Annotated in this window: 61 protein-coding genes; 50 read left to right on the top strand and 11 right to left on the bottom strand. The window is 36.4% G+C overall.

Annotated features, from left to right (window positions below; all coding sequences use genetic code 11):
* Positions 1 to 633 precede the first annotated feature (633 nt).
* From HHL23_RS19290 to HHL23_RS19270, 5 genes are all read left to right on the top strand, one after another.
* A complete protein-coding gene (locus HHL23_RS19290; protein WP_169236385.1) occupies positions 634 to 2,466 on the top strand; it encodes a fibrinogen-like YCDxxxxGGGW domain-containing protein in 1,833 nt (610 codons plus the stop codon).
* A gap of 85 nt (positions 2,467 to 2,551) precedes the next feature.
* Positions 2,552 to 2,992: a hypothetical protein gene (locus tag HHL23_RS19285; protein ID WP_169236384.1), complete on the top strand. Its 441-nt coding sequence runs from the start codon at positions 2,552 to 2,554 to the stop codon at positions 2,990 to 2,992.
* Between the two features lie 288 nt (positions 2,993 to 3,280).
* A complete protein-coding gene (locus HHL23_RS19280) occupies positions 3,281 to 5,542 on the top strand; it encodes a TonB-dependent siderophore receptor (RefSeq protein WP_169236383.1) in 2,262 nt (753 codons plus the stop codon).
* An 18-nt stretch (positions 5,543 to 5,560) separates the two neighbouring features.
* Positions 5,561 to 5,839: a hypothetical protein gene (locus tag HHL23_RS19275; RefSeq protein WP_169236382.1), complete on the top strand. Its 279-nt coding sequence runs from the start codon at positions 5,561 to 5,563 to the stop codon at positions 5,837 to 5,839.
* Positions 5,840 to 6,065: 226 nt separating this feature from the next.
* Positions 6,066 to 6,563, top strand: coding sequence for a low affinity iron permease family protein (locus tag HHL23_RS19270; protein WP_169236381.1), 498 nt, complete (start codon positions 6,066 to 6,068; stop codon positions 6,561 to 6,563).
* Positions 6,564 to 6,600: 37 nt separating this feature from the next.
* Here HHL23_RS19270 and HHL23_RS19265 read toward each other — a convergent pair whose 3' ends face one another.
* From HHL23_RS19265 to HHL23_RS19235, 7 genes are all read right to left on the bottom strand, one after another.
* On the bottom strand, positions 6,601 to 9,327 hold the full coding sequence (locus HHL23_RS19265; protein ID WP_169236380.1) for a hypothetical protein: 2,727 nt from the start codon (positions 9,325 to 9,327) through the stop codon (positions 6,601 to 6,603).
* Positions 9,328 to 9,417: 90 nt separating this feature from the next.
* On the bottom strand, positions 9,418 to 10,389 hold the full coding sequence (locus HHL23_RS19260) for a hypothetical protein (RefSeq protein WP_169236379.1): 972 nt from the start codon (positions 10,387 to 10,389) through the stop codon (positions 9,418 to 9,420).
* On the bottom strand, positions 10,386 to 10,805 hold the full coding sequence (locus HHL23_RS19255; protein WP_169236378.1) for a hypothetical protein: 420 nt from the start codon (positions 10,803 to 10,805) through the stop codon (positions 10,386 to 10,388). The genes HHL23_RS19260 and HHL23_RS19255 overlap by 4 nt, the downstream gene beginning before the upstream one ends.
* 605 nt (positions 10,806 to 11,410) lie before the next feature.
* On the bottom strand, positions 11,411 to 12,211 hold the full coding sequence (locus tag HHL23_RS19250; RefSeq protein ID WP_169236377.1) for a hypothetical protein: 801 nt from the start codon (positions 12,209 to 12,211) through the stop codon (positions 11,411 to 11,413).
* A 10-nt stretch (positions 12,212 to 12,221) separates the two neighbouring features.
* The gene (locus tag HHL23_RS19245) at positions 12,222 to 12,953 is read right to left on the bottom strand and encodes an MIP/aquaporin family protein (RefSeq protein WP_169236376.1); all 732 of its coding nucleotides are present in this window, start codon (positions 12,951 to 12,953) and stop codon (positions 12,222 to 12,224) included.
* 23 nt (positions 12,954 to 12,976) lie between these two features.
* Positions 12,977 to 14,473: a glycerol kinase GlpK gene (gene glpK, locus HHL23_RS19240; RefSeq protein ID WP_169236375.1), complete on the bottom strand. Its 1,497-nt coding sequence runs from the start codon at positions 14,471 to 14,473 to the stop codon at positions 12,977 to 12,979.
* 11 nt (positions 14,474 to 14,484) lie between these two features.
* The gene (locus HHL23_RS19235; protein WP_169236374.1) at positions 14,485 to 16,083 is read right to left on the bottom strand and encodes a glycerol-3-phosphate dehydrogenase/oxidase; all 1,599 of its coding nucleotides are present in this window, start codon (positions 16,081 to 16,083) and stop codon (positions 14,485 to 14,487) included.
* Between the two features lie 117 nt (positions 16,084 to 16,200).
* Here HHL23_RS19235 and HHL23_RS19230 point away from each other — a divergent pair, with 117 nt between their 5' ends.
* The 29 genes from HHL23_RS19230 to rplQ all read left to right on the top strand — a co-directional run bounded on the left by HHL23_RS19230 (position 16,201) and on the right by rplQ (position 31,076).
* Entirely contained in the window at positions 16,201 to 16,965 is a 765-nt protein-coding gene (locus HHL23_RS19230; RefSeq protein ID WP_169236373.1) for a DeoR/GlpR family DNA-binding transcription regulator, read from the top strand.
* Positions 16,966 to 17,215: 250 nt separating this feature from the next.
* The gene (gene rplC, locus HHL23_RS19225) at positions 17,216 to 17,842 is read left to right on the top strand and encodes a 50S ribosomal protein L3 (RefSeq protein ID WP_034738787.1); all 627 of its coding nucleotides are present in this window, start codon (positions 17,216 to 17,218) and stop codon (positions 17,840 to 17,842) included.
* Positions 17,833 to 18,462: a 50S ribosomal protein L4 gene (gene rplD / locus HHL23_RS19220; RefSeq protein ID WP_111957081.1), complete on the top strand. Its 630-nt coding sequence runs from the start codon at positions 17,833 to 17,835 to the stop codon at positions 18,460 to 18,462. Before rplC ends, rplD begins: the two co-directional genes overlap by 10 nt.
* Positions 18,463 to 18,465: 3 nt before the next feature.
* Positions 18,466 to 18,756, top strand: coding sequence for a 50S ribosomal protein L23 (rplW, locus tag HHL23_RS19215; protein ID WP_073330053.1), 291 nt, complete (start codon positions 18,466 to 18,468; stop codon positions 18,754 to 18,756).
* 22 nt (positions 18,757 to 18,778) lie between these two features.
* Entirely contained in the window at positions 18,779 to 19,600 is an 822-nt protein-coding gene (gene rplB / locus HHL23_RS19210) for a 50S ribosomal protein L2 (protein WP_034702846.1), read from the top strand.
* Positions 19,601 to 19,602: 2 nt separating this feature from the next.
* A complete protein-coding gene (gene rpsS / locus HHL23_RS19205; RefSeq protein ID WP_034702850.1) occupies positions 19,603 to 19,881 on the top strand; it encodes a 30S ribosomal protein S19 in 279 nt (92 codons plus the stop codon).
* Positions 19,882 to 19,883: 2 nt separating this feature from the next.
* The gene (rplV, locus tag HHL23_RS19200) at positions 19,884 to 20,282 is read left to right on the top strand and encodes a 50S ribosomal protein L22 (protein WP_034702853.1); all 399 of its coding nucleotides are present in this window, start codon (positions 19,884 to 19,886) and stop codon (positions 20,280 to 20,282) included.
* Positions 20,283 to 20,289: 7 nt separating this feature from the next.
* Positions 20,290 to 21,042, top strand: coding sequence for a 30S ribosomal protein S3 (rpsC, locus tag HHL23_RS19195; protein ID WP_073330050.1), 753 nt, complete (start codon positions 20,290 to 20,292; stop codon positions 21,040 to 21,042).
* 98 nt (positions 21,043 to 21,140) lie between these two features.
* Positions 21,141 to 21,566, top strand: coding sequence for a 50S ribosomal protein L16 (gene rplP, locus HHL23_RS19190; protein WP_034738777.1), 426 nt, complete (start codon positions 21,141 to 21,143; stop codon positions 21,564 to 21,566).
* A gap of 11 nt (positions 21,567 to 21,577) precedes the next feature.
* Positions 21,578 to 21,766 (top strand): 50S ribosomal protein L29, encoded by a 189-nt coding sequence (gene rpmC, locus HHL23_RS19185; protein WP_034738775.1) that lies wholly within the window; start codon positions 21,578 to 21,580, stop codon positions 21,764 to 21,766.
* Between the two features lie 11 nt (positions 21,767 to 21,777).
* Entirely contained in the window at positions 21,778 to 22,035 is a 258-nt protein-coding gene (gene rpsQ / locus HHL23_RS19180) for a 30S ribosomal protein S17 (RefSeq protein WP_053073319.1), read from the top strand.
* A 2-nt stretch (positions 22,036 to 22,037) separates the two neighbouring features.
* Entirely contained in the window at positions 22,038 to 22,406 is a 369-nt protein-coding gene (rplN, locus tag HHL23_RS19175) for a 50S ribosomal protein L14 (protein ID WP_007839504.1), read from the top strand.
* A gap of 22 nt (positions 22,407 to 22,428) precedes the next feature.
* Positions 22,429 to 22,755 carry a 50S ribosomal protein L24 gene (gene rplX / locus HHL23_RS19170; protein WP_169236372.1) on the top strand — a complete coding sequence of 109 codons (327 nt, stop codon included), beginning with the start codon at positions 22,429 to 22,431 and terminating at the stop codon, positions 22,753 to 22,755.
* A 13-nt stretch (positions 22,756 to 22,768) separates the two neighbouring features.
* The gene (gene rplE, locus HHL23_RS19165) at positions 22,769 to 23,320 is read left to right on the top strand and encodes a 50S ribosomal protein L5 (RefSeq protein WP_034738769.1); all 552 of its coding nucleotides are present in this window, start codon (positions 22,769 to 22,771) and stop codon (positions 23,318 to 23,320) included.
* A 3-nt stretch (positions 23,321 to 23,323) separates the two neighbouring features.
* A complete protein-coding gene (rpsN, locus tag HHL23_RS19160) occupies positions 23,324 to 23,593 on the top strand; it encodes a 30S ribosomal protein S14 (RefSeq protein ID WP_169236371.1) in 270 nt (89 codons plus the stop codon).
* Between the two features lie 143 nt (positions 23,594 to 23,736).
* Positions 23,737 to 24,135, top strand: coding sequence for a 30S ribosomal protein S8 (rpsH, locus tag HHL23_RS19155; RefSeq protein WP_169236370.1), 399 nt, complete (start codon positions 23,737 to 23,739; stop codon positions 24,133 to 24,135).
* Between the two features lie 17 nt (positions 24,136 to 24,152).
* Positions 24,153 to 24,698 carry a 50S ribosomal protein L6 gene (gene rplF, locus HHL23_RS19150; RefSeq protein WP_169236369.1) on the top strand — a complete coding sequence of 182 codons (546 nt, stop codon included), beginning with the start codon at positions 24,153 to 24,155 and terminating at the stop codon, positions 24,696 to 24,698.
* 15 nt (positions 24,699 to 24,713) lie between these two features.
* Entirely contained in the window at positions 24,714 to 25,067 is a 354-nt protein-coding gene (rplR, locus tag HHL23_RS19145) for a 50S ribosomal protein L18 (protein ID WP_169236368.1), read from the top strand.
* 19 nt (positions 25,068 to 25,086) lie between these two features.
* Positions 25,087 to 25,608 (top strand): 30S ribosomal protein S5, encoded by a 522-nt coding sequence (gene rpsE / locus HHL23_RS19140; RefSeq protein ID WP_169236367.1) that lies wholly within the window; start codon positions 25,087 to 25,089, stop codon positions 25,606 to 25,608.
* A 10-nt stretch (positions 25,609 to 25,618) separates the two neighbouring features.
* Positions 25,619 to 25,795, top strand: a complete 177-nt coding sequence (gene rpmD / locus HHL23_RS19135) for a 50S ribosomal protein L30 (protein WP_007839493.1) — start codon at positions 25,619 to 25,621, stop codon at positions 25,793 to 25,795.
* Positions 25,796 to 25,814: 19 nt separating this feature from the next.
* A complete protein-coding gene (gene rplO, locus HHL23_RS19130; protein WP_169236366.1) occupies positions 25,815 to 26,264 on the top strand; it encodes a 50S ribosomal protein L15 in 450 nt (149 codons plus the stop codon).
* Positions 26,265 to 26,273: 9 nt separating this feature from the next.
* Positions 26,274 to 27,653: a preprotein translocase subunit SecY gene (gene secY / locus HHL23_RS19125; RefSeq protein ID WP_034725974.1), complete on the top strand. Its 1,380-nt coding sequence runs from the start codon at positions 26,274 to 26,276 to the stop codon at positions 27,651 to 27,653.
* A gap of 3 nt (positions 27,654 to 27,656) precedes the next feature.
* Entirely contained in the window at positions 27,657 to 27,872 is a 216-nt protein-coding gene (gene infA, locus HHL23_RS19120) for a translation initiation factor IF-1 (protein WP_027381317.1), read from the top strand.
* Between the two features lie 110 nt (positions 27,873 to 27,982).
* On the top strand, positions 27,983 to 28,099 hold the full coding sequence (rpmJ, locus tag HHL23_RS19115) for a 50S ribosomal protein L36 (protein WP_007839480.1): 117 nt from the start codon (positions 27,983 to 27,985) through the stop codon (positions 28,097 to 28,099).
* Between the two features lie 9 nt (positions 28,100 to 28,108).
* Positions 28,109 to 28,486, top strand: a complete 378-nt coding sequence (gene rpsM / locus HHL23_RS19110) for a 30S ribosomal protein S13 (protein ID WP_169236365.1) — start codon at positions 28,109 to 28,111, stop codon at positions 28,484 to 28,486.
* Between the two features lie 12 nt (positions 28,487 to 28,498).
* Positions 28,499 to 28,888 carry a 30S ribosomal protein S11 gene (rpsK, locus tag HHL23_RS19105; protein ID WP_034702879.1) on the top strand — a complete coding sequence of 130 codons (390 nt, stop codon included), beginning with the start codon at positions 28,499 to 28,501 and terminating at the stop codon, positions 28,886 to 28,888.
* A gap of 19 nt (positions 28,889 to 28,907) precedes the next feature.
* Complete coding sequence (gene rpsD, locus HHL23_RS19100) at positions 28,908 to 29,516, top strand: 30S ribosomal protein S4 (RefSeq protein ID WP_034702881.1); 609 nt, start codon at positions 28,908 to 28,910, stop codon at positions 29,514 to 29,516.
* 33 nt (positions 29,517 to 29,549) lie between these two features.
* Positions 29,550 to 30,545: a DNA-directed RNA polymerase subunit alpha gene (locus tag HHL23_RS19095; protein WP_169236364.1), complete on the top strand. Its 996-nt coding sequence runs from the start codon at positions 29,550 to 29,552 to the stop codon at positions 30,543 to 30,545.
* Positions 30,546 to 30,551: 6 nt separating this feature from the next.
* Positions 30,552 to 31,076, top strand: coding sequence for a 50S ribosomal protein L17 (gene rplQ / locus HHL23_RS19090; RefSeq protein WP_169236363.1), 525 nt, complete (start codon positions 30,552 to 30,554; stop codon positions 31,074 to 31,076).
* Between the two features lie 53 nt (positions 31,077 to 31,129).
* On the opposite strand, the gene HHL23_RS19085 is transcribed toward rplQ, so the two are convergent.
* Positions 31,130 to 31,555 carry a hypothetical protein gene (locus tag HHL23_RS19085; protein WP_169236362.1) on the bottom strand — a complete coding sequence of 142 codons (426 nt, stop codon included), beginning with the start codon at positions 31,553 to 31,555 and terminating at the stop codon, positions 31,130 to 31,132.
* Positions 31,556 to 31,729: 174 nt separating this feature from the next.
* Here HHL23_RS19085 and HHL23_RS19080 point away from each other — a divergent pair, with 174 nt between their 5' ends.
* The 15 genes from HHL23_RS19080 to HHL23_RS19010 all read left to right on the top strand — a co-directional run bounded on the left by HHL23_RS19080 (position 31,730) and on the right by HHL23_RS19010 (position 50,414).
* Positions 31,730 to 32,362, top strand: a complete 633-nt coding sequence (locus HHL23_RS19080; RefSeq protein WP_169236361.1) for a response regulator — start codon at positions 31,730 to 31,732, stop codon at positions 32,360 to 32,362.
* A 6-nt stretch (positions 32,363 to 32,368) separates the two neighbouring features.
* Positions 32,369 to 33,268 (top strand): hypothetical protein, encoded by a 900-nt coding sequence (locus HHL23_RS19075; protein ID WP_169236360.1) that lies wholly within the window; start codon positions 32,369 to 32,371, stop codon positions 33,266 to 33,268.
* A gap of 596 nt (positions 33,269 to 33,864) precedes the next feature.
* On the top strand, positions 33,865 to 34,650 hold the full coding sequence (locus HHL23_RS19070) for a sensor histidine kinase (RefSeq protein WP_169236359.1): 786 nt from the start codon (positions 33,865 to 33,867) through the stop codon (positions 34,648 to 34,650).
* A gap of 202 nt (positions 34,651 to 34,852) precedes the next feature.
* Positions 34,853 to 35,266 (top strand): hypothetical protein, encoded by a 414-nt coding sequence (locus HHL23_RS19065; protein WP_169236358.1) that lies wholly within the window; start codon positions 34,853 to 34,855, stop codon positions 35,264 to 35,266.
* A gap of 37 nt (positions 35,267 to 35,303) precedes the next feature.
* The gene (locus HHL23_RS19060) at positions 35,304 to 36,497 is read left to right on the top strand and encodes a hypothetical protein (RefSeq protein WP_169236357.1); all 1,194 of its coding nucleotides are present in this window, start codon (positions 35,304 to 35,306) and stop codon (positions 36,495 to 36,497) included.
* 189 nt (positions 36,498 to 36,686) lie between these two features.
* A complete protein-coding gene (gene eno, locus HHL23_RS19055; protein ID WP_076507019.1) occupies positions 36,687 to 37,979 on the top strand; it encodes a phosphopyruvate hydratase in 1,293 nt (430 codons plus the stop codon).
* 82 nt (positions 37,980 to 38,061) lie between these two features.
* Positions 38,062 to 39,348 carry a citrate synthase gene (locus HHL23_RS19050; protein WP_169236356.1) on the top strand — a complete coding sequence of 429 codons (1,287 nt, stop codon included), beginning with the start codon at positions 38,062 to 38,064 and terminating at the stop codon, positions 39,346 to 39,348.
* A 177-nt stretch (positions 39,349 to 39,525) separates the two neighbouring features.
* Positions 39,526 to 40,560 carry a helix-turn-helix domain-containing protein gene (locus tag HHL23_RS19045; protein ID WP_228464868.1) on the top strand — a complete coding sequence of 345 codons (1,035 nt, stop codon included), beginning with the start codon at positions 39,526 to 39,528 and terminating at the stop codon, positions 40,558 to 40,560.
* A 107-nt stretch (positions 40,561 to 40,667) separates the two neighbouring features.
* Complete coding sequence (locus HHL23_RS19040; protein ID WP_228464866.1) at positions 40,668 to 43,028, top strand: TonB-dependent receptor domain-containing protein; 2,361 nt, start codon at positions 40,668 to 40,670, stop codon at positions 43,026 to 43,028.
* 518 nt (positions 43,029 to 43,546) lie between these two features.
* The gene (locus HHL23_RS19035) at positions 43,547 to 44,461 is read left to right on the top strand and encodes a dimethylarginine dimethylaminohydrolase family protein (RefSeq protein WP_169236355.1); all 915 of its coding nucleotides are present in this window, start codon (positions 43,547 to 43,549) and stop codon (positions 44,459 to 44,461) included.
* A gap of 83 nt (positions 44,462 to 44,544) precedes the next feature.
* Complete coding sequence (ctlX, locus tag HHL23_RS19030) at positions 44,545 to 45,468, top strand: citrulline utilization hydrolase CtlX (protein ID WP_169236354.1); 924 nt, start codon at positions 44,545 to 44,547, stop codon at positions 45,466 to 45,468.
* A gap of 136 nt (positions 45,469 to 45,604) precedes the next feature.
* Positions 45,605 to 47,359: a discoidin domain-containing protein gene (locus HHL23_RS19025; RefSeq protein ID WP_169236353.1), complete on the top strand. Its 1,755-nt coding sequence runs from the start codon at positions 45,605 to 45,607 to the stop codon at positions 47,357 to 47,359.
* 216 nt (positions 47,360 to 47,575) lie between these two features.
* Positions 47,576 to 49,555: a hypothetical protein gene (locus HHL23_RS19020; protein WP_169236352.1), complete on the top strand. Its 1,980-nt coding sequence runs from the start codon at positions 47,576 to 47,578 to the stop codon at positions 49,553 to 49,555.
* Between the two features lie 11 nt (positions 49,556 to 49,566).
* Positions 49,567 to 49,989, top strand: a complete 423-nt coding sequence (locus HHL23_RS19015) for a hypothetical protein (protein ID WP_169236351.1) — start codon at positions 49,567 to 49,569, stop codon at positions 49,987 to 49,989.
* A gap of 137 nt (positions 49,990 to 50,126) precedes the next feature.
* Positions 50,127 to 50,414, top strand: a complete 288-nt coding sequence (locus tag HHL23_RS19010; protein ID WP_169236350.1) for a hypothetical protein — start codon at positions 50,127 to 50,129, stop codon at positions 50,412 to 50,414.
* Between the two features lie 87 nt (positions 50,415 to 50,501).
* Here HHL23_RS19010 and HHL23_RS19005 read toward each other — a convergent pair whose 3' ends face one another.
* From HHL23_RS19005 to HHL23_RS18995, 3 genes are all read right to left on the bottom strand, one after another.
* The gene (locus tag HHL23_RS19005) at positions 50,502 to 51,482 is read right to left on the bottom strand and encodes an alpha/beta hydrolase (protein ID WP_228464864.1); all 981 of its coding nucleotides are present in this window, start codon (positions 51,480 to 51,482) and stop codon (positions 50,502 to 50,504) included.
* Positions 51,457 to 53,712 (bottom strand): TonB-dependent receptor domain-containing protein, encoded by a 2,256-nt coding sequence (locus HHL23_RS19000; protein WP_169236349.1) that lies wholly within the window; start codon positions 53,710 to 53,712, stop codon positions 51,457 to 51,459. The genes HHL23_RS19005 and HHL23_RS19000 overlap by 26 nt, the downstream gene beginning before the upstream one ends.
* 62 nt (positions 53,713 to 53,774) lie before the next feature.
* Positions 53,775 to 56,006, bottom strand: coding sequence for an outer membrane beta-barrel family protein (locus HHL23_RS18995; protein WP_169236348.1), 2,232 nt, complete (start codon positions 56,004 to 56,006; stop codon positions 53,775 to 53,777).
* A gap of 474 nt (positions 56,007 to 56,480) precedes the next feature.
* Between HHL23_RS18995 and HHL23_RS18990 the strand changes: the two genes are divergently transcribed.
* Positions 56,481 to 56,705: a hypothetical protein gene (locus HHL23_RS18990; protein WP_169236347.1), complete on the top strand. Its 225-nt coding sequence runs from the start codon at positions 56,481 to 56,483 to the stop codon at positions 56,703 to 56,705.
* Positions 56,706 to 56,871 lie beyond the last annotated feature (166 nt).

Below are 56,871 nucleotides of genomic sequence, written 5' to 3'. Positions count from 1 at the left end.
GTCTTTTATTTCGCTAAAAATACTTACTAATTTACCTGACATAAAATAATGAATTAATTTATTGATTATCAGATGAATATACAATATTTTATCTCAACAAACTAATGATAAATTATTTATTATCAAATAATTATATACTATCTTATGTGACTTCTATCATGCGTTTGCCCTGCTTTATATATAAAAAGGGTAATCGATAAATAAAAATTATAAATAACACATGCAAAAAAAAGCATAAAGTATTGCCAATTGCAAAAATATAATGCGTAAAGAAATACTGCATCAGACAGTTAATAATTAATATTCCTAATACAGAATATAAGTAATTTATAGAATACTGTTTTAATAAACCATCTATTGTGAGTTCAAATTCAGATTTTTTTGACATTTTACGAATTATCTTATCATAACAAATATAATTAAAAAATATAATAAGAGTTATTTTATATAAATTTTCTGTGAAAAATATTTTTTTTATAAAGTAACTTAAATAATTATCTTGTAATCAGTTGTTTAAAATTTATTCAGTCATTTTATTAAACACTTTGATGTTTTTTCAGAATTTGAAGTTTCTCTGTCTAAATTTATAAACACAAAGAAAAATTTATTTAATAAAAATTTAAAATCAAAATGATGAAAAATAAAATACTTTATGTACTCTTGCTGCTATGCTTTTCTGCAACAGTTTTTGGACAAGTTGGTATTAATACTACTTCTCCTAATACCAAATCGGCATTAGATATTGTTTCCAAAAATAATAATACTGGAGTCTTAATTCCTCGTCTTACCACTGTACAGAGGGATGCAATTGGTGCAGCATCTACAGAAGACGGCTTAATTATATATAATATTGATGAAAAATGCTACAACTATTATCAGTCAACGGCGGCAACATGGTTAAGTTTATGCGGTACCTATCAAAAAGCGGTCTATAATCCGGATTGTACTTCTGTTAAAGTCTTTGGCAATTATACTCAGGGAACTTCATTAAATAATAGTAATTACATTACGATGTCTGTTACGGCAACAACAGCAGGCACTTACAACATTATAGCAAAAACAACTAATGGGTACTATTTTGAAAAGTCCGGAGTATTCCCTAGTACAGGTACCTTTACCATTACATTAGATTCCTCTGGTACACCTGTTGCCGGTCCTCAGACAGATACGCTTACTTTTGTATATGACGGGACAACTGATACTATATGTACCAATAAAACGATAAACGTAGCGGGTTCGCAGGTCAGCTATGGTATCAATTGTTCCGGTTCAACAGTAAATGGGGCTTATAATAAAAATATACAGTTAGATTATAATACTAATACAGTTACCATTCCGCTTTCTAATGTAGATACTGCCGGTACAGTGAGCATTACCACCTCTACCAATAATGGCGTAAGTTTTAATACAACAGAAACAATTACTACCGGCAGTACAAATATTACACTGCACGGTGTAGGAACACCGACAAGTGCAGGAAACTATACTTACACCTTTACTACTAATGGCGCGAATCCTCAAACGTGTACGTTTTCTGTAACATTTGGTACCACTTTAGGTACTTTCACCAATCCTGCAAACAGATGCCTCGAAATATATAATGACGGTCAAACTACAGATGGTTATTATTGGGTAAAAGATGCTTCGGCAAATAAGTTTAAAACGTATTGCGATATGTCTAACGGAGGATGGACTTTGATTAAGTCTCTTTCTGAAAGACAGATTCTGGTAGTGGAAAAAACTCAAAATGAATCCTGGTCGACCCAGTCAGCAAGAAATACCGTAACTACAGAAACTGGAATATTTAATGAATATGCATGTTCTCTGTCCTCTGCTACAGTAAACAATATAGGGAGTGGTGCAGGAACTAAAGAATACCGCTTTTCTATAAAAGAAAAAGGACATACCGGAACTACAATGGCACAGGTAGAAAGCTCTACGGTTGCTCCCGTTAATGATTATTGGGCAAGAGCCAATTATCTTAATGCAGTAGTTACAGATGGAAATATGGCTACTTCTGACTATCTTACTTATGGGAATACGACCACCGGTAAATTATATGGCTTTAGTTTTGGTAAACCGGTTATCGGAAATACACTCTATCAGTTAAACGGGGTAAATTTTATAGCAAATATTCCCGGATTATACAGCCAGGCAAACTTCTTTACGGGTATCTATGGAGGGGTTAGTTATGCCGGAGCTAACATACCTGCCAATAATTTAACCTATACCTACCCAGCCGGCCAAACCTATACTTTCAATAAATATTACGTGAATGATGAGTTCGGTTTATACATGAACTCCGAACAACAGTTAAACCACCATATCGGTACCTGTTCAAACAGTGCTGATGATTACGGAGGGGCAAGTTTTTGTAATGCGGGATGGGCAAACTGGAGACCTCATAATTTTAATTTGATCTCAGGTAATTATGAAGGAAGAATAGTTCAATATTGGGTAAAATAATTTTTAACAATTCGAGGCTGTCCTTTTTGGACAGCCTTTTTTTTATTTTAAAAGGGTCAACGTATATAGGGTTACAGCAGGTACAATGCCTAATCAAACAGCAAGTGGCGCTGGATTTCCGGCTCCTCAAACTGTAGGAGGTGTTACAATGTATAACCCAAGTGCTTATTTTATACTGGGTAATGGAGTGTATAAGCATGTAACTACAATGACTCTTATCTTCAGTAAGCCTGTCAATAACATAGGGTTTAAAAATGATTCGAGCCAGCTATCTGCCAAGGATCTCAATGGAAATCCTGTAACTCTGACAATGTATAATGTGATAGGGAATACGAGCGTTCTTACTTATAATTCGTCAGGAAATAATTTAACTGTTACAGGACAGGCAAGTGCTGGTAATATAGGAGCTATAGCTTATGTAGCCTCTTCGTTGACACCATATACAGAGATTACAATAACATCTCCTACAAGTTTAGATGATATGTTGGCAGCATTTACATATTGTAATGCATATGTTGCTCCTTAGAGCTTTTAGAGGTTATCATATTCATATTAAGGTCCGGCAAATTTGTCGGACCTTAATTATATTTTAAATAATTAAGGTTGTAAGTTTTTTACTATTTAGCTCTTTACATCTATAAGTCTACTTTTTCCCATTGCTTTTAATGATGCTCCGGGATCGTTAAAATATCCCCATAACAACCTCGGGCTCATTTATAATCTGATAATACTTAGTCATATCCGGGTGAGATATGTCAGTTTAATTTGTTTATTTAGAATCAATAAAAATAATAATTTTGCAAAAAATAATCAGATGAATAAAGTAGTATCCTTTTCTTTGCTTGTATTGGGTGGGGTTTTTGTAAACGCACAGCAAGTAAACGATTCTATTAAAAAATCAAAAGAGATTGATGAAGTAGAATTATTTGGTGAAAAAAAGAAACAGCCGGTAGGCTTAGAAGCCATTACAAGGCTTCCTTTAAAAACCCGGGACCAGATTCAGAGTATTTCGGTAATTTCCCATAAAGCCATCGAAGAGCTGGGAGGTCTTACCGTTACAGACGTTGCCAAAAATGTACCCGGCGTTACTTTGTTCTCCAGCTATGGAGGAGGAAGTGAAAGTATGTCAATCAGAGGGTATCGTGGAGTACCTGTACTGAAAAACGGAGTTCAGATGGATTCAGATTTCCGTACTGCAGGGATGATCACAGATATGCAGGGCGTTGAAAGTATCCAGGTAATAAAAGGATCAGCGGCTGTAAGCCAGGGGATCGGAAATGGTTTGGGTTCTGCAGGAGGAGTCATTAATGTTGTGACCAAAAGACCACAGTTTATTGATCAGACCAGTGTAGGATTCCGTTACGGGAGCTGGGACTTTTACAGACCCACTGTAGATTTTCAGAGAGTCCTGGACTCTCAGGGAAAAGTAGCGGTAAGATTCAATGGGGCCTATCAGAAAAATAATTCTTTCAGAAGCCATGTGGAAGGGGAGAGAATCTATATAAACCCATCCGTAACGTACCGTCCGGATGATAAAACAGACATCAATGTGGAGATGGATTATCTTCATGATAACCGTACTCCCGACAGAGGAACAATTAATACCGCGCCTGGTGATGTAGAATCATTATACCATATGCCAAAAGGTAAATTTTTAGGGTATACTTCTGATTATTCAAAAACAGAAACATTTAACTTTGCGACCACAGTAGTGCGTAAGCTTAATGATAAATTAAAGATAAGAGCTGCTTTTATTAACTCTACAAGCAGTTCAGACAGTGAAGCTTCTTCAATATCATTACCTACTGGTGAAACAAATTATAATATCAGACAGCATACCATCGGGAAGTCCCAGGGAGAAGATATCAATAAAGTATTGCAGTTAGATTTCATTGGTGAGCAAATAAAAACAGGTTTCATCAATCATACCTTCCAGGTTGGATTTGACTGGAGAGAAACGGAAACATCTACTGTGACCTATGAGGCCTACAAAAATTCCATTGCGCCTGAAAACTTAATTACTGCCCGCCCAACAAAAATCGGAGCCGTAACTTATAATGCCAATCCTCTGGATATTTTCGATGTTGTGAACGGAACAATACACAATCAGGTTCCTACGAATGTCATTTATAAAAACTTGGGACGATCAAATCCTGTCCTGACTCCAAGCATCGGTGCTATAGCGCAGGATGTAATGTCAATCGGAAAATATGTGAAAGCACATTTAGGTATCCGATACAGCAGGCTGAATGGATCTGCGAATGAAACGGTAGACACATGGAATCCATCTTTTGGATTGATCGTTTCTCCGATTCAGAATATCAATGTTTTCGGATCCTATACGACGACGACCTCTTTAAGAGCCTCGAATAATATTCTTCAGGCAGGAGGACGGGTAGGAGCATCACACACCAAGCAGTGGGAGGCCGGGATTAAATCTGATTGGTTTAATGAACGTTTGAGATTCAATGTTACCTTATTTGATATTAATACAGATAACCTGTCATTCCAGATTCTGGATAAAAATTATCAGCCCATAAAAGATAACAATAATAATATCCTTTACGGACTTGCCGGTAACCTGAGAAGAAAAGGAATGGAGGTAGAACTTATCGGAAGAATTTTACCAAACCTTCAGATTATGTCCGGATGGGCATATCTGGATGCTCAGTATCAGGAGAGTCCTGCTTATATGAATGGTTCTGCGCCAATGAATGCTCCAAAGCATACCGCAAACGGATGGTTAAATTACAAATTTATTACAGGAACTTTAACAGGTCTTGATGTAGGAGCCGGAATCTATTATGTTGGAAAAAGACCGGTTGATGAATGGACTCAGAAAACATTTACAGCTGCTCATCTTAATAGCGTAAAAGCAGGAGACAAACCTTTTGATATGCCGGAATATACGACAGTTGATGCTCAGGTGGGATACACCCTTAAAAACGGGATGGGATTAAGAGTATTTATGAATAACATCTTCGATTCAGTAGGGTACAGCTCTTATTTCAGAGGAGGCTACATCGATCAGATTCAACCGAGAAACTTTGCCGTACAGGTGAATTATAAATTTTAATCAGTAAAATTACCCATAATGAAAAGCATCAAAATAATATTCTATGCTATGGTTTTTGGAATAGCTACAGGAGCCTGTTCTTCCGACACAGAACTTTCAGAAGAAGAATTAAAGGCTGCCAATGAGGCAATGAAGTATAATACGGTCCATAATCCATACCAGTGGAATAGCTGGCCTCAAAATACCTGGAATAATGGAATGCCCGGCATAAAGAAGATTCACTTCGGAAAAGATTTGCCTTCAATCAGTACAAAAACGGCTGATCAATCTGAAGAAATAACCTTCGGGAGAAAATAATAAACATTCATTCATATCAAATTTTAATTAGAAAACATTAAGGCAGTCCTTCTGTCTTAATGTTTTTTTTAATACCACTGAGATCTCTTTAGGTACTTATAAGATTAAAAATAAAGCTGAATCAATTCCAGTCGAAACATTTTTCATTCTTTCCTCCGTTTCCCAACTTTCTTTACTTCCGATTCAAGTTAATTCTATAAATTTATTCATTAAAAGAACTGATATCATGAGCTATCAAAACAATAATCTTTTTGAGAAATTTTCTGACTGGGCCACTAAATTTACGGGAAGTTCCTATGCGTTTATAGGAGCGGTACTTGTAGTGGTGATATGGGCGGCTTCAGGACCTTTTTTTAACTATTCCGAAACCTGGCAGCTCGTGATCAATACCGGAACCACCATCATTACTTTCCTGATGGTTTTCCTGATTCAGAAAGCACAGAATAAGGATTCAAAAGCGATACAGATTAAACTGAATGAACTGATCGCTGCCAATGAAAAAGCCAGCAACAGAATTGTTGATATCGAAGATCTTACCGAAAAAGAACTTGATCAGCTTCACTGCTATTATGAAAAGCTGGCTGATTTTGCAGAAGAAGATAATGATATCCATACCTCGCACTCTATCGACTCGGCTCAGAGAAATCAGAATTACAAGCATGATGTTTTTAAAAGAAAGCATGAAGAATGGCTTCAGAACCAGCAACCAAAAAAGGGATCGTAATGACCCCTTTTTTTATTTTTTATATAAGTGTTAAAAACTATCTTTTCAGGAAATATCCGAAATAACTGCAGCTTCCTGACAGCCCTTTCATTGTTTCCGTATCGGCATACTGGGATTTCAATTGGGCAAAATAAGTTCTGTATTTCTCGTTTTTGATATGGTCGAGTTCCGTTTGATGCGCCTGTTCTTTTTCAGAATATTTAGGATCTGAATAGTCAATCGTCTTTACATTTTTCGCCTCATACTGATAATACTTTCCTTGCTCTGCACTGGCCATCTGGAATAGAACCCTTGCTCTCTGCTCCTTGTCTTTCGAAAGTTTAAGCGTCTTTTGATAATAGTTGATTGCAAGGTCAAAATTATCCGGTTCAATATAAGTGGTATAAAGGAAATTCTTATAATAATACTTGTAAGGATTCTTTCGGTCTGTATTCCAGAAGTCATATTTTCCACCGTTGCTGTTGTCGATATCCATCACGAACAACTGACGGTAATATCCTAAGCTGGAAGTATTGTACAGTAAGTTTCCGATAAGCTGACTGGCTTTAGCGGCCTTTTCATCCGTTCCGTTGCTAATTTTTTTAAGCTGGATCAAGGCATCTGCCAGTTCCAGTTTATTCATGCTGCTTTTAATGAAAGGAAATCCTGAGTAGTCTTCAGCCGCCATACTTTCAGTGGCCGAACTTCCGAAACTTTCCCATACATTATGTCCGAAAACAAGATTGGAAATAGCTTTAAATCCGTTATATTCATCCGCTGCATACTGTCTTGGAGTGATTTTTTCACCCTTATCCGTCCAGTCATAATTCATTCTTGGAATTCCTGCAAAGCCCTGAGCTTTTTCATAATAAGATTTGGCCTTTTCAAAGTCTGCCTGCTTCATCGCTCTGTCTCCGTAGATGGTACTGAAGAAAGCATCGATGTTTCCTACATTATCCATATTCTTAGCGATGATCTGCTGTTCAAACTGAGTCTTATTAGGCTTTTTATAAAAGTCTTCTACACTTTTCACCAAACTTGAATTCGGATTGTACTGAAGGTCAGAAAGCTTATTACTCATCAGGAATGATTTTCCATCTTCACCCTGTAAGAAGTAACGATTGGCAAGAACATCTTTAAGGAAGTCTGCCGTAGATGGAGTCTCAGCATAATAATCATAATCAGAAACAGCAGTACTGTCCTTTTTTACTTCTTTTTTTACAAAATAATCAGCATAGTCTTTCATCAGATGATCTTCGAATTCAGCATCGATCTTAGGATGAGAAACGATATCATTCAGAACTTTCATTCTTTTTATTTCTTCAAGGTATTCCGGATTCGTTGTTTTGATATCTTCAAGAATCTCCGAACTTCCCTTGTAGTCTTTTTTCAAAAACTTTAGATAGGCGTCTGCGATTTGCCAGTATTCATCCTTAGAGACTTTTTTGGTTTTCTCTGTGAATTTTTCCAGACTGTCCAGATAATCTTTTGTTTTCTCATCATAGCCGTAACCAGATTTGGTGTAGAAAGGAATTCTGTCCGGATTGTTCAACAGATCATCATCGCTCTGATCATTTTTAGCGCCATCCGCAGTGCCAGATTTTGAACCTCCGAAAAGGTTTTTGAAAAATCTTACGATCTTCTGCCAGAAGGAAAGCTTTTCTTCTTTCTTTACTTCCACAGGTTCAGATTTTGAATCTGCAGAAGCTTTATTATGGTCATCTGCATTCCCTCTTATTACATTGGGACTGTCTGTTGCATCCGATGTATAATAATAAATAGGCAGATAGCTTCTTTCCAGTTCATTGATGCTTCTTACCGCCATTACTTTCAGAATCTCAGAATCCGGATTGATGTCGTACATTTTTTCCATAAGGGGAATAGGATCTGTAAAACCCTCATAACCTAAAAGGAAATATGCCATATTCTTTTCATCATTGGTCCCTGCTCTTTTCATAATATTGCTGAAAGAAGCCGTATCCGAAAGTTTCATCGACACAAAAGCAGATTCCTTACGGTCTTTGCTGTTCATAAAAACCTGGAAGAAGTTCCAGTTCGCATCGCTGTTCATTTCTTTTCCTCTCTGCGCACCCGCAAGCTGATCAAGGGCCATAAAATAGACTGTACCTTTCTGCTTGATCGGTTCTATATACGTTTTGAAAGCTTCCAGTGCGGCATCATAATTTCTCGTATAATGATTGAAACGGACCAGTTGATACCCGTAACGCTGTTTGATTTCAGGATTTCTGGTTGCATTATATAAAGAGGTAAGGGCATTAACCGTTTTTGCGTAATCAATAGAAGTCGCATTTTGGTTTTTAGAAGGGCCATTGCTATAAAACGAGTCCGGACTTTCAACATAGTTAATGCTCATGTATGGTTCCAGATATTTGGCTTCAATTAAATAATCAATACCTTCTTTATACTTTTGGTAGAATCCCGTACCCAGTTTCTGTAACAGTGGGTTGGTAGGTGTTCCATTTTTTAAAGCATTAAGGTCATTCATGCTTATTTTGTACACCAGATTCTCTGTTTCTGCATAGTTGAGCTGGTTGTTGAAGAATTTCTTCCACGTCTCAATATTGTCATCAGGAATCGTCATGTTTTTATAATCACCATAGAACCTGTTTGAATACGTGAGCAGGAAAGGAAGGTAAGACTTATCCTTGATGATACTCTGCGTAAACAGGTTGAAATATTCATAATCGGGGTCTGACCACGCGCAGGCGTCAGATTTTGTATAAAAAAGCGATAGGACCGCTAGTGAAAGAATATACTTTTTCATATAGTTGATGGGTGTTTTTTATTTTTACAATTCAATTTCGGCATGATATTCAATCTTCATAATCCGCTGAATCAGCGGGGAATAAAAACTTTAAAATTTTCGGTTACTTACAAATTTACTATCTAATTGATAATAAATTACATTAAAATCAGGTATTTTTTTCTCCAGGAAATGAACGACCTCTTCCAGCTGTTCTTCTGATATTTCTTCCACCTTTATCCTGAAGCCTTTACTTAGGAAACTTCCGAAATAGAAACCGTCTTTCATAATTTCAACCTCATGGTCAGAGATCTTTTTAAATGAAGGATTTTCCAGATCTTTTCGGGACAAGGCATTAATCAGTTTATGCTTTTCAAGATGATTGGTAACAATTCCCCAGGAGTAAATCGGTAGTGCTACTTCAATTTTTTTAACAGGATAATCATCCAGCTTGGAAAGGTAGCTTTTTAAAATCGCCACATCCAGAATAGAATTCTTGTTGGAATTTTCCAGAGGTGAAGAAGTGGAGTAGCACATCAGGTATACTTTTTCTGCAGGTGGAATTCCGGTTTGGCTTTTATCTTTAACCTGATGAAGGCGAAGCGTACAAGTGATCTCTTTTCCGGAAACTCTTTTCAGTTCCTTTAAAAATTTAAAATAATCATTTCTTGTTCCGGCTGTCCAGTCACAGTCGATCTGAATTTCATTATTTATTTTTAAATGATAGTCCTGAGCTTTCTTTTGAACCAGATCATGAATGTTTTTCGCAAGAAACCTGATCTCTTCTGCTGAAATACGGTACATGGACTGATTTGTGATAAATACAGTGGGTACGATCTGCTTGTCCGTCTGGAAACTGTTGTCCTTGGTAATAACAGCAACCGGCTGAAATTTTCCGGCGGATTTGTCTATATCGAAAAATCTTGTGTATACATACGGAACTGTAGCCTGATCCAATGCTTTTTTCTCATCCTGATCAAGTTTAAGCTGAGTTTTCCAGTAGTAAAAAGTATAGGGGTGATTCTCTTTCCCACCACATGAAACTACAAGAAGCAGGATGAAAAGAAACTTTAATATTTTCATTCCTTATACAGTTTGCTTTCGCAGGTACAGGTGTCATTGGTAGCGCTTTCCATTGATGAACAGCAGTCCTCAGATTTCTGGATGTTTCCTTCTTTGTCTGTAAGGTAAATGTTATCCTTATCAAATTTTACAAAAAAGTTTTCACCATATTTTTTAAAATCTACCTTCATTACCTTTGGATTGTATTTTCCGGCATTCACTTCTTCAGTAGTTTCACTTCTGTCCGCCTGATTAACCTGAACAAACCCAAAGTAGACATCGCCATTTTTCTTGACATCCAGATAGTAATGGGGTGTTCCGGATCCACTGAATCCTTCAATAATGTCGAAACTTCTGTGGCCAACAAAAGGTGCTTTTGTCTGCGCAAAAGATAAAACACTGATGCATAAGATCATTAAGCTGAAAATCTTTTTCATATATTTTTTTTCAAAAGTAAAGATATTTAAGCAAAAACTAAACCGTAAAAACCCGGTGATTGCTTGTTTCAGGTAATTACTGTTAGACTTTATCAACCACAAAAGTCACAAAAGTTTTTTAACACTTTAGTTATTTTAAAGTTACATACATTGTACATATAAAGTACACTTAAGTTTTATGAAAATCTTTGATTTTCTGTTTATGTGAGCTCACTATTTCAGCAGGTTAAAAACTTTTACGACTAAAGTGTCCTTAAGTGTTTAAATACATTAAAACTTTTATGGTTAATAAGGACCTGATGATATTTGTGAATACTTAAACCATTAAGCTTTATTAAGTTTTTAAGAATATTAAGGTGAGCTTCGCTTTAAGAAGTGCAGCTGAAAAAAATCATTTGATTTTTTCTTAATTACCCTTATCTCCTTATTAATCTTAATGTTTTAAAAAATATTCAGATATCAGCTTATGTTATTGGAAATTTATTTGAAATTAGGAATACTCAAGATTAAAATAAAAACTTTTGTGTTAATCTTTCAATCAGTACAAAATCAGAAAAACCACTCCGAAGTGGAGTGGTCTTTTTGTAAGTGAGTTATAATTCCGATTAGAAAACAGTTGCAGCCAGCTGAATTCTTGCATATTTATTGGAAGGATTCCACATCGCCATCATAGAAACCGGAAGGCTGTAATGCTCCGTAATTTTGACAGTTTTACCAGCTTTTACACCAACGTTGACAATATCGAAGCTGTTTTTACCATTTCCATAAAGAAAATATCGGTCGTTCAGAGCAAATCCGGCACCCACAAAAGCATCCAGGTTAACCTTCTCTCCGGCAATCACCGGATAACTGGCCTGAATATAGGTAGAATATTTGTTCTTTTTATAGCTTCCGTCATTCTCTAAAACGACTTCTCCTGCATTCGCCCCGCCATACAACATAATGTCCGCTTCAATATTAATTGGGAAAGAAGGTCCGAAAGTATAATTGGTCCTCAGATCAATAATATGAGCTGTTCTTCTCTGTGAATAACTGAAAATATCATCTGCAGCAACGGCAGTATTAATATTTCTTGAGTTATACAGATCCCATAGTCCAATATAAAAACGGTTATGGGAGTATTGAATGTAATAATTGATCTCCTTATAATGAGTACCATCTTTGTCATCAGCTAATGCCGAAGCGCCCCAGATCCCAACCTTCCATTTTTTTTCAGAATCTAAAGCGTAAGATAGATTTCCCATCACTACGGGTTTATCTGTAATAATCAATCCTCTCCACAAGTGGTTATTTTGAATATTTGCAGTAAAATCCAATCTGTTGCTCTTTGGAGTTTCCTCGTTCTCCTGAGAGAATAGTTTTCCTGTGCCTAAAATGATCAGGCATGCAATTTTTAAAATTTTCATCGCGTATTTTTTAATGTATTATTCCATAGAGAATGGCTGCAATAATACAGCCCAGGATAGGTCCTACAACTGGAATCCAGGCATATCCCCAGTCACTGCTGCCTTTTACAGGAAGTATAGCATGCATGATTCTAGGGGCTAGATCTCTGGCCGGATTGATGGCATACCCGGTGGTTCCGCCTAAAGATAAACCAATGGCCCAAACCAGTAAGGTTACAGGAAGTGCTCCAACGGAACCAAGTCCTACTTTAGCGGTTGGATCTGCATTCAGCGAAATACTGGGATCTGAAAAATGAAAGATGACAAATACCAGGACAAAAGTCCCGATGATCTCACTGATCAGATTTGAAAAAGTATTCCTGATCGCGGGTCCGGTACTGAAACATGCCAGTTTAGCACCTTCATCTTCTGTAATCGCGAAATGGTCTTTGTTAAAGAGCCAGACAAGAAAGGCTCCAAGCATTCCACCAAGCAGCTGTGCGGCAATATAAGATGGAACCAGGTCCCATGAAAATTTTCCGGCAACAGCCAGCCCTATCGTTACAGCTGGATTCAGATGGGCGCCACTTGCCGGCCCGGCAACCGTGACGCCTACGAAAACAGCCAGTGCCCAGGCGGTCGTAATGACGATCCATCCTGAATTATTTCCTTTAGTATCCTTTAAGACAACATTTGCTACAACGCCGTTGCCTAATAATATAAGAAGCATTGTTCCTACGAGTTCTGCGGTAAATGGGGTCATGAGTAGTTTTTTTATTTAAGGATTTAATCTTCGATCCAGCTTTGAGAACGCTTCACAGCTTTGTTCCAGAAATGGATCATATTATCGGCTTTTTCTTTATCCACTTTTGGATGGAAATCCTCGTCTACAACCCATTGAGATTGTATTTCATTGATGTCCTTCCAATATCCTACTGCCAAACCGGCAAGATAGGCTGCTCCTAAAGCAGTGGTCTCAAGTGTTTTTGGTCTTGTGATCTTGAATCCGAAAAGGTCAGACTGGATTTGCATCAGAAGATCGCTTGCAGAAGCTCCTCCATCTACTCTGAGTTCCAGACTTGGTCTTCCTGAATCTGCTTCCATGGATTTTACGATATCATACACCTGAAATGCTATTCCTTCCAGAGTAGCTCTTGCGATATGTCCATTGGTTGTTCCGCGGGTTACCCCTACAATAGTTCCTCTTGCATACTGATCCCAATACGGTGCTCCCAATCCTGTAAGGGCTGGTACAAAATAAACACCTCCGTTATCTTCAACACTTGCTGCCAGATCATTTACTTCTTCTGATGTATGAATAAGTTTCAGTCCGTCTCTCAGCCACTGTATGGCTGCGCCACCTACAAATACACTTCCTTCAAGGGCATAGTTTACTTCTCCATTGATCTTCCATGCAACAGTTGTTAACAGGTTGTTTTTAGAGGAAACGGCTTCCGTTCCTGTATTCATCAATAAGAAACATCCGGTTCCGTAGGTGTTCTTTACCATTCCGGGAGTGATGCACATCTGTCCGAATAAAGCAGCCTGCTGATCTCCTGCAATTCCTGCAATTGGAATTTTGGTTGAAAATAAAGTGGTTGCTGTCTCACCGTAGATTTCGCTGCTCTGCTTTACTTCAGGAAGGACAGACCTTGGAATATCAAATAGATCCAGAAGATCCTGATCCCATTCTAAAGTATGAATGTTCAGAAGCATTGTTCTGCTGGCATTGGAAACATCGGTGATGAACATTTTTCCACGGGTAAGTTTCCATACAAGCCATGTGTCTACTGTTCCGAAACATAGCTTGCCTTCTGCTGCTTTTTCCCTGGCCCCTTTTACGTTGTCCAGAATCCATTTTAATTTGGTAGCGGAGAAGTAAGCATCCAGAACAAGCCCTGTTTTTTCTTTGATTGTTTCAGCGTGGCCCTGTTCTTTTAATTCGTCACAGTATTTTGAAGTCCTTCTGTCCTGCCATACAATAGCATTATAAATAGGCTCACCTGTTTCTTTATCCCAGACGACCGTTGTTTCACGTTGATTGGTGATCCCGATGGCTGCTACTTCCAGTCCGGAAATTCCGGCTTTGGCAATAATTTCTGCGGCAACCGATATTTGGGATGACCATATTTCGTTGGGATCATGCTCTACCCAGCCCGGAGTAGGGTAGATCTGTTCAAAATTTTTCTGGGAGATATATTCGATAGCTCCGCTGTGATTGAATAAAATAGCTCTAGAAGAAGTTGTACCCTGATCTAAAGCGAGAATCAATTTTTCCTTCATACTGCAAAGTTTTAATTATGAGTAATAGTTTTGGGAGAGTAAGGGGTTAATAAATACCCTTGTGCTAATTCAATAAATTCTTTTTCCTGTTTGTTGGCCCATTCCTGAGAATATCCTTTTTCTGTGGCAATAAGCTGTGCAATGGTATGAGCGCTGTCGATCGCAGCTCTTGCATCTAAAAATAAGAGTCGGACTCTTCGGGCGAGAATGTCTTCTATAGTTTCTGCCATTTCATGTCTCAAAGCCCAAACTGCTTCTGCAATCGTGAAACCGTGATCCGGATGGATTTTCTGAGCATATTTGGGGTTGCTTTTTTGTAACGATTTTATGGCAGGGATATCTGATCCGTATACATAAAGATGGCTGCTGCGGTCAACGAGTTCTGCTTTCATATTCCCATGAATAGACAGGTTTTCTGTTTGAGAAGGTCCTCCGTTTAAATGAAGGATCTCTACAGCTTTGTCAATGGTATCTTCTGCCATTTTACGGTAGGTAGTCCATTTTCCTCCGATGATGGAAACGAGTCCGGTATCGGAAGTAATGACTTTATGACTTCGGGAAACTTCTTTGGTGCTTTTGCCTCCTTCTTTTGGAGCGGCTAGCGGTCGTAATCCTGCGAACATCGATTTTACATCTTCTCTTGTTGGTTTCTTGGCTAAATATTGTCTTGCGGTATTTAAAACAAAATTAATTTCAGATTCCAGAGCGTGGGGTTCAAAGCTGGGGTTTTCCAAAAGGGTGTCTGTAGTTCCTACCAATGCTCTGTCGTGCCAAGGGACAACAAAGAGAACTCTTCCGTCTGATGTTTTAGGAATCATGATGGCATCATCACTTTTCAGGAAAGATTTATCCAGTACCAAATGGATACCCTGGCTCGGGACTACAAATTTACCATGCTTAGGATTATTCATATTCAGAATGTCATTCGTGAATACCCCTGTTGCATTGATCACTGCTTTCGCACGGAGTTCATATTGCTGGTTTGAAAACTGATCTTCTGCTTTTACTCCATTTATTTTTCCGGAATCATTTTTCAGAAGTCCGGTTACTTTCATATAATTAACGGCACTTCCTCCCTTTTCGATCAGAGTCTGGGATAGGTTGATCGCTAATCTTGCGTCATCAAACTGTCCGTCCTGATACACCACACCGCTTGCGAGGTTGTGCTGTTCAATAGTCGGCAGCTTTTCAATAGTTTTAGACTTGCTGATGTATTTTGTTTTTCCGAGACTAAGCTTTCCTGCCAGAAAATCGTAGATAGATAATCCTATTTTATAATAGATTCCTCCCCACCAGGTATAATTAGGGATAATAAATGACTGGTTTTTGACTACGTGTGCCGCATTTTGGGCCAAAAGTCCTCTTTCTTTCAGGGCTTCTTTTACAAGTCCCACATCTCCCTGCGCCAGATATCTTACGCCACCGTGTACCAGTTTTGTGCTTCGGCTGGATGTTGCTTTGGCAAAATCGTGGGACTCAAGGAGCAAGGTTTTAAATCCTCTGCTGGCTGCATCTAATGCTGAGCCCAGACCACTGGCTCCACCTCCGATGACAATAAAGTCCCATTCCTCTACATTGGTCAATTTACTAATTTCTTCGTTTCGTTTCATAAATGTTTCGTTTATGTTTCGTTTTCAAATGTATAAATTAAAAATGAAACTAAAAAGAAAATAAATGAAATTTTATCGGTCTCGGAAAAAAATGGTATTTTTGATGAAAGAATCAGAATGGAAAAGTTGATACCCAGGCACGATGATATATTAAAAGAACTTGATGAAAAGGGGCATGTTCTTGTACAGGACCTGTGCGAGAAGCTGAATGTTTCGTCGGTTACGGTTCGAAAGGATCTGAACTATCTCGAAAGCTTAGGATTGCTTTTCCGAAATCATGGAGGAGCCAGTAAGCATGTAAGATATGCATATGAAAGGAATGTGGATGAAAAAGAAAACATCAATGTAGAAGCCAAACAGAATATTGCGAAAGCGGCTTTGCAGCTTATTCAGGAGAATGACTGTATTATTCTGGCTTCCGGTACAACGATGCATTATCTTGCGAGAATGCTGGTGAATTTTGGACCGCTTACTGTTCTTACTTCTTCTTTAAGGGTTGCTCTTGAGCTCTGTAATAATCCTAATATTAACATCATTCAGCTTGGGGGAGAGGTGAGGAAGAGTTCTACATCTATTGTAGGATCTATTTCGGAAACCATCCTCAGACAGTTTTCCTGCAATAAGCTCTTTCTTGGAGTAGATGGGATCGATTTGGAGTTTGGGATCAGTACTTCTAATGCTGCGGAAGCTCATTTGAATCAGCTGATGATAGAATGTTCCGAAAAAGTGGTCATTCTGGGTGATTCTTCGAAACTGAATAAAAAAGGATTCGGAAAGATCGCTCCGTTGGATAAAATAGATTATCTGATTACAGACAATGGTATTTGTGATGAAGATAAAGTGGGATTGGAAGAAATTGGGGTTTCGGTGATTGTAAAATAAACTTCTTGTTAATTTCTCTTTTTTTTAAACAAAATAATTTCTCTGAAAATTTCATCCGGATTTTTTTCAAAATCATCTAAATGATTAAAAATCAAAATATTTTACTCGAAATATTTGTCAGTTCTAAAAATATTCATAAATTTGCACACTCCATTTTAGGGGCGTAGTATGCCTATATCAAAAGTAGAAATTACTTCAGACCTCCTAAAAATGTGGAAATAGAAAGATAAATTTTATTATAACATAAACAATGTCAGGTATTATTGGTAAAAAAATCGGTATGACGTCTTTGTTTAACGAAGAAGGAAAAAACATTCCTTGTACAGTTATTCAAGCTGGTCCATGCTCGGTTTTACAGGTCAGAACCATAGAAAAGGACGGCTACAAGTCAGTTCAGTTAGGTTTCGATGACAAGAGTGAAAAGAACGTAGGTAAAGCGTTAGCTGGCCATTTCAAAAAGGCTGGTTCTGCTCCTAAAGCTAAGTTGGTAGAATTCTACAGAGAATTCGTAGACGAGGTAAAAGTAGGAGAAGAAGTAAAAGTTGACTTATTCGCTGAAGGTGAATTTGTTGACGTAACAGGTACTTCTAAAGGTAAAGGTTTCCAAGGTGTTGTTAAAAGACATGGCTTTGGAGGTGTAATGCAAGCTACTCATGGTCAGCACAACAGACTTAGAGCTCCAGGTTCTATCGGTGCTGGATCGGATCCTTCAAGAGTATTTAAAGGAATGAGAATGGCGGGTAGAATGGGAGGTAAGCAGGTAACTGTACAAAACCTTCAAGTATTAAAAGTGGATCAAGAACAAAATCTTTTAGTAGTAAAAGGTGCTGTTCCGGGAGCTAAAAATTCTTATGTAATTATCAGAAAATGGAACTAGTAGTATTAAATACATCAGGAAAGGAGACCGGAAGAAAAGTAACTCTAGACGAATCAGTATTCGGAATTGAGCCAAATCAGCACGCGGTTTACCTAGAAGTTAAACAGTACCTTGCTGCACAAAGACAAGGGACTCATAAATCAAAGGAGAGAAGCGAAATTACTGCTTCTACCAAGAAACTTAAGAAGCAAAAAGGATCAGGTTCTGCTAGATATGGTGATATCAAATCTCCAACTTTCAGAGGTGGAGGTAGAGTATTTGGACCAAAACCAAGAGACTACAGATTCAAATTGAACAAAGCTCTTAAGAGATTGGCTAAAAAATCTGTTTTATCTCAGAAAATGAGAGATAACAGCATCAGAGTAATGGAAGATATGAGCTTAAACGCTCCTAAAACTAAAGATTTCATCACTATCCTAAATGCATTGGCATTGAACGATAAAAAATCTTTATTCGTTCTTCCTGAAGCTAACAAGAATGTGTATTTATCTTCAAGAAACTTACCTAAAACTAAAGTAATGAACTTTAACGAAATTAGTTCATATGACTTAATGAATGCAGGTGAGATCGTATTCTTAGAAGGTGCAGTTGAAAAATTCCAGGAAAATTTAAAGAAATAAATCATGTCACTTATTATTAAACCAGTTATTTCAGAGAAAGCAAACTATCTTACAGATTTAAGAGGTGCTTATTCTTTCTTAGTTGATCCTAGGGCGAATAAAATCCAGATTAAAAAAGCGATAGAACAAGCTTACGGTGTGAAAGTAGCAGACGTTAGAACCATGATTTATGCGCCTAAAGTTTCTTCAAAGCATACTAAGAAAGGTCTTCAAGTAGGAAAGACAAACAAATTGAAAAAAGCGGTTATCACTCTTTCTGAAGGGGAAGTAATCGATATTTTTGCTGTAAATTAATTATTAATTATAAATAATAGTAATGTCTGTTAGAAAATTAAAACCTATCACCCCAGGACAGAGATTCAGAATTGTAAACAATTTTGAGGAAATTACTACCAACAAACCAGAGAAGTCTCTAACCGTTGGTATTAGTAAGTCAGGTGGACGTAACCAAACTGGTAAAATGACCATGCGTTACACCGGAGGTGGACACAAAAAGAAATACAGAATTATCGACTTCAAAAGAAACAAGCATGATGTTGAAGCAACGGTAAAAACTGTAGAATATGATCCAAACAGAACTGCATTTATCGCTTTATTAGAGTACGCAGACGGAGAGAAGAGATATATCATCGCTCCAAACGGTATCAAAGTAGATCAAAAGGTAGTTTCAGGTGAAAGCGTAGAACCGAACATCGGTAACGCAATGAAATTGAAAAACATTCCATTGGGTACTGTTATTTCTTGTGTTGAAATGAAACCTGGACAAGGTGCAATTTTAGCAAGAAGTGCTGGTTCTTCAGCTCAATTAACTTCAAGAGACGGAAAATATGCCATCATCAAATTGCCTTCAGGAGAATCTAGAATGATCCTTACTGAATGTTATGCAATGATTGGATCTGTTTCTAACTCTGATCATCAGTTAACTGTTTCAGGTAAGGCTGGTAGAAGCAGATGGTTAGGTAGAAGACCTAGAACTAGACCAGTAGTAATGAACCCTGTAGATCACCCAATGGGAGGTGGTGAAGGTCGTTCTTCTGGAGGTCACCCAAGATCTAGAAATGGTATGCCTGCTAAAGGTTACAAAACCAGAAAGAAAAACAAAGCGTCTAACCGTCATATCATATCTAAACGTAAATAATTATGGCAAGATCACTTAAAAAAGGACCATTCATTCATCATACTTTAGATAAGAAGGTTCAGACAAACATAGAGTCTGGTAAGAAGACAGTTATCAAAACTTGGTCTAGAGCGTCTATGATCTCTCCAGACTTCGTAGGACAAACTATTGCTGTACACAACGGGAAATCTTTTATCCCTGTTTATGTTACAGAAAACATGGTTGGTCACAAGTTAGGCGAATTTTCTCCAACAAGATCTTTCAGAGGTCATGGTGGTAATAAAAACAAAGGAAGTAGATAATCATGGGATCAAGAAAAAGAGAAAGTGCATTAGCACGTAAATTGACAAATCAAGATGTAGTAAAAGCATTACATAACGATTGCCCTTCTTCTCCAAGAAAGATGAGATTAGTAGCTGATATCATCAGAGGAGTAGAAGTAGACAAAGCTTTATACATCCTAAAATATTCTAAAAAAGACGCTTCTAACAAGTTAGAAAAAGTCTTACTTTCAGCAATGGCCAACTGGCAAGCTAAAAACGAAGGTGCTGATATCGAAGAAGCTAATCTTATCGTTAAAGAAATTTTTGTAGACAGTGCAAGACAATTGAAGAGACTAAGACCAGCTCCACAAGGTAGAGGGTATAGAATCAGAAAAAGATCAAACCACATTACATTAATCTTAGGTAATAAAGAAAATTAATCAAGGTATGGGACAGAAGACAAATCCAATTGGTAACAGATTAGGTATAATCAGAGGATGGGATTCTAACTGGTTTGGTGGTAAAGATTATGGAGACAGAATCGCTGAAGACTACAAAATCAGAAGATATCTTGAAGCTAGATTATCTAAAGGTGGTATTTCAAAAATTTATATTGAAAGAACTTTAAAATTAGTTACAGTAACTATTACTACTGCTAGACCGGGACTTATCATCGGTAAAGGAGGTCAGGAAGTTGATAAATTAAAAGAAGAATTGAAGAAACTTACAGGTAAGGATATTCAAATCAACATTTTCGAAATCAAAAGACCTGAACTTGATGCAGTATTAGTGGCTGACAGCATCTCTAAGCAAATTGAAAACAGAATCTCTTACAGAAGAGCTGTTAAAATGGCAATTGCTAGTACAATGAGAATGGGTGCTGAAGGTATCAAAGTTCAAATCTCTGGTAGATTGAACGGTGCTGAAATGGCAAGAAGCGAATCTTTCAAAGACGGAAGAATTCCTTTGTCTACTTTCAGAGCTGATATCGATTATCACTGGGCTGAAGCTCACACTACTTATGGTAGACTAGGAGTGAAAGTTTGGATCATGAAAGGAGAAGTTTACGGTAAAAGAGAACTTTCCCCACTAGTGGGACAACAGAAGAAAGGAGGTCCTTCAGGAGGCGGAAACAGAGGTGGAGACAGAGATAACAGAAGACCTAGAAAGAATAATAACAATAATAACAATAATAATTAAAAATTTTAGGTTAGAAATTTTGAATTTTAAATTACCGTTACTTTTTTAAAATATAAAAAATCTAAAATCTAAAATCTAAAATCTAAAATTTAGAAATTATGTTACAACCAAAAAGAACCAAATTCCGTAGAGTTCACAAGATGAAGATGAAGGGGATTGCTCAAAGAGGTAATCAACTGGCATACGGAACATTTGGAATCAAAGCTATAGAAGGTGCTTGGATCACTGCAAGACAAATTGAAGCTGCTCGTATCGCTGCGACAAGATATATGAAGAGAGAAGGCCAACTATGGATCAAAATATTCCCGGATAAGCCAATTACTAAGAAACCAGCTGAAGTACGTATGGGTAAAGGTAAAGGTGCTGTGGAATATTGGGTAGCTGTAGTGAAACCAGGTAAGATCATGTTCGAAATCGGAGGTGTATCTTACGAGATTGCTAAGGAAGCTTTAAGACTTGCTGCACAAAAATTACCGGTAGTTACTAAATTCGTAGTTGCTAACGATTTTGTTAAACCTCTATAATCTTTGATACAATGAAACAAGCTGATATTAAAAATTTAAGCGCGGGTGATATTCAAGCAAAACTTGCTGAATTAACAACTCAATATTCAAAACTGAAATTGGCTCACAAGATCAGTCCAATTGAAAACCCGATTCAAATCAGAGATTTGAGAAGATCGATCGCTAGACTAAACACTGAGTTAACCACTAAACAACAATAAGATTTTCATACATTATGGAAAGAAACTTAAGAAAAGAAAGAATCGGAATAGTTTCCAGCAATAAAATGGAAAAGACCATTGTTGTAAGTGAGACTACTAGAGTGAAACACCCGATGTACGGTAAATTCGTTTTGAAAACGAAAAAATATACTGCACACGACGAGAACAACGAATGCACAGAGGGAGATACAGTTCTTATCCAAGAAACTAGACCTTTGAGCAAGAGCAAGAGATGGAGATTAGTAAGAATCATTGAAAAAGCTAAGTAATAATGTTACAAACAGAATCAAGATTAAAAGTTGCTGATAACACAGGTGCAAAAGAAGTGCTAGTTATCAGAGTTCTGGGAGGAACCAGAAGAAGATATGCTTCAGTTGGTGATAAAATCGTTGTTACTATCAAGGATTCTACACCTTCAGGAAATGCTAAAAAAGGTCAGGTATCTAAAGCAGTAGTAGTAAGAACAAAAAAAGCAGTTAGAAGAAAAGATGGTTCATACATCAAATTTGAAGACAATGCTTGTGTATTACTAAACGCAGCGGGAGAAATGAGAGGAACACGTGTTTTCGGACCTGTTGCTCGCGAGTTGAGAGACAAAGAATATATGAAAATCATTTCATTAGCTCCTGAAGTACTTTAATTTTAAAAATTTTTAAAAGAAAATGTCAAAGTTAAAAATAAAAAGAGGAGATAACGTCATCATTACTACTGGTAAGAAAGATATCAAAGGTAAAACAGGTGAAGTTATTGAAGTGATCAAAAAAGAAGGAAAAGATCCTAGAGTTATCGTTGCAGGTCTTAACATCGTTAAAAAACACGTTAAGCCTTCAGCTTCTAACCCTCAAGGTGGAATCACTGAAAAGGAAGCTTCTATTCATATCTCAAACATAGCTTTAGTTGGTAAAGACGGAAAAGCTGTCAAAATCGGTTACAAAATCGAGGGAGATAAGAAAGTGAGAATCGATAAAAAAACGGGTGAAACTTTATAATTTGAATTAACACATGGAATTTATAGCAAGACCCAAAAATATATACAGAGAGAAAATTGTTCCTGCAATGATGGAAGAATTTGGCTACAAATCTGTAATGCAGGTACCTAAATTGGAAAAAATCATCCTATCTCAAGGGTTAGGTGATGCCACTGCAGACAAGAAAATCATTGATTATGCTGTAGAAGAATTAACAATGATTACTGGTCAGAAAGCAGTAGGTACTATCTCTAAGAAAGACGAAGCGGCTTTCAAATTGAGAAAAGGTATGCCTGTAGGTGCTAAAGTAACATTGAGAGCTCATAAAATGTATGAATTCTTAGACAGACTTACTTCTTCTGCTTTACCACGTATCAGAGATTTCTCTGGTATCAAAGCAGACGGGTTCGATGGTAGAGGTAACTACAACTTAGGTATTACTGAGCAGATTATCTTTCCTGAGATCGTAATTGACAAAGTGAAAAAAATCCAAGGGATGGACATCACTTTCGTAACAAGTGCGAAAACAGATAAAGAAGCGAAAGCATTATTAACTCACTTCGGTTTACCATTTAAAAAGAACTAAGAAATGGCTAAAGAATCAATGAAAGCGCGTGAGCGCAAAAGAGAAGCACTAGTTGCTAAATACGCTGACAAAAGAAAAGCTTTAAAAGAAGCTGGTGATTATGCAGGATTGCAGAAATTACCTAAAAATGCTTCTCCTGTAAGATTACACAACAGATGTAAACTAACAGGTAGACCAAGAGGTTACATGAGAACCTTCGGTCTTTCTAGAGTAACTTTCCGTGAAATGGCCAACAACGGTCTTATTCCGGGAGTGAAAAAAGCTAGTTGGTAATAATTACTAATTAATCGGGACAATTAAGTTGTCTGGATACTAGAGAATAAAAATATCAGACCCAAGTTTTTCTGAAGTCTGATATTTTGATCTTCAAGTCCCTTCAATACTGATTGTCTTTAACCAATAATTTAAAAAGAAAAATGGTAACAGATCCAATTTCAGATTTCCTAACAAGAGTAAGGAACGCACAAAGCGCAGGCCACAAAGTGGTGGAGATTCCTGCATCGAAAATCAAAAAGGAGATTACTAAGATCTTATTTGATCAAGGGTATATCTTAAACTTTAAGTTTGAAGATAGCGCTATTCAAGGTACGATCAAAATCGCTTTAAAGTATGACAAGCAAACTAACAAACCGGCTATCAAGTCTATTCAAAGAGCTTCTAGACCAGGTTTAAGACAGTACAAAGGTTCTACTGAACTTCCAAGAGTACTGAACGGTTTGGGTATAGCTGTTATCTCTACTTCTAAAGGAGTAATGACTGACAAGAAGGCTAGAGAAGAAAAAGTAGGCGGTGAAGTAATCTGCTATGTTTATTAATTTTTAATCAGAGGAAAATGTCAAGAATTGGTAAAGCAATTATAACAATTCCAGCTGGAATTACAGTCACTGAAAATAACAGTGTTGTAACGGTAAAAGGTCCTAAAGGAGAACTTTCTCAGGAGCTTACAGCAGGAATTACTTTAGAACAGAACGATGGCGTGCTTACAGTAAGCAGACCATCTGAGTCTAAACAACACAAGGCGCTTCACGGTTTATACAGAGCGTTGATCAACAATATGATTGTTGGTGTTGAAAAAGGTTTCGAAAAGAAACTAGAACTAGTAGGGGTAGGATACAGAGCTTCACACACAGGTCAAAAACTTGAGTTAGCTTTAGGATTCTCTCACGGTATTGTATTAGAACTTCCTAGCGAAGTAAAAGTAGATACATTGACTGAAAAAGGTAAAAACCCAATTATTACTTTAGCGTCTCATGACAACCAACTTCTAGGAATGGTAGCTGCAAAGATCCGTTCTTTCAGAAAGCCTGAGCCTTACAAAGGAAAAGGTGTAAGATTCCTGGGAGAAATTGTTAGACGTAAAGCTGGTAAATCTGCTTAATAAATTATAAGTATTATGGCATTAAGTAAATTAGAAAAAAGAATAAGAATCAAAAGAAGAGTAAGAGGAAAAATCTCTGGATCTTCTGAATTGCCAAGATTATCTGTATATAAAAGTAATAAGGAAATTTACGCTCAGTTAATCGACGATAAAAATGGTACAACTTTAGTTTGCGCTTCTTCTAGAGAGAAAAGTGTAGATGCTAATGGTACTAAGACTGAAGTTTCTGCTGCTGTTGGTAAAGCTATCGCTGCCAAAGCTATCGCTGCAGGAATTGAACAGATTGTATTTGACAGAAACGGATTCGTATACCACGGAAGAGTGAAAGCTCTAGCTGATGGGGCGAGAGAAGGAGGACTTAAATTCTAATCATTAAAATTTCGGAAATATGTTAGGACTAGATAATATAGAAAGAGTAAAACCGGGAGGATTAGAATTAAAAGATCGTCTCGTAGCTGTTAACAGAGTAACAAAAGTAACCAAAGGAGGTAGAGCTTTCGGATTTTCTGCTATTGTTGTAGTAGGTAATGAAGATGGAATAATCGGTCACGGTTTAGGAAAATCTAAGGAAGTTGCTTCTGCAATTGCTAAAGCAGTTGAAGATGCTAAGAAAAACCTTGTGAAAGTTCCTGTAATGAACCACACTATCCCTCACCAGACTACTGCTAGATACGGTGGTGCAGATATCTTCTTGAGACCTGCTTCTCACGGTACAGGACTTATCGCCGGTGGTGCGGTAAGAGCGGTATTAGAGTCTGCTGGTATTCATGATATCCTTTCAAAATCTAAAGGATCTTCTAACCCTCACAACGTGGTGAAAGCTACTTTCAAAGCGTTATTGGATATCAGAAGACCTGAAGAGATCGCTAGAATGAGAGGAGTTTCTCTAAGTAAAGTGTTTAACGGTTAATATTAGAACAATGGCAACAATCAAAGTAAAGCAAGTAAGAAGCGCTATTGGAAGAACAAAAACCCAAAAGAGAACGCTTGAAGCATTAGGATTTAAGAAACTTCACCAAGTTGTAGAACACGAAGCTACGCCTTCTATTTTAGGAATGATAGCTGCAGTTAGTCATTTACTTGAAGTTCAAAAATAATTTTAAAACAAAAATTAAGATGAATTTAAACAACATAAGACCTGCTGCAGGTGCAACTCACAACTCTAAAAGAATTGGTAGAGGACAAGGTACAGGAAAAGGAGGTACTTCTACGAAAGGACATAAAGGTCAGAAAGCTAGAGCTGGTTATTCTCAGAAAATCGGTTTCGAAGGTGGACAGATGCCTTTACAAAGAAGATTACCTAAATTCGGTTTCAAAAACGTAAACAGAAAAGAGTTTAGAGGAGTAAACCTTGATACTATTCAAATTTTAATCGAGAACAAATCCATCACTGGAGATATCACGAAAGAAGTTTTAGTAGAAAACGGTTTAGTTTCTAAAAACGAATTAGTGAAAATTATGGGTAGAGGAGAATTGAAATCTGCGGTTTCAATCTCTGCTGACAAATTCACTAAATCTGCTGAAGAGCTTATTGCTAAAGCAGGTGGAAAAGCAATTACCTTATAATACTTACTAATGAAAGAATTTATACAAACCCTTAAGAATATTTGGAGCCTAAAGGAATTAAGAGATAAAATTCTCTTTACGTTAGGTATTATCCTTGTGTATAGATTCGCATCTTATATCTCGCTTCCTGCAATTAACCTTGCAGAGGTGGGAGATCTCTTAGAGCATTATAAAAATCAAGGCGGTAACAAGCAAGGAGCAGGTCTCCTTGGCTTGCTTTCGTCGTTTACGGGGGGAGCTTTCAGCCACGCTTCCGTAATGGCGTTAGGAATCATGCCTTATATTTCTGCTTCTATTATTGTTCAGTTGATGGGAATGGCTATTCCTTATCTTCAGAAACTTCAGAAGGATGGAGAGTCAGGTAGAAATACATTGAATCAAATTACTAGATGGTTAACGATCGGAGTTTGTTTAGTACAGGCCCCTTCTTATTTAACGTCTATTACTCAATTATTTTTACCATATGCTCAGTTCTCTTCTGCATACTATGTAGAGCCAAATTCTATCATGTTCTGGTTACCAAGTATTGTAATCTTGGTTGCTGGTTCAGTATTCGCAATGTGGTTGGGTGAGAAAATCACCGACAAAGGTATCGGAAACGGTATTTCCATCCTTATTATGGTGGGGATTCTGTCTAGATTACCTGAAGCATTCGTTCAGGAAATGGCCGTGCAGAACGGAAAAGGAGGAATGGGATCTATTATGATCCTTATTGAAGTAATATTCTGGATGTTGGTAGTTCTTTTAGCAGTGGTATTATCTGTTGCTGTTAGGAAAATTCCAATTCAGTATGTAAGCAGAGCTCAAGCAAGAGGAGGTGTAAACAGAAATCTTATGCAGGGAGCAAGACAGTGGATCCCATTGAAAGTGAATGCTGCTGGTGTAATGCCGATTATCTTTGCTCAGGCATTGATGTTCGTACCAGGATTATTGACGAAATTCGATGAGTCCAATACTTTTCTTGCAGGTTTCAAGAATGTTTTTAGTTGGCAGTACAACGTATTGTTCGCGCTATTAATTATTATATTCTCATTTTTCTATACTGCAATTACTATTCCGGTAAACCAAATGGCTGATGATTTGAAGAGAAATGGAGGTTTAGTACCGAAAGTAAGACCCGGTAAAGAAACAGCTGATTATTTAGATGATATTTTATCAAAAATAACCTTGCCAGGTGCAATATTTTTATCTATCTTTGCAGTCCTTCCAGCAATAGTGCATGGAAGCTTTGTTCAGACAGATGCGTTCGCCCTATTTTTCGGGGGAACATCACTATTGATTATGGTTGGAGTTATTTTAGATACCGTTCAACAGATTAATACTTATCTGCTGAATCATCATTATGATGGCTTAATGCAGTCTAAATTATCAAGAACGACTGGATACTAATTTATGGCGAAACAAAAACATATTGAACAAGACGGCGTTATTACGGAAGCACTTTCGAACGCCCAGTTCCGTGTAGAGCTGGAGAATGGGCATATACTTATTGCTCACATTTCCGGTAAAATGAGAATGCATTATATTAAACTTTTACCTGGAGACAAGGTAAAACTAGAAATGTCTCCCTATGACTTATCAAAAGGGAGGATCACATTTAGATATTAAAACAAACGCCAAATGGAATGTAGGTTCCGTTTGGCTCTTGTTGAAAAATAAATACTATCAAAATGAAATCTTAAGATTCCATTGGTCAGTAAAAAAAATAAATATTTCAAATGAAAGTTAGAGCATCAATTAAAAAAAGAAGCGCTGATTGCAAGATTGTACGCAGAAAAGGTGTGCTATTCGTAATCAACAAGAAGAACCCAAAATTTAAACAAAGACAAGGCTAACATTAAATTATGGCGAGAATTGCAGGTATTGATTTACCAAAAAACAAAAGAGGTGTTATCGGTTTAACTTACATCTACGGAGTTGGAAGAAGTACTTCTTCTGAAATCCTTAAAGCTGCCGGTATCAGCGAAGACAAGAAAGTCAACGAATGGAATGACGATGAATTGGCTGCAATCAGAACACATATCTCTGAAAACGTAAAAGTTGAAGGAGAATTAAGATCTGAAGTGCAATTGAACATCAAGAGATTGATGGACATAGGATGCCAACGAGGAATACGTCACAGACTAGGATTACCTTTAAGAGGCCAGAGAACGAAAAACAACTCTAGAACCCGAAAAGGAAAGAGAAAAACAGTTGCTAACAAGAAAAAGGCAAGTAAATAATCGTTAGGAATTATGGCAAAACAAAGTAAAGTAGTTAAAAAAAGAAAAGTAAAAGTTGAAGCTATTGGTGAAGCGCATATTCAAGCTTCTTTCAATAACATCATCATTTCTTTAACAAATAAAAGCGGAGAAGTTATCTCTTGGGCTTCTGCCGGTAAAATGGGATTCAGAGGTTCTAAAAAGAACACTCCTTTTGCTGCTCAAATGGCAGCTGAAAATTGCTCTAACGTAGCTCATGAAGCTGGATTAAGAAGAGTAAAGGTGTATGTGAAAGGTCCTGGTGCAGGTAGAGAATCTGCGATCAGAACAATTCACAATTCAGGTATTGAAGTTAGCGAAATCATTGATGTGACTCCTATGCCACATAATGGATGTAGACCACCAAAAAGAAGAAGAGTTTAATTTTTAGAATTTATCCATTATGGCAAGATATATTGGTCCTAAAACTAAGATTGCGAGAAAGTTTGGTGCTGCAATCTACGGAGATGACAAAAACTTCGAAAGAAGAAAAAACCAACCGCCAGGACAACACGGTCCTAACAAAAGAAGAGGTGCTAAGAAATCTGAATATGCAGTTCAGTTAGCTGAAAAGCAAAAAGCTAAATATACTTACGGTATTTTAGAAAGACAGTTTGCAAATTTATTCGAAAAAGCACACAGAAGTAAAGGTGTAACAGGTGAAGTTCTATTACAGCTTTGTGAATCAAGATTGGATAACGTAGTATACAGATTAGGTTTTGCTAAAACAAGATCTGCTGCTAGACAGTTAACTTCTCACAGACACATCACTGTGAATGGGGAGATCCTTAACATTCCTTCTTATTTAGTTAAAGCAGGTGATGTGATCGCTGTAAGAGAGAAATCTAAGTCTCTTGAGGTTGTTACTGATTCATTAGCTTCTAAAGCTAATTATGAGTGGTTACAATTCAACGATGAGAAGAAAGAAGGTACTTTCGTTTCTGCTCCTGAAAGAATCCAGATTCCGGAGGACATCAAGGAACAGCTTATCGTCGAACTTTACTCTAAATAATTTTTTAATCAAATTTTTGCTCAACCCAATAATATGGCAATTTTACAATTCATAAAACCCGATAAAGTAATTTTACTTAACTCTGATGAATTTAAAGGTCAATTCGAATTCAGACCATTAGAACCAGGTTTCGGGCTTACTATCGGTAATGCTTTGAGAAGAGTGTTGCTTTCTTCTCTGGAAGGATATGCTATTTCATCTATCAAAATAGAAGGTGTAGAGCACGAATTTTCAACTATTCCAGGAGTAATCGAAGACGTTACCGAAATCATTCTTAACCTTAAGCAGGTAAGATTAAAAGCTTCAGCAGAAGGCCAGGCCAACGAGCAGGTAATTGCTAAAGTTTCCGGTCAAACCGTTATTACTGCTGGTGATTTAGGAAAGTCTGTCAACGGATTTGAGGTGTTAAACCCGGATCTTTTGATTTGCAACCTAAACAGTGATGTAACTTTCGAAATTACTTTCAATATTGAAAAAGGTAGAGGGTATGTTCCTTCAGAACAAAATAAGTCAAACAATGCACCGGTAGGTACTATTGCTATTGACTCTATTTTCACACCAATTAAGAAAGTACAATACAGCATTGAAAATTATCGTGTAGAGCAAAAAACAGACTACGAAAAACTTGTATTAGATATAGAAACTGATGGATCTATCAGTCCTCAAAATGCTTTAACAGAAGCTTCTAAGATATTAATTTATCACTTCATGTTGTTCTCTGATGAGAGAATCACTCTTGAAACAGAAGCTGTAAAAGCATCTATCCAATACGATGAAGAAACACTTCACACAAGACAGTTACTTAAGTCTAAATTAGCAGATATGGATCTTTCAGTAAGAGCCCTTAACTGTCTAAAAGCAGCTGAAGTAGAAACTCTTGGAGAGCTCGTTTCTTACAGTAAGTCTGATTTGATGAAATTCAGAAATTTTGGTAAAAAATCTTTGACGGAACTAGAAGAATTAGTGCATTCAAAAGGTCTTAACTTCGGTTTCGACGTTGCAAAATATAAGTTAGACGCTGATAAATAATTAATAATGAGACACGGTAAAAAATTCAATCACTTAGGAAGAACAGCTTCTCATAGAAGTGCTTTACTTTCTAATATGGCTTGTTCTCTAATTGAGCATAAAAGAATCAACACTACTGTAGCTAAAGCTAAAGCTTTAAGAGTATATGTTGAACCTCTATTAACAAAGGCAAAAGAAGATACTACACACAATAGAAGAATTGTTTTTTCATATCTTCAAAATAAAGAAGCAGTTACTGAACTTTTCAGATCAGTAGCTCCTAAAATCGCGGAAAGAAACGGCGGGTATACAAGAATCATCAAGACTGGTTTCAGACAAGGTGATGCTGCTGACATGGCTCTTATCGAGCTAGTTGATTTCAACGAACTTTATAATCCTAATGCTGAAGAGAAAAAGACTACTAGAAGAAGTAGAAGAGCTACAACTGCTAAAAAAGAAGCTGTAGTTGCTGATGCTCCTAAAGTAGAGGAAAAAGTTGAAGAGCCTAAGGCAGAAACAACAGATTCTACAGAGGACAAAACTGCAGAATAATATATTCTCAGATATACATAGAAAACCATCCAGAATCTGGATGGTTTTTTTGTTTAGATTTTCGTTCTTTTCAACTCAATGACATTATTTCCCTGTTCAAGATGAAGGCTGTCGCCTTTTACCCTCGCAGTCATATCATCTTTCTTATAGATGATTTCGCCATTTTTTGTTTCCGTTTTAGGTAATGTGAAAGTCTTTTTGTTGCTGGTGATAGCAACATTACTTTCTTTAGGATCATTTTTGAACACTACTTTTACCAATGTTCCGTCTGTAGCTTTATAAACAAAATCTGTTTTTTGCCCATTCACTTCAATAGTTGAAGAACTTTGAGTTACAGAATCAACTTTCCCGTTTTGGTCTGTGATTACAGTTTCAGAACTGTCCACCTTGATTACACTTTTGTTTCCGCTTTCACTTTTTTTGCAGCTTGTTAATAATAATGCCACAGCTGAAACTGCTATTAAAAGGCTTTTTCTCATGATATTTATTTTTTAATGGGTAGGGTTAATTGTTTTTCTATTGTAATAGAAATTTAACTAAATTTAATAGAAACAAAAAACAAACCAATAACCCTGAACTCAAGTCTCAAAATTACACAAAAGTGTAATTGATTCTGCCTTGTTTTCTTACGAAATTTGTCTTAAAAAAAAACAATGAGCATTTCCATCGCCATAGTAGAAGACGAAAAGAACTACAACAATGCGTTGAAGAAAGTCATCAATTACCAGGATGACATGAAAGTCGTTGCCCAGTTCTTTGATGGGAATGATGCCCTTAAGAATCTTTCTTCTTTTTCTCCGGATGTAGTCATGATGGATATTCAGCTGCAGGACATGCTGGGTATTGAAATTATTGAAAAACTCAGAAAAGAAATGGCTAATACACAGTTCATCATGTGTACCAGTTTCGAAGATGATGAAAAGATCTTCAATTCCTTAAAAGCAGGCGCTATGGGCTATCTCATCAAAGGGGAAAGCATGGATAAGATTCTTTCTTCTATTAGAGATGTATACAATGGCGGGGCCCCGATGAGTCTGTCTATCGCCCGCCGAGTATTGGGCCACTTCGAAAGAAAGCTTCCGGAAAATAAAGATTTCGACGAACTCACTGAGCGCGAAAAGGAAATTCTGGGGCTTCTTTCACAAGGGCTTCTCTATAAAGAAATAGCCGATCAAAAGTTCATCAGCATCGACACCGTAAAAAAACACGTAGGAAACATCTACCGAAAGCTGCATGTCAGTAATAAGGTGGAAGCTATTAATAAATTTAACCATTTTAAAAACTAAGAGATTATGGGAACAAACATTGAATTAGACGCAATTTTAGGGAGAATCTCCCAACTTGTTCATTATCATGAGATAAATGAAAGTGAGCTGAATGTGATAAAAGAGTTTTGTGATAAAATGATTGAAGAACTGGGTTTTATTGAGAGATCAGAAGCATTTGATTTCAGTGATTTTAAAATTAGCAGACAAGAAGACGTAAGTGCTGATTATACTGTGAGGATACTTAAAAGTGATACCTGTCCGGATAACAGTATGTCTGACTCTGGTGAGGTTGATTCTGCAGTTATATTAAATTGGAGGGATAGATATACAGGTTTAGATGGTATGGAGCGAAAATATTTACCATCAATTGAAATTGCGAAAGAAGTCGCCCAAGATCTTTTTCATGATAGCACTACTAATAAGACAAAAATCTATTTAGGTGAGGATAGTACTTTAGGATTGGTATTCTTAACCATGAATGAGAATGAAGATACATATCAACTTATAAGTAACACTCCCAGAAAAAAATGTTTATCACGAATAGAATTTGAAGAATACCGGACAAGATATGACTCAGGCCTAAAGTCATTACTTGATAAATATATTGTCCATGAAACTCAGGATCCTAATGCCAAAAATACTAGAAGATTTATTTTGGGAAGAACAATGTATGAAAATTTTATTAATGCTTGTGGGGGGACTGCAAATTCTGTTATTGCTTTTTATCCTGTTATTTATCTTCATAATGATTATTTACAATATCCGGATGATGACGATCAATGTATTAAAGTTAAGCATATTCATAGATTGACATTTTTGATGACCTCAGAACACCATACTGAAGAAGGAAGAACACCATTTGAAAAAGAATCTGTTTATGATAGAAATGGTCTTTGCCCTCCTCCGGATAATTCAAACTGCTAAATGAACTTTTTAGACTATCTGTACTATGTAATTATAGTAATATGTTTTATTGTTTCCATTGGTTTTAGAAATCTATGGAAACAATTTTTTTGGCTTTATTTTGGAATTACAATTCTTGTTGAGTTGATGGTAACATTTAAAGTTGATTTTATTACTACACGGATTTATAATTATTTAGACTTATTTTGCATTTGTTATTTTGGATACCTTTATTTCAAAGAAATTGATCATAGTAAAACCATTAAATTGATTACTATCATTAGCTGTTTAGGAGGAATATTCTTTATTTTGATTTCTAATACAAACTATTCTATTATTACGGGATTTCTTTACTCCATTTTTTTAATTTTTATTTCTTTATTCTGGTTTTATATGAAAATATCAAATAAAAATAGAGAAGATAATATTTTGCATTTTGGCTTTTTTTGGTTTAGCAGTTCTTTATTACTTTGGGCTGTGTTCTATATTTTTAGAATGTTTCCTATGTACATTTTTGTTAAAACAGATATAGAATTTTCTTATATGCTGAAAATAACTTTCCAAATTATTACTGTTATTTCTTATTTTATTTTTGTTAAAGGTTTACTGTGTAAAAAATGAAAGAACTTCCATTTGAAATAAAATTTATATATGTTACTGCATTTATCCTAATATTGGTCTTTGCAGTATTTATAATTTTTGTTGTATTAATGTATAATAAAAAGCAGATTCTTTATTTGAAAGAAAAACAGTTAAATATTGAACAGCAAAACCAGCTCCTCCAGAAAGAACTCGAAAAGCAAAAGTCCATAGAACACGAGCGTGAACGCATCTCCCACGATATGCATGACGATCTCGGGGCAGGTATCTCAGCACTAAAGCTTCAGGCAGAATTTCTGAAACAGAAAGCCAAAGACGATAATCTTCAAAGTGATATAGACGAACTTCTTAAAACCTCAGAAGAAATGAACCTCTCTATGCGGGAAATGCTGTGGAGTCTTAACTCTGGGAATGATACACTCGGAAGCTTTATAGATTATGCCATACAGTATGCAGATGGCTTTCTAAAAAGGACAAAAATCAAATTATGGTCGGAAAGTATAGATGTCATATCAGACACCTCCATTTCTACCGAACTGCGGCGGAATCTGTTTTTATGCTTAAAGGAAGCCATTAATAATGCTTATAAGCACAGCCACGCACGTTCATTGAAGCTCTCTTTCTCTCAGGAAAAGAATGTCTTTTATATGCGAATTTCAGATGACGGCTTGGGAATATCAGAAGGACATTCCGAAGGAAACGGTCTCAGAAATATGAAAAGAAGAATGCAGGAACATAACGGAGAATGTCTTATCTTAAAAGAAGGACCGGGAACTCAGATTCTTTTTAGAACAACCATTTAGATAAAGAAACTTTATATAATCAGCACCCCTTACAAAGTGGTGCTTTTTTGTTGTTATAATCACCCGTTTGGGTAATTGACAGCTAGGCTTTTTAAATGGAACTTTGAGTAATAAACTAAAAAAACTAATGACCATGAAAACTAAAAAAGATCAATCAGCAAAAATTAGTAATACTCAAGCCCAATTACTTAATTTGAAAATTATGGAACTACAGACGGGTAGTGTTTTATCTGCTGTAAAGGATAATGACAACAGATATGTTGCCGTTAAAAATTTAAGACTTCCAAATGATGAATCGTCGGTTACAGTTTCAATCTATTTTGGGGGTGAAGGACAGTTAGGAACTTCTACTTTTAAAGTGTTAAGAACCAGTCAACCAAGCAAATCTATTAATGTATCCACAGATAATATTTTAATTGGGACATGTAATGAACTAATCGGAAATGTCCTGAGTATAGAATCTATGATACAGGATATAAGCACAGAGAGCAATAAAACGATTCTGACTGTAAAGATCAGACAAGCCGGGAAAACTATTTATGATGATACTCACATTTCTGAAGTTAAGAATGAAGGCGGAGTGTCATTTTATACACATCATATAACCTTTTACTAAAATCATCATGAAAACATTAAAATTGAGTTTTATATTAATGCTCATATTATTTTCTCATTTTTATTCCGGACAGGAAGAAAAAGGGATTGATTTAGACGTGTTAAGAGCCCAAGCATCGCCAGGAGCCAACCTTTTGGGGATTGCTAATTCTGATATTGAAAAACCTACTGATCTGAAAAGCATCATGGTTTCCCTAAGAGAAGGGACGAGCAACTTTTCTAGTTTGCCAACTTCATTCGCGATCGACCTGGTTCCATTTAAACTGAATGGGAAATACCAGGATTTACGAACCAATACCAACTTTTCTACCACTTTTAAGCAGACATTTGTGACTTCTCTTGCTTTTAAAGGGATAGCGGAAGATGAGGATCTGAATATTGAAGAAAAATCGAGGCTGGGCTTTGGTATAAAGTTCTCCATTAAGAGAGGTGAATTTAGTGATGAGACTATGAAAGCAATGGATAAAATTCATGGTGTTCATCAATTCATAGAAGAGCAAAGAATTATCAGGAGTGAAGGCAGTGAGGTTCTAAGAGAGCTTGATAGAATCAATAAATCTCTTTTGCAGAAGAAAAGACTTTTAGAAGATGCTAGTAAAAGAGACACGCAGGAATATAAGGATTTAGAGAGACAGGTCGAAGAAATCAGAGTTAAAAAAGAGAATTATTTGAAAATACTCGATAACCTCGATAACAAAGAAGAAGAGGTGAAAATACTTGAAATAACAAAAATAGCTCAAAATATAAAACTGGAGCGCTACGGTTATTTTCTCGATATGTCAATGGGAACAGTTTTAGATTTTAGAAATAATAAATTTAATAATACACAAATAACAAAAGTAGGAGCTTGGCTTACCGGTGGATATAATTGGAAAAACCATCCTTCAACATTAATTTTCATGGCCAGATATTTATATAATCCAGATTCACCCTTAGCAAATCCCGAATTGAAAAAAGAAAACCTGAGTACTTTAGATGTAGGGTCCAGGCTTGTTCTCAAATTGGCCAACGAAAGATTTCTTATGAGCGGAGAATGTATATACAGAAGTATTTTAAATAAATCTGATTATCAATCATCCTGGAAATACGTTCTTAATTTTGAATATGAAGTCGCCAAAAACCAAAGACTTACCTTCTCGTTTGGAAGAAATTTTGAGGGTGAATATGAGAAAAAAGGAAATCTTATCGTTGCATTGAATTTATTGGTCGGATTAGGTAAATTTAAATTATAAGATAGGCCCATAATTAATTATATTTCTAGATTCTCCAAATTATAAAAAACTTTGGAGAATTTTTGAATTATTACCAAATATTAAAGCCTACTTTTTTCATCAGGTTAGTTTTTTCATTAAATTTGTAATAAGTATAATTATTAATAATAAACAACTTGAAGCTTTGCGGACGGTTTAAAACTAAACAATATGAGTGCAATTTCTTTCATAGAAGCGAGACAAATTTTGGATTCCAGAGGTAATCCTACCATTGAAGTAGATGTATTTACGGAAAGCGGAGCCATGGGACGTGCTGCGGTACCTTCAGGAGCATCTACAGGTGAACACGAAGCAGTGGAATTACGTGACGGTGGTTCAATTTATATGGGTAAAGGAGTTCTGAAAGCTGTTGAAAACGTAAAAGAAGTAATTGCAGAAAACTTAATCGGACAGCCGGTTTTTGAGCAGAACTTTATCGACCAGATCATGATTGATCTAGACGGAACTGCCAACAAAGGAAACCTTGGGGCCAATGCAATTTTAGGAGTTTCTTTAGCTGTCGCAAAAGCAGCAGCAGCTGAACTAAGAATACCGTTATATAAATATGTAGGAGGAGTTAATGCCAACACACTTCCTGTTCCTATGATGAATGTCATCAACGGTGGATCTCACTCTGATGCGCCTATCGCGTTCCAGGAATTTATGGTAATGCCGGTAAAAGCAGAATCTTTCTCTGATGCATTGAGAAAAGGAACTGAGATTTTTCATCACCTGAAGTCCATTCTTCATTCAAGAGGTCTTTCTACTGCTGTAGGAGACGAAGGAGGTTTTGCACCTACTTTCAAAGGAACTGAAGACGCTTTGGATACATTGCTTCAGGCAATTGAAAAAGCAGGTTATAAGCCAGGTGACGATATCATGTTAGCGCTTGACTGTGCCGCTTCAGAATTCTATAAAGACGGAATTTACGATTACAGAAAATTCCAGACTCCGGATGCTGCTCAGTTCTCCAGCAGCGAGCAGGTTTCTTACCTTGCTGAATTAGCCGCTAAATATCCAATCATCTCTATCGAAGACGGTATGCAGGAAAATGACTGGGAAGGATGGAAAATGCTTACCGATAAGATCGGAGACAGAGTACAGCTTGTGGGTGACGATTTATTCGTAACGAATGTAGAAAGATTATCAAGAGGAGTAAAAGAAGGTATTGCCAACTCTATCCTTGTAAAAGTAAACCAGATCGGTTCTCTTTCTGAAACAATGGATGCCGTACAGATGGCTCAGAATAACAAATTCACTTCAGTAATGTCTCACAGATCAGGAGAAACTGAAGATTCCACAATCGCTGACTTAGCAGTAGCTATGAACTGCGGACAGATCAAAACAGGATCTGCTTCAAGATCAGACAGAATGGCGAAGTACAACCAGTTGTTGAGAATTGAAGAAGCATTAGGCGATACTGCAATTTTCCCAGGATTAGAAGCATTTAAAATTAAAAGATAATTGAATTTATAAATGACGGCAAGCGATATTTTTTGTTTGCCGTATTTTATGGAAAGTAGTATATTTAAAAAAAAATAAATAAATGTCAGACAACAAAGTAATATTGAATTACGACGGTAATTCATATGAATATCCAATCGTGGATAGTACTATCGGAGACAGAGGAATTGATATTTCAAAATTAAGAGACCAGACAGGTTTGATCACTCTGGATTTAGGTTACAAAAATACCGGAGCTACTCTTAGCGACATCACTTACTTAGACGGAGATAAAGGAGAATTATTCTATAGAGGGTATCCAATCGAGCAGATTGCTGAGAAATCTAACTTTACAGAAGTAATGTACCTTTTATTAAATGGTGAATTACCTAATCAGGATCAGTTCAGTTCTTTCAACAACAATATTAAAAAATATAACTTCATAGCAGAGGAGATGAAAAAAATCATCGATGCTTTCCCTCGTTCTGCACACCCTATGGGAGTTTTATCTTCTTTAACTTCCGCTTTGACAGCTTTTAATCCTAAAGCCGTTAACGTAAACTCTAAAGAAGAAATGGACCACGCTGCAGAATTGATGATTGCTAAATTCTCTCACCTTTGCGCATGGACCTACAGAAAAACGCAGGGTCTTCCACTTAACCACGGAGACAACAACCTGAACTATGTAGAAAACTTCTACAAAATGGCATTCAGATTACCAAACGAGGATTTCGAAGTAAACCCGGTAATTGTAGATGCTCTTGATAAATTATTAATCCTTCACGCTGATCACGAGCAAAACTGTTCTACTTCTACAGTAAGAATGGTAGGTTCTGCTCATACAGGTCTTTTCGCTTCTATTTCTGCAGGTGTTTCTGCACTTTGGGGTCCACTTCACGGAGGTGCTAACCAGGCTGTGATCGAAATGCTGGAATTGATCGAAAAAGATGGTGGAGATGTTAACAAATGGGTAGCAAAAGCAAAAGATAAAAATGATAACTTCCGTCTAATGGGCTTTGGACACAGAGTATACAAAAACTTTGACCCAAGAGCGAAGATAATTAAAAAAGCAGCTGATGATATCCTTAGCGCATTAGGTATTCAGGATAAAGCGCTTGATATTGCAATGCAGTTGGAAAAAGTAGCTCTTGAAGACGAATACTTCGTAGAAAGAAAGCTATATCCAAACGTAGATTTCTATTCAGGTATCATCTACAGAGCGTTAGGAATTCCTACAGAAATGTTCACTGTAATGTTTGCATTAGGAAGACTACCGGGATGGATTTCTCAGTGGAAAGAAATGAGAATGAAAGGAGATCCTATCGGAAGACCAAGACAGGTGTACCAAGGTGCTCAACAAAGAGATTACATCGATATTACAAACAGATAATTCCTGTTTTTATCATAATCAAAATCCCAAAGCTTGCTTTGGGATTTTTTATTTTAGATCGTTGACCATTTTTATAAAATTGGAATTGATAATTTTATTAAATTTACCTTCATAAGTTGATCACTTTCAATAGGTTTTGGCTAAAGCTAAATATCGAAAAAATAAAAAACAATTATCATGACTTTCGGACAGCAGATGTTATTTTTCTTCAGTGCAGTGGGAGCCTTTAATGGCTTGCTGCTGGGAATCTATCTTCTGTGTGTCAAAAAACTAAAATACATTCCGGATTTCTTTTTAGGTCTGATTTTATTGACTTTAAGTAGCAGAGTCGGAATTTCGGTTTTTATGTATTTCTATCCGGACTTGCCGAGGATTATTCCCCATCTGGGAATGTCTGCATTGTTCTTTACCGGGCCGGCTTTGTATTACTATATCAAGTCATCATTCCTGCAGGAAAAATTTGATTTAAAACAATGCAGAACATCTTTTGGAGCTCTGACACTGGTCCTCGGGGTGGTTGGGCTTCTGTATTTATTCTTTCCAGTTACCTGGGACCAATATTTCGGAACCTTTATTTACACAGTTTGGTCAATATTTGTATTGCTTTCCGTGTATCAGTATTATATTTTTTCAAAGCATACCGTAAGAAATTCCAATCAATTTATTCTTCCGGTACTTATCAGCAATGCAATCATTTTCCTGGCCTATCAGTTAATTTCTACAGGATGGGTACAGATCTACTGCGCCAGTGGAAGTTTGCTGTTCTCCTTTGTACTGTATGCTAATTTTTTAATTCTGTTCAGTAAAAAGAATGAACATACTGCTGTAAAAGACATTCCTAAATACACCAATAAAAAGATCTCAGGAGATCTTGCCGAAAGTTTTGTTTCAAGACTTGAAAGACTCATGGATTCCGAAGAATTATACAAAAATCCAAATCTTAAATTAGGTGATCTTGCCGCTAGGATGAATATGTCTGCCCATCAGCTTTCCCAATTGCTGAATGATAATCTTGAGAAAAGTTTTGCAACGTACATCAATGAATACAGAATTGGTGAAGCCTGTCAAAAAATAGAAAACGGTTCCTTTCTGAAGATTGAAGAGATCGGTTACGAAGTTGGGTTTAATTCGAAGTCTACTTTCTTTTCTACCTTCAAAAAAATTAAAAATACAACACCCCTTTTATACAAGCAGTCTCAAACCCCCTTCTGAGGTGAGGTTCCAGAGTTCAGAATTATAATTTCGTACTGCGGAATTTAAACTTCAAAACCCGATTTTTCGAACAGCCAGCTACTTTTGGTTTCATAAAATTTAAATTTATGAATATCAAATTATGGGTTTTACTGCTCTTATTTCTTGGCTATTTCGGAAAAGCTCAGGAAACTGTAAAAGGAAAAGTACAGGATTCCGAAACAAAGAATGTCATTTCTCAGGCTGAAGTTTCAGTGCTCAATAAATCTGACCGGCAGATGATTCAAAAAGTTTTGAGTGATTCTTCAGGGCTTTTTCAGCTTACCAATATTTCCGTAAACACTTATATTCTGATTCGTAAAGATGGGTATCAAACGAGAGAATTGGATAAGACAGAAGATTTTTCCTTGATTGAGTTGGAACCCGCTACCGAAAATATTTCAGAAGTAGTGATTCGTTCAACAGCGAGAAGTATCAAACTCAATGACGGAAATATCGTGATGAGTGTTTCCGGAAATAAAGACTTTAAAACATCTGCCAATCTTCTGGAAGTTCTGAGAAAGACACCAGGAGTTTCCATAGATCAGGAAGGCAGTATTTTTATGGGTGGAAGAATTACACCGGCAATATTTATTGATGGAAAACCTGTCGCTATGAGCAGTCAGGAACTACAGTCCTATCTTCGTTCGCTGCCGCCGGAAATGGTTGAATCTGTTGAAGTAAATGCCAATCCCTCTTCAAAATATGATGCAGAATTTAAAGGAATTATCGATATCAGACTAAAAAGAAACGGAAATCTCGGCTGGAAAGGAAATTACAGTGGAAATACATATGTCAACAAGTACAGCTACCGGGAAAACTCTTTAAACCTGTCTTATAACACGGAAAAAATAGCCTATAGCTTCCAGTCAGGTTATAATAACAGGATTTCTACCTATCGTTATCATGCGTTGCAAAAGCTGGCGAATACTAACGTCATGCGTACCAATACCTATCAGGAAGATGAAGGAAAGGTGTACAGTATCCAGACGGGTGCAGATTTTAGGCTGAACGATAAAAGTAGAGTAGGCCTTAACGTAAGAGGGAATTTCAGAACCAGTGACCGGATTCGCTCAGGTTCCCTTTATACAACAAATAAAGATGAATCGCAGCTGATTTTTAATACCGAAAGTGAAAATCCTACAGACTATTCCCAGGAAAATTATGGACTGAACACTGATTATTCATTTCAAAACAAAGGCTTTAAACTCAACTTTTTAGGAAATTATCTCTCCGTTAAAAATAAGCAGAAAGATGATTTTATCAATAGAGATAAACCAACAACTGAACTATTGTCCTACTGGAAATCTGATCTGCTTAATAAAATTGACATCCAGACTGCCCAGATTGATGTTTCTCAAAAGATCGGAAATGCAGATATCGAAGCCGGAATAAAATACAGTCACTCCACCACTCATAATAATATCAGATATGATACACTGTCTGTCAATGACCGTTTTGTCTTTGATCCTGAGCGGAGCAATATGTTTTCTTACCAGGAGAAGATTTGGGCAGGCTACGTATCGTACAGGCAGAAGTTGGGAAAACTTCAGATCAATGGAGGGCTCAGATTTGAAAATACAGGAAGTATTTCTGATGCTGTTACCAAGGATTCTGTGGTATCAAGAAATTATCTGGAATGGCTGCCGTCTTTCAGCACAGCTTATACATTTAATAAATCTAATGAATTGTCACTGTCGTACAGTAGGAAGATGACAAGACCTGTATTTTCGCAGCTCAATCCGTTCCGCGTTTATTTCAGCCCTTTGAATTACTGGATTGGAAATCCGTATTTGCAGCCTTCTTTTACGAGTCAGATCAAACTTACCTATCGCTATAAAAGCTGGGTGACAAGCTTTACTGCAGGTAAAGAAAAAGATGTAATGACGCGCTATCCCCTGTACAATCCCAAAACCAATGTGCTGGAATATCTGGGAACCAATCTTCCTTACCGGAAATTTGCCTCTTTGGAAACCAGTTTTCCGATGAAAGTGACGAGATGGTGGAATATCAACAGTCAGATTACAGGGTATTACAACGACGAATTCAGACCCTATCTCGATGAGGTCTTTGCGCTAAAAGTCTATAATTATGAAATAAGGATTAATCAGGTTTTCTCATTGCCAAGGGGATATACGGTTAATCTCTTTGCGAATTATGAATCCAAAACCGGAAACAGTCTGTACATTATAAAGCCAAGATATACAGTGGATCTGTCTGTGCAGAAATCATGGTTTAATAATACCCTGAATACAAAAATCGGCTATAACAATATTTTTGATTCCTACGACCAGCAGCTGGAATTCAGGCATAAACAGATCATGGATAACCGCTTAACCCATTGGTGGGACAGTAGCCGTCTTGTTGTTTCGGTAGGGTACAGTTTTGGAAGTTCGAAATATCAGGTTAAAGAACTTCAGAAGATGGAAGAAGAAAACAGGGCCAGATAACAAAAGAAAACCTGCTTGTTACAAGCAGGTTTATTAATTTGATTATGGACAAACACAGTTGCCGCACGTCCAAATCATACATTTTCCGTTCTCATCCCATTCACAGCAGTATCTAGGTCTGTCTATACCTCCTCCCGTGATTAATTTTTGCTCGTTTCTTCCTAATTTTTGTGCATTTTTCAGCACTGGATTTTTCTTGTTCATGACTTTGATTTTTTGGTGTTAATAGTTAAGTTTTAAAAATATAATTCCATTGAAATTATATCACTAAGATAGGAAATTATTTAATATGATTTGCGATTTTATGTTCCTTATGTAGATGAAAAATAGTCAGTTGTAGATGGTTTATAGTGAAAATATAATGTGGATACGGGTTAGAATGTGAAATTTAAACATAAAATATATTTGTATTGCTTGAAAGCTTAAGTAGTAATAAAATCAAATTTGATGCATAAAACAAATCAAAAGTTTTCCAGATAGAGACCTTTACTTATATTTGTAGTATTGCATAAATCTTTATGAGACTAAACATTAAAAACGAAACGGGCAGGCTGAAATCAGTAGTTCTAGGCCAACCTAATTCAATGGGAGCTGTTCCCACACTAGAGGAGAGCTATGACGCCAAGTCATATTACTCCATCGAAAACAATATGTATCCTAAAGAAGAGGATATCATCAACGAAATGAATGCTTTTGAAGCAGTCCTTAAGAAATATGATGTAGAGGTACTTCGTCCGAGTATTATCAAAGATTACAACCAGGTTTTTTCAAGAGATGTAGCTTTTGTGATCGACGATAAAATGATCATCTCAAACGTGATCGCAGACAGAGCCGACGAACAGGAAGCCTATAAAAAAGTTTTTGAGAAAGTAGCCTGGAGAAAAATCATCAATCTTCCGGAAACGGCACACATCGAAGGTGGAGACGTGATTGTATGGGACGATTTCCTTTTCATAGGAACGTGCTTCAGCGAAGATTACAGAAACTATAAAACCGCGAGAACCAACGAGTACGCGATTGAAATTCTAAAAGAATATTTTCCGAAGAAAAGAATCATCGATCTGGAATTAAAGAAAAATGATAAAATTCCCTTTGAAGGGATCCTACATTTGGACTGCACATTCAATCCGGTAGGGAAAGATAAGTGCCTTATTTATAAAAATGGATTTGTAGATGAAAGCGATTACCGCCTGATCATCGATATTTTTGGAGAAGAAAACTGTTTCCATCTCAATGATGAAGAAATGTTTGAAATGTTCCCTAATATTTTCTCAATTTCTCCGGACGTTGTGGTATCAGACAAAACATTCACAAGAATGAACAACCACCTGAGAAACGAGTGGGGAATGACCGTAGAGGAAATTCCTTACCGGGAAATCTCTAAAATGGGTGGCCTTTTACGTTGCTCTACAATGCCTTTGGTGAGAGAGTAATCATTTTAAGTAGGAGAGTTAGAGTGTTTGAGAGTAGATAGGTTTTCTAATCTTTCAATCTTTTAATTTTTAAATCTAAAACAATGCAAACAACAGATACAGTATTAATGATAGAGCCGATCGCATTCGGCTACAACGCTGAAACGGCAAAGAATAATTATTTTCAGGTTGAACAGAAAGGTTCTGATATTCAAGCTAAAGCTTTGGCAGAATTCAATAGTTTTGTTGGAAAGCTGAGAAGCAAAGGCGTGAATGTGATCACCATAAAAGATACATTGGATCCTCATACTCCGGATTCTATTTTCCCCAATAACTGGGTAAGTTTCCATAAAGACGGAAAGGTCGTTCTATACCCGATGTTCGCTTCGAACAGAAGAGTGGAAAGAAGAGAGGATATTCTTGAAAGTATCGAAAATCAGGGATATGAAGTTGCAGAAATTGATGATTGGTCATTTTCTGAAACTCAGGGCCATTTCCTTGAAGGAACCGGAAGTATGATCTTTGACCACGATAGCAAGATCGCTTATGGTTCTGTTTCTTTACGACTTGACGAAAATTTATTCAGAGAATTCTGCGAAAAATATGGCTTTACGCCCATCGTTTTCCATTCTTACCAGACCGTAGGAACAGAAAGACTTCCTATCTACCACACCAACGTTATGATGTGTGTGGCAGACCAATTTGTTGTGATTTGTTTAGATTGTATCGATGATGAACTGGAACGAGAAAAGGTTATTGAAACTATTAAAAACTCTGGAAAAGAGATCATAGAAATTTCAGAAGAGCAGATGCAGCAGTTTGCAGGGAATATGCTTCAGGTTCAGAATAAAGACGGAGAGAAGTTCCTAGTGATGAGCCAGACTGCGTACCAGTCTTTGACCTCTGAGCAGGTGACAGCCATTGAAAAATACTGTGAGATCATTTACTCAGATCTGAACACGATCGAAGTGAATGGAGGAGGAAGCGCAAGATGCATGCTTGCTGAGGTTTTCCTTCCTAAAAAATAGTTTCATAAAATTCTATTTAACATATATTTCCGGCCTTGTCCCAAGGCCGGATTTTTTTGACCTGTTTCATTTCTTCAAATTGAGACAAAAGACAAAAAAGTTAACTAAATTTGTTTTTTAAGCAAAAATTATGAAGATGCAGCAGTACCTTTTATCATTCGCTGTTCTGTTGGGAATATTTGTGGGCGCCCAGCAGAAAACATTTTGTAACCCAATTAACATCGATTATGGGTATACACCGTTTGAAGTTTTCTCAAAACAAGGGAAACACCGGGCAACAGCCGATCCTGTCATTGTTAATTTTAAAAATAAATTGTTTCTTTTCTCCACCAATCAGGAAGGATACTGGTACAGTGACGATATGCTGGACTGGAAATTTGTCAAAAGAAAATTCCTGAGAGACAATAAATACATCCATGACCTGAATGCTCCGGCAGTTTGGGCCATGAAAGATACACTCTATGTTTACGGATCTACCTGGGAACAGGATTTCCCGATCTGGAAAAGCACCAATCCTACCAAAGACGACTGGAAAATTGCTGTTGATACTTTAAAAGTTGGGGCATGGGATCCGGCATTCCATTATGACGAAGATAAAAACAAATTATACCTGTATTGGGGATCCAGCAACGAATGGCCGTTACTGGGAACCGAAGTAAAGGTTAAAACACTTCAGTCAGAAGGTTTTACAAAACCGATCATCAGATTAAAGCCGGAAGACCATGGTTGGGAAAGATTTGGAGAATATAATGACAATGTTTTTCTTCAGCCTTTTGTAGAAGGGGCGTGGATGACCAAACACAATGGGAAATATTATATGCAGTATGGAGCTCCGGCTACTGAATTCAGCGGGTATTCTGATGGAGTATATGTCAGCAAAAATCCTCTGGAGGGCTTTGAGTACCAGCAGCACAATCCGTTTTCCTATAAACCCGGTGGTTTTGCGAGAGGAGCCGGGCACGGAGCTACTTTCGAAGATAATTATAAAAACTGGTGGCATATTTCAACCATCTTTATTTCCACTAAAAATAATTTTGAACGAAGACTGGGAATCTGGCCTGCAGGATTTGATAAAGATGATGTGATGTACACCAATACCGCTTACGGAGATTATCCGACCTTTCTGCCACAGTTTGCACAGGGGAAAGATTTTTCAAAAGGCCTTTTTGCAGGCTGGATGCTGTTAAATTACAACAAACCTGTTCAGGTTTCCTCAACTTTAGGAGGGTATCAGCCTAATTTAGCGGTAGATGAAGATATTAAAACCTACTGGAGTGCAAAAACCGGAAATGCAGGAGAATGGTTTCAAACGGATCTTGGAGAAGTTTCCACGATCAATGCGATCCAGATTAATTATGCCGATCAGGATGCTGAATTTATGGGTAAAACATTGGGCAAAATGCATCAGTATAAGATCTACGGATCGAATGACGGGAAAAAATGGAACGTTGTGGTAGATAAAAGCAAAAATGCCAAAGATGTTCCCCATGATTATATAGAACTCGAAAAACCTGCACGGGCAAGATTTCTTAAAATAGAGAATCTGAAAATGCCTACCGGAAAATTTGCATTGAGCGGTTTCCGGGTATTCGGAAAAGGAGCGGGAGAAAAGCCAAAGAAAGTGGAAGGTTTTGTTCCTTTAAGAGCTGAACCTAAGAAATTCGGTGAAAGAAGAAGTATATGGATGAAATGGCAGCAGAACCAGGATGCAGACGGATATGTGATTTATTGGGGAAAATCTCCGGATAAATTATACGGAAGCATTATGGTGTACGGAAAGAATGAATATTTCTTCACCGGAGCCGACAGAACCGATGCCTACTATTTCCAGATCGAGGCCTTCAATGCCAACGGAGTTTCGGAGAGAACGGAAATTTTAAAATCAGAATAAAGTATAACAGAAGTGGACCAAGATCATCTGTTAGTAAAAAAAATCAAACATTTTCCAATTTATCTATAAAAATATTTTGCCTTTTAAAGATAATATAATGCGTTATTATGCCATAGTATGGTATTTTTTGAAATTACAATAAGTTGCACGAAAATATTAAAATTCTTCATTGTGGGAAACAAACTAATCAATACATTAGCATCTTAAAAATTACACATGATGAAAAAAAACAATTATCTTTTACTGATACTATCAGTATTCTTATTTTTTGGATGCAGACAAGAAAGTCTGTATGTTGACCAAGAGTCTCAAAACAATTCCACTTTAAAAAATTATGTTATAAATGGTAATGAAATAAAAAAAGATGTAAACCTGTGGTCAAAACTATCAGGAATACAAACACGTCTTTTTTCTACAGACCTAAAAAATAAAAAAAATGACCCGCTTTTGGACGGAGCCGTTATTATGACGGACTATGCTGGAGTTATGGAAAAAAACGGTGTTACAACTTATACATTCGCAATAAAAAGAATATATCCATCCAAGGATATTGAAAATCTTGTTGTGAGAAAAAATATAGATGGCAGTTATTCTGGACTTCTTATGCAGTATCACCTTTCAAAACAGGAATTACAAGCTTTTCAAAATGCTGGGAAACCTGAAGATATCAAAGGAAAAATAAGTGTCTATAAAATTAATGATAGTAATTTGAATTCTAAAGATTCATCTGGTGGCTATACCTACTCTGAGCAGATAGGATGTTTAGTAATAAATTATGAAGTCATCCCTTGTACAAGTTCTGATCAGCATACGAATCCAAATCAATGTGCTCTGACAGGGGTTGATTCTCCTCAGATTATATTGATGTCTGTGGATGACACTCATTGTAACCCATCAGGAAATCAAGGAGGGTCAAGTTCAGGTTCAGGAACTGTTTCAGGGGGCAATCAGGGAGGTTCTGGCAGTAGTACAAATAATCCTCCTGCCAATCCTTATAATACTTTTATATTTGATTCATTTGATGATATGTATAATACCTGTGCTAGCGGTGATGCTGCATGCGAGGCTGAACGGCAACTTAATCTTCAGGTTCAGGCATACCTGCTTAGTTTATCTCCAACAAAAAGTATGTTAGCCTCATACAGTCCTATTTTACAAACAATTAAGGGTTATTTTAAAACACATGGCTCTGCTGATGATACTCTGACGGATAGGTTGGCCTTAACCGCAAATTGGTTTAACGCTCAAAATAATACGAATCCAGATTTAACATTAAGTAATTTCAAATTTGCGCATTGGGCTCTAATTGCTTTGCTAGAAAGTGACACACAAGACTTTCAAAACTTCTTCAACAGACTTAATGCGTTAAATGATGCAGTTGCTCAAAATCCTAACCGATTACTAGATATTCCTTGTAGTGAATTGGACGATTGGCAAACAGTAGCGCAACATAATGTTCCACAATCAGTAAAAGAAAAATTACAAAATATTAAGAACCAAACAAGCTGGTGGAGTAACTGGCAAATTACAAATTTAGATGATGGTGCAAGTGCTAGAATAAATATGGATGTATTTCCAGTACAAATTAATTCTTTACCTAATAAACCAAATAGTAATCAAAAATATTCCCCTGAAGAGTTTTTTAATTTTTTTAGACTTAATTTAAATGTGTTTGCAGAGAAGTTTACACCAATTGTTGACAGTTATTACGGAATTAATGATACCGCTTTATGGAATTCATCAAATCCTCTAGGTGCGCTAATTCATATCGAAATTCCAATTGATAATGGAACAGTAATTTGCAGTGGTTTTGGACCTAAAGCATGGGTGTTTTCAACAATAAAAGCTCCAATGAGTATGGGTTATGATGGTGTACACCCTGTTGCTGGAAATAGATTGTTTGGCTATTATGTAGATCCAAGCAATAATACAATGTACATATTTACTAGAGGTGTTGACAGAGTATCTCAAGTGGCAACAAGTAGTCCTAATCTTGCTAACTATTTAATTTCGGCTTCAGCATTCTTGGGTGCTGACCAATTGTGGAAAGGTATGCAAGATAAATTATCAAAGTATATAAATGATAGAGGAGGAAATGCTAATAAACTTCCAGAAAAAACTTATAGACCTAATTATACAAAAATTAGAAACTTTTTAAAAGGTACAGCTCCTTTAAGTTCATTAGGTTGCAATTAATACTAAATATTATGAAGTTATTGAATAATGTACCTAATCTTATAGCTACTATGTATTTTGGTATTACAGCTAAAAATATATTACAATTAATTCTAGGGTATTTATCTAATTCTGAGAGTGATATTAAATTATATAAGCTGTATAACTTACAAGAAAGTAGTTATTCTTATGGTTTCTTACTTCAATTAATTTTAATTTATGATTTTTTGTTTTTAGCAATTACATTTTATTTGCCCTTATATTTGATATTATATTTAATTGTTGTAAAATTTGGTAATAAAATCTGGATTCAAATATTTTATACTTTAGGTGTATATTTGGTAATAGTTTATTTTTTTGATAAAAACAATCTCAATAACCTATTTGTTTTTATAACAATTTTAACAGGGATACTGAATTGGTACATGTTTAGAAAATGGATTAAAATAACTTAAATTTATGTGCAAAAAAATATTCCTCATTATAGTTTTATAAGTTTGGCAATCATTATTTTGCCAAACCTTAAAAGACCATTGTCCTATTAATTTAACTTATTTTGCACAGACACTTCCTATTAACGGAGATAAATGGTATGTCCCCATTAAGATATAACATCCAAGCTGATTTAATTGATTTAAAAATTATACAGAAAGAAAAAGATGAGTTATTTATTCGTTTTAAGATAGTTGAAACCTTACTATGTGATTTTAAAGACATTAGTAATTGTAATCTCAAATATAAAGTTTTGACTTATAATGAAGAAACAGATTCGTATGAAAAAAAAGTATCACAAATAGAATTTAAGTTTTCTGATGGAAAAGGTAAAATTAATATCCAGCATCCTGATTTGTCTGAATTGTTAGTGATGCAAGCGCTATAGATAACTTAAAATAATAGAGTAAACTTGACACAACACGGTCAAGGTTAATTTTTTTATATTTCATTCATCTATAAATAGTTACAGTTCTTACCGATGGGTTATTTTTTCATCCAGCTGTTTCAGGAAAGTCGCAATTTTATCAATCAGGAACTCATCATTCGGAGCTTTATCCCAATCCAGATGCCCGCCGTTGAATTCATAACTTTCATAGCTTACTTTATTTTGGGCGAAAACGGAATCCAGTCTTCTCTTTTGTGATAAAGGAATGACCTGGTCTCTGTTTCCATAGTAGGAAAGAGTAGGAGCGGAAGAGGAATCTACCCAACTGATGGGACTTGCAAATGAGGTTTTAGACCTACCGGAAACCACAACCTTAGGATTCACCAGATAGTTTTTGACAAATGAATAATCTGCATACTTTTCAAAGCCGGGATCAGACAGATCGGAAGGCCCTACCATATTCACAACGGCTTTTACCTTTTTTTCAACATCAAAATGATAAGCATACAACATCGATAAATGAGCGCCGGCACTGTTGCCGAGAAGGATAAGTCTGGGTTTGTATTTCAATTTTTTATCTAAATACTGAATGACTTTTTGGATGTCATCTGTTTGGTTGGGAATACCGGGACTTGTTGCTGTAGCCAGCCTGTAATTGATATTCACAAAAATATGATCCGGAAACTTCTGCATCATCGAAAGTGTAAAGAAGGTAAGCTGGGATTTATCTCCACCGCGCCAGCCTCCACCATGAATGATGATGAAAGCGTCTTTCTTTTTTGAAGGTTCCTGATGAGGTAGGTAAAGATCCAGTATCTGCTCGGAATCATTTCCGTATCGGATGTTTTCTTCTTTTTCAAAACTGATGTCTTTACCCAACGTCACTTTCTTTTCTTTGCACCCTGTCCAAAGAAAGCATAAAGAAAGACAGAAGATGATGATCGGAAGACTTTTATTCATGATTCTAAAGATAGAAAAACCCACCGGAAATACCGATGGGTTCACCACAAAAATAGTTGAATATGAAGAAAGATAGTCTCTTTTATCTTGTTCTGCTCTTGATGGCATCTGATGCCCCTTCGATATCTCTTACTTTTTTCACTTTCTGATTTCCGAAGTTATACGTTATACTGAACGTCATGCCTCTTCTGTACTGATCGTTTCTAACATAGTTGTAATTTCCTGATGACTGATAATCTTCGATCTCTACAATATTTGTTTTCAATACATCATTTACGTTAAGCGCAAAAGTCCAGTCGTTCCAGTTTTTTTTGATGCTCAGATCCAGACTCATTAAATTTTTAAGCATTCCCAGCTCGATCTGCTGTTTGTCCACATAGAAATAATTAACGCCCAGGAACCATGTTTTCTTTTTGTCTAAACGGATGGTGTTATTCGTTTGAATCACCATACTTGTCGATTTGGTCTTATTGATATACGTGTCAAAAACCTGTCCCGTCGTTGGATCTGTATTCAATGTTCCGTTGTTGATATTGTGTTGAACTCCAATGTTGAAGTTCATCGTCAGATACTGCTTGAAAAATGTTTTTTGCATCCCAAGCATGGCAGACATTTCCTGTTTGTCACCAAAATTGGTTCTGATATAGGCTAACTGTCTGTAAGCTACCCCGTCTCTTATAATTTCTCTCTGTAAAGGAACCTGAGTAATGATATCTTTAAAATAAGAGTGATTTAAAATTAAAAAGTATGAGCTTTTAAGCATATAAGTCAATTCCTGATTGTACGTAGAAGATGACTTGACAAATGGATTGTTCTGAGTATAGTTATCTTGGGTAAGGATGTTTTTTACAGGATTTAATTCCCAGAAGCTTGGTCTTCTCATTCTGCTTGAAAAAGCATATGAAATGTTATTCTTGTCATTAATCGCATAATTGAAGCTCAAATAAGGCAAAAAGTTATTGTAATTCCTTTCTATTTCCTGGTAAGGAGCTTCCGTATTTTGAGGATTGTCAGAGGTTCCCAAACTCTTGGTGATTTCATATCTTGCTCCTACTTTTCCTGAAAGTTTATCAGAAAATTTCTTTTCAAAAGTTAAATAAACCCCATAAATACTTTCATCATAAATAAAGTGATTAAAGTCGGGTTTTACGCCTTCAAGATCTCCGTTTTTATTATATAAATAACTGTAATTCTTTGTGTCATTGTCTGTTTTAGTCTTATTGAAATTACCTCCAACAGAAACGGTAAAATCATTTTTAAACTTCTGAATATAATCTACAGTTCCAGAGAAGTTATTGATCACCTGCGGAATGTCCTGAATGATTTTTTGTCGTAATTGTGAAAAATCATTTGACGTTCCCGGAAGCAAAGTTCTGTTATCAGAATACTGAAATCTTCTGTAGTTCAGATAGGCTGCATTTACATTTAATTTACTTCCAAGCGAATCTGTTTTTAATTCATAATTCAGGTTCACTGAGTTGTTGTAATAATGGGCGTTTTCCCTGTTTTCCGATTTATTGTATTCAGTCGATTTTAAACTTCCGTCAGTATTATAATTTCTCAATGTATTCAGCAGGTCTACCGTTGAATCATTACTTTTATTGTACCATGAATTCCAGGTAAGTGCTAAATTACTGTTATCCGTTAATTGATAATCGAAATTTAAATAGCCTCCAAGATTTTTATTAGGATCATTGATGTCACCTATAGATTCATTCGAAATGAGATTTGTTCCGTTTTTTAAAACATAAGACTGAGCTTGGATATTCTCTCCTGTAAAAATATTACCACTGATCCCCAGTTTATCCTTTCTGTAGTTCAGAGAAAGTGAGGCGCTGGAACCGTTGTACTTGTTCTGCATATTACTCATTCTCATATTTCCGTTCAGTCCGTCACTCATCTTTTTCTTCATCACGATATTGATGATTCCGTCTGAAGATTCTACCTGATATTCACTACCCGGAACGGTGATCACCTCAATTTTCTGGATGTTTTCTGCAGGCGTACTTTTTAAAAGCTGTACCAGAGATTCTGCATCCATATTGGTTTTTCTTCCGTTGATATAGATCAGTGCATTGTTTTTTCCGGCGATCTTTAATGTTTTATCATCCGTTGAAGACAGAAGCGGAGTCTGCTTCAACAGGTCAAAAGTGGTATTTCCTTTCGCTACGGGAGATGCCGCAACATCATAGACAAAACGGTCGCTTTGTTTTTTAAAGACTTGTTTCGTCAGCGTGATTCCTTCAATAACCTTTGCTTTTACCGTATCGGATTTTTTTTCCTGGGCAAAAACTACGCTTCCTGAGATAGCTGCTGCCAGTATAATTATCTTTTTCATGATTATTCTTATTTAAGTGCCGTTGTAAAACGGAAGTGGTTGTGGTTTTTTTTGTGGTATACTTAGGTTCTTGATTTTATAGCATCGTTGGCAGATTTTATTTCTCTGGCTTTTTTAAGTTTCTGGTTTCCGAAATTATAGGTTACTCCGATGTTCAGAATTCTTGGATATTCGAAGTTGACAACATTATTGTAAGTTCCATTAGGCTGTATCCCTTGAATGCTGTTGTAGTTCTGGTTGAATAGATCGTACACTTCTGCTACAAAGGTCCAGTTGCCCATGATTTTCTTTAGGCTGACATCAAAGCTCTGTCTTACACCTAGGGTTCCGCTTTCAATTTTCACTTTGCTGCCGTAATAATAATTGACTCCTAAGAACCAGTCCTTATTTGAAGAAAGACGGATGTTGTTATTGATATTACCGGACACATTAAAGTTTTTGAAATTGATTACATAAGGTTCAACAACTTCAGTTTGTCCCGGAACCGGAACTGATGTAGGATCTTCCGATACCGTTCCGCTATAGATATTGTATCCTAAATTCACAGAATAGTTCGTTGTCCAGATTTCTTTGAACCATGATTTGTTCATTCCTAAGGTCAGTCCAAGCTGTTTGTTGTTACCATAGTTAGTTCTGATATATCTTAAGAATTTTGTGGTGGTGATAACCATATTTCCGTTGGCGTCTTTTTTTGGACCCGTCACACTTCCCTGAAGAGGTATTTGGTTGGAAGCATCTTCTACATAATTGAAGCTCAGATTAGCAAAAAATGCATTTTTGTACATATAACTGATTTCCTGGTTATAAAACTTAGAAGCCAGTACGAACGGATTGTTCTGTGTATAATTATTCGGCGTAAAATAAGTTCTTGAAGGATTCAGCTCCCAGAACCTTGGTCTTCTGATCCTGCTGGAGAAACTATAGGTAAGATTATGATCTGAATTGATGGCATAGTTTAAGTTAAGATACGGAAGGATGTTGTTATAGTTTCTGTCGAAACTTGTCTTTCCAAGAATCTCACCGCTGCTTCTTGTGATCTCATAACGGGTTCCCACTTTTCCTGAAAACTTTTCACTTAGTTTTCTTTCATACGTAATATACGCACCCAGGATTCTTTCTTTATAAATGAAGTGATTGGTCTGATTGGCATCATTGATGATCGCCCCGTTTTCAATTTTATCCTGTCGGGTATCATTATCCGTATTCGTATGGTTGTAGCTTACTCCCATGAGCCATGTATTACCTTTAGCAGTCTTCTTCAAATAGTCGATATTCGCGGCATAATTATTAATGATCTGAGGAACCGACTGCTGCAATGCGCTGTACTTATTGTCAGGATCAGTATTTAAAGGAAAACTTTCATTGGTACTCATTTTGTTTCTGTTGAACCATAAATAAGAAACGTTAGATGTTAGTTTACTTCCGATAGAATCCGTTTTTATTTCATAATTTAAATTGAAAGAATGATTTCTGGTCTGTGCGTTCTCATTGTTTACAGTCCTGTTGGTAAGCGCCCCGTTTTCCCAGTTTGTTACATCAAGAATTGAGTTGAAACTTTTGTTATATCTCATGTTGTAAGTAAACCCTAAACTGTGATTCTTATTAAGCTCATAATCAATATTAACGCTTCCTCCTACATTTTTATTTGGGTCAGAATTATATCCGAAAGATTCATTTCTGAAAGTTGAATCACCGTTTGACAAAGTATATCTTTCTCGGTCTGTCCAGCTTCCTGTATTGAAATTGGAGTTAACGGACCATTTGTTTTTTCTGAAATTAAAGGAAGCTCCGGCCGAAGGGTTATTATAGTAAGCCTGCTCATTATTCATTTTAAGCGTTCCGTTGTAGCCGTCATTTTTCTTCTTTTTCATCACAATATTGATGACCCCTTCATTAGATTCTACCTGGAATTCACTTCCTGGTGTTGTGATCACTTCAATTTTCTGGATATCTTCAGATGGAGTTCCCTTTAGCATTTCGATCAATGCTTCAGCATCCATATTCGTTTTTTTATTGTTGATGTAGATCACCACATCAGATTTTCCCATGATCTTCAGAGATTTTCCGTCTATACTGGAAATCATCGGGGTCTGTTTCAAAAGATTGAACGTATTCGTTCCCTTAGCAATAGGGGAAGAAGCTACGTCATAGATGAAACGGTCACTTTGTTTTTTGAAAACCTGCTTCTTGATATTGATTGCTTCAATATTTTTTATTTTCAGAGAATCTTTTGTCTGCTGGGCAGCTGTAAGTCCGCTGAAAAATAGGGCGGCAATTAGAATCTGAGTTTTCATGATGATTATTTTTTAGTTGTTAATAGCTTGTATGGATGATTATTTAACATTGCAAAGATATGTAATAAAAATAGTATCATGCAATACAAAGTACTTAAAATATTTTAAAAATGAATTTAACTTACTGATTTTCAGTTATTAAAATTTTGAATTAAAATTTCAACCTCTTTTGACTTTCTACATAATTAGACAATTGAACATGAAACTTTGTTACATTGCAGATTGAAAATTGATTGGATTTAAAAAATATATGATGAAAATTTAATAAAAATGAAGATCTATCTATTTTATGATTACTTTAGTATAAACTAAAAATTAATAGCATATGAGAAAATTTCACCCACTATTTTTGTTATTATTGCTAATATTTTCATGTAAAAATGAAACTTATTTAAAAATTGATGACAACGGTTGAAACCCAGGATCTAATAATTACGAATTAAGTCTACATCACTTGAGGGATACTCCTTCTTCATGATTCAAAATAATATGCTTGGAGTTCCGGGAAGCTTTACTACGGATTATACTTTTGAGTTTTCCGGAGGATTTTTCACCACTACTACAGGAAATGTAGTGGTTCAGGTAACTAATTTCGGAGCAGTAGGAGCGTATATTGATTTCACTGTAAACGGGACGTATACTGATTCGAGCGGAAATCATACGTTCACATCAACCGGACATGTAATCAGAGATCTTTAATTATTTATAAATTATAACTTCAACAAAAAAGGACCATTTCGGTAGTCATGGTCGGAAGAATTTTTCTTCCGACTTTTTTGTTTTTTGGCGTACGGAAAAGCATACTTATATTGCTGGTTATCAAACAATTAATTTGTTTTTCTGTTTTTTATTTTGTATATTAGCA

Source organism: Chryseobacterium antibioticum, from assembly GCF_012927325.1.
In the GTDB taxonomy this organism is placed as follows: domain Bacteria; phylum Bacteroidota; class Bacteroidia; order Flavobacteriales; family Weeksellaceae; genus Chryseobacterium; species Chryseobacterium antibioticum.
This window is presented reverse-complemented; position numbering and strand designations above follow the sequence as displayed.

Excerpts from the sequence above, each read along its gene's own strand:
- HHL23_RS19290 (WP_169236385.1), top strand. The coding sequence starts at position 634 with ATGAAAAATAAAATACTTTATGTACTCTTGCTGCTATGCTTTTCTGCA.
- HHL23_RS19285 (WP_169236384.1), top strand. The coding sequence starts at position 2,552 with ATGCCTAATCAAACAGCAAGTGGCGCTGGATTTCCGGCTCCTCAAACT.
- HHL23_RS19280 (WP_169236383.1), top strand. The coding sequence starts at position 3,281 with ATGAATAAAGTAGTATCCTTTTCTTTGCTTGTATTGGGTGGGGTTTTT.
- HHL23_RS19275 (WP_169236382.1), top strand. The coding sequence starts at position 5,561 with ATGAAAAGCATCAAAATAATATTCTATGCTATGGTTTTTGGAATAGCT.
- HHL23_RS19270 (WP_169236381.1), top strand. The coding sequence starts at position 6,066 with ATGAGCTATCAAAACAATAATCTTTTTGAGAAATTTTCTGACTGGGCC.
- HHL23_RS19265 (WP_169236380.1), bottom strand. The coding sequence starts at position 9,327 with ATGAAAAAGTATATTCTTTCACTAGCGGTCCTATCGCTTTTTTATACA.
- HHL23_RS19260 (WP_169236379.1), bottom strand. The coding sequence starts at position 10,389 with ATGAAAATATTAAAGTTTCTTTTCATCCTGCTTCTTGTAGTTTCATGT.
- HHL23_RS19255 (WP_169236378.1), bottom strand. The coding sequence starts at position 10,805 with ATGAAAAAGATTTTCAGCTTAATGATCTTATGCATCAGTGTTTTATCT.
- HHL23_RS19250 (WP_169236377.1), bottom strand. The coding sequence starts at position 12,211 with ATGAAAATTTTAAAAATTGCATGCCTGATCATTTTAGGCACAGGAAAA.
- HHL23_RS19245 (WP_169236376.1), bottom strand. The coding sequence starts at position 12,953 with ATGACCCCATTTACCGCAGAACTCGTAGGAACAATGCTTCTTATATTA.
- glpK (WP_169236375.1), bottom strand. The coding sequence starts at position 14,473 with ATGAAGGAAAAATTGATTCTCGCTTTAGATCAGGGTACAACTTCTTCT.
- HHL23_RS19235 (WP_169236374.1), bottom strand. The coding sequence starts at position 16,083 with ATGAAACGAAACGAAGAAATTAGTAAATTGACCAATGTAGAGGAATGG.
- HHL23_RS19230 (WP_169236373.1), top strand. The coding sequence starts at position 16,201 with ATGGAAAAGTTGATACCCAGGCACGATGATATATTAAAAGAACTTGAT.
- rplC (WP_034738787.1), top strand. The coding sequence starts at position 17,216 with ATGTCAGGTATTATTGGTAAAAAAATCGGTATGACGTCTTTGTTTAAC.
- rplD (WP_111957081.1), top strand. The coding sequence starts at position 17,833 with ATGGAACTAGTAGTATTAAATACATCAGGAAAGGAGACCGGAAGAAAA.
- rplW (WP_073330053.1), top strand. The coding sequence starts at position 18,466 with ATGTCACTTATTATTAAACCAGTTATTTCAGAGAAAGCAAACTATCTT.
- rplB (WP_034702846.1), top strand. The coding sequence starts at position 18,779 with ATGTCTGTTAGAAAATTAAAACCTATCACCCCAGGACAGAGATTCAGA.
- rpsS (WP_034702850.1), top strand. The coding sequence starts at position 19,603 with ATGGCAAGATCACTTAAAAAAGGACCATTCATTCATCATACTTTAGAT.
- rplV (WP_034702853.1), top strand. The coding sequence starts at position 19,884 with ATGGGATCAAGAAAAAGAGAAAGTGCATTAGCACGTAAATTGACAAAT.
- rpsC (WP_073330050.1), top strand. The coding sequence starts at position 20,290 with ATGGGACAGAAGACAAATCCAATTGGTAACAGATTAGGTATAATCAGA.
- rplP (WP_034738777.1), top strand. The coding sequence starts at position 21,141 with ATGTTACAACCAAAAAGAACCAAATTCCGTAGAGTTCACAAGATGAAG.
- rpmC (WP_034738775.1), top strand. The coding sequence starts at position 21,578 with ATGAAACAAGCTGATATTAAAAATTTAAGCGCGGGTGATATTCAAGCA.
- rplN (WP_007839504.1), top strand. The coding sequence starts at position 22,038 with ATGTTACAAACAGAATCAAGATTAAAAGTTGCTGATAACACAGGTGCA.
- rplX (WP_169236372.1), top strand. The coding sequence starts at position 22,429 with ATGTCAAAGTTAAAAATAAAAAGAGGAGATAACGTCATCATTACTACT.
- rplE (WP_034738769.1), top strand. The coding sequence starts at position 22,769 with ATGGAATTTATAGCAAGACCCAAAAATATATACAGAGAGAAAATTGTT.
- rpsN (WP_169236371.1), top strand. The coding sequence starts at position 23,324 with ATGGCTAAAGAATCAATGAAAGCGCGTGAGCGCAAAAGAGAAGCACTA.
- rpsH (WP_169236370.1), top strand. The coding sequence starts at position 23,737 with ATGGTAACAGATCCAATTTCAGATTTCCTAACAAGAGTAAGGAACGCA.
- rplF (WP_169236369.1), top strand. The coding sequence starts at position 24,153 with ATGTCAAGAATTGGTAAAGCAATTATAACAATTCCAGCTGGAATTACA.
- rplR (WP_169236368.1), top strand. The coding sequence starts at position 24,714 with ATGGCATTAAGTAAATTAGAAAAAAGAATAAGAATCAAAAGAAGAGTA.
- rpsE (WP_169236367.1), top strand. The coding sequence starts at position 25,087 with ATGTTAGGACTAGATAATATAGAAAGAGTAAAACCGGGAGGATTAGAA.
- rpmD (WP_007839493.1), top strand. The coding sequence starts at position 25,619 with ATGGCAACAATCAAAGTAAAGCAAGTAAGAAGCGCTATTGGAAGAACA.
- rplO (WP_169236366.1), top strand. The coding sequence starts at position 25,815 with ATGAATTTAAACAACATAAGACCTGCTGCAGGTGCAACTCACAACTCT.
- secY (WP_034725974.1), top strand. The coding sequence starts at position 26,274 with ATGAAAGAATTTATACAAACCCTTAAGAATATTTGGAGCCTAAAGGAA.
- infA (WP_027381317.1), top strand. The coding sequence starts at position 27,657 with ATGGCGAAACAAAAACATATTGAACAAGACGGCGTTATTACGGAAGCA.
- rpmJ (WP_007839480.1), top strand. The coding sequence starts at position 27,983 with ATGAAAGTTAGAGCATCAATTAAAAAAAGAAGCGCTGATTGCAAGATT.
- rpsM (WP_169236365.1), top strand. The coding sequence starts at position 28,109 with ATGGCGAGAATTGCAGGTATTGATTTACCAAAAAACAAAAGAGGTGTT.
- rpsK (WP_034702879.1), top strand. The coding sequence starts at position 28,499 with ATGGCAAAACAAAGTAAAGTAGTTAAAAAAAGAAAAGTAAAAGTTGAA.
- rpsD (WP_034702881.1), top strand. The coding sequence starts at position 28,908 with ATGGCAAGATATATTGGTCCTAAAACTAAGATTGCGAGAAAGTTTGGT.
- HHL23_RS19095 (WP_169236364.1), top strand. The coding sequence starts at position 29,550 with ATGGCAATTTTACAATTCATAAAACCCGATAAAGTAATTTTACTTAAC.
- rplQ (WP_169236363.1), top strand. The coding sequence starts at position 30,552 with ATGAGACACGGTAAAAAATTCAATCACTTAGGAAGAACAGCTTCTCAT.
- HHL23_RS19085 (WP_169236362.1), bottom strand. The coding sequence starts at position 31,555 with ATGAGAAAAAGCCTTTTAATAGCAGTTTCAGCTGTGGCATTATTATTA.
- HHL23_RS19080 (WP_169236361.1), top strand. The coding sequence starts at position 31,730 with ATGAGCATTTCCATCGCCATAGTAGAAGACGAAAAGAACTACAACAAT.
- HHL23_RS19075 (WP_169236360.1), top strand. The coding sequence starts at position 32,369 with ATGGGAACAAACATTGAATTAGACGCAATTTTAGGGAGAATCTCCCAA.
- HHL23_RS19070 (WP_169236359.1), top strand. The coding sequence starts at position 33,865 with ATGAAAGAACTTCCATTTGAAATAAAATTTATATATGTTACTGCATTT.
- HHL23_RS19065 (WP_169236358.1), top strand. The coding sequence starts at position 34,853 with ATGGAACTACAGACGGGTAGTGTTTTATCTGCTGTAAAGGATAATGAC.
- HHL23_RS19060 (WP_169236357.1), top strand. The coding sequence starts at position 35,304 with ATGCTCATATTATTTTCTCATTTTTATTCCGGACAGGAAGAAAAAGGG.
- eno (WP_076507019.1), top strand. The coding sequence starts at position 36,687 with ATGAGTGCAATTTCTTTCATAGAAGCGAGACAAATTTTGGATTCCAGA.
- HHL23_RS19050 (WP_169236356.1), top strand. The coding sequence starts at position 38,062 with ATGTCAGACAACAAAGTAATATTGAATTACGACGGTAATTCATATGAA.
- HHL23_RS19045 (WP_228464868.1), top strand. The coding sequence starts at position 39,526 with ATGACTTTCGGACAGCAGATGTTATTTTTCTTCAGTGCAGTGGGAGCC.
- HHL23_RS19040 (WP_228464866.1), top strand. The coding sequence starts at position 40,668 with ATGAATATCAAATTATGGGTTTTACTGCTCTTATTTCTTGGCTATTTC.
- HHL23_RS19035 (WP_169236355.1), top strand. The coding sequence starts at position 43,547 with ATGAGACTAAACATTAAAAACGAAACGGGCAGGCTGAAATCAGTAGTT.
- ctlX (WP_169236354.1), top strand. The coding sequence starts at position 44,545 with ATGCAAACAACAGATACAGTATTAATGATAGAGCCGATCGCATTCGGC.
- HHL23_RS19025 (WP_169236353.1), top strand. The coding sequence starts at position 45,605 with ATGCAGCAGTACCTTTTATCATTCGCTGTTCTGTTGGGAATATTTGTG.
- HHL23_RS19020 (WP_169236352.1), top strand. The coding sequence starts at position 47,576 with ATGATGAAAAAAAACAATTATCTTTTACTGATACTATCAGTATTCTTA.
- HHL23_RS19015 (WP_169236351.1), top strand. The coding sequence starts at position 49,567 with ATGAAGTTATTGAATAATGTACCTAATCTTATAGCTACTATGTATTTT.
- HHL23_RS19010 (WP_169236350.1), top strand. The coding sequence starts at position 50,127 with ATGTCCCCATTAAGATATAACATCCAAGCTGATTTAATTGATTTAAAA.
- HHL23_RS19005 (WP_228464864.1), bottom strand. The coding sequence starts at position 51,482 with ATGCCATCAAGAGCAGAACAAGATAAAAGAGACTATCTTTCTTCATAT.
- HHL23_RS19000 (WP_169236349.1), bottom strand. The coding sequence starts at position 53,712 with ATGAAAAAGATAATTATACTGGCAGCAGCTATCTCAGGAAGCGTAGTT.
- HHL23_RS18995 (WP_169236348.1), bottom strand. The coding sequence starts at position 56,006 with ATGAAAACTCAGATTCTAATTGCCGCCCTATTTTTCAGCGGACTTACA.
- HHL23_RS18990 (WP_169236347.1), top strand. The coding sequence starts at position 56,481 with ATGATTCAAAATAATATGCTTGGAGTTCCGGGAAGCTTTACTACGGAT.